Annotated in this window: 41 protein-coding genes and 1 pseudogene (2 of these 42 cut by a window edge); 17 read left to right on the plus strand and 25 right to left on the minus strand. The window is 60.1% G+C overall.

The annotated features are described in order from the left end of the window. Positions 1–1,267, minus strand: the 5' portion of a protein-coding gene (gene urtB, locus H8B20_RS19020) for an urea ABC transporter permease subunit UrtB (RefSeq protein WP_115145909.1). The gene continues 236 nt to the left of window position 1, outside the view; the window shows 1,267 of its 1,503 coding nt (coding positions 1–1,267); its start codon is at positions 1,265–1,267; its stop codon lies off the left edge, out of view. 162 nt (positions 1,268–1,429) lie between these two features. Beyond that, entirely contained in the window at positions 1,430–2,695 is a 1,266-nt protein-coding gene (urtA, locus tag H8B20_RS19025) for an urea ABC transporter substrate-binding protein (protein WP_042557449.1), read from the minus strand. A 320-nt stretch (positions 2,696–3,015) separates the two neighbouring features. On the opposite strand from urtA, the gene H8B20_RS19030 reads away from it, so the two are divergent. Then, positions 3,016–7,704: a DUF4329 domain-containing protein gene (locus tag H8B20_RS19030; protein WP_210624182.1), complete on the plus strand. Its 4,689-nt coding sequence runs from the start codon at positions 3,016–3,018 to the stop codon at positions 7,702–7,704. 125 nt (positions 7,705–7,829) lie between these two features. On the opposite strand, the gene H8B20_RS19035 is transcribed toward H8B20_RS19030, so the two are convergent. From H8B20_RS19035 to cbiE, 8 genes are all read right to left on the minus strand, one after another. Continuing rightward, positions 7,830–9,203, minus strand: coding sequence for a PepSY-associated TM helix domain-containing protein (locus H8B20_RS19035; protein WP_047299524.1), 1,374 nt, complete (start codon positions 9,201–9,203; stop codon positions 7,830–7,832). 125 nt (positions 9,204–9,328) lie between these two features. Further along, the gene (locus H8B20_RS19040) at positions 9,329–11,449 is read right to left on the minus strand and encodes a TonB-dependent copper receptor (protein ID WP_210624183.1); all 2,121 of its coding nucleotides are present in this window, start codon (positions 11,447–11,449) and stop codon (positions 9,329–9,331) included. A gap of 84 nt (positions 11,450–11,533) precedes the next feature. After that, on the minus strand, positions 11,534–11,965 hold the full coding sequence (locus H8B20_RS19045) for a DUF2946 domain-containing protein (protein WP_200615010.1): 432 nt from the start codon (positions 11,963–11,965) through the stop codon (positions 11,534–11,536). Between the two features lie 21 nt (positions 11,966–11,986). After that, positions 11,987–12,466 (minus strand): copper chaperone PCu(A)C, encoded by a 480-nt coding sequence (locus H8B20_RS19050; RefSeq protein ID WP_210624184.1) that lies wholly within the window; start codon positions 12,464–12,466, stop codon positions 11,987–11,989. 48 nt (positions 12,467–12,514) lie between these two features. Beyond that, entirely contained in the window at positions 12,515–12,913 is a 399-nt protein-coding gene (locus H8B20_RS19055; RefSeq protein ID WP_210624185.1) for a DUF2946 domain-containing protein, read from the minus strand. Positions 12,914–13,170: 257 nt separating this feature from the next. Further along, positions 13,171–13,899 carry a cobalt-precorrin-6A reductase gene (locus tag H8B20_RS19060; RefSeq protein WP_210624186.1) on the minus strand — a complete coding sequence of 243 codons (729 nt, stop codon included), beginning with the start codon at positions 13,897–13,899 and terminating at the stop codon, positions 13,171–13,173. Then, positions 13,896–14,993: a cobalt-precorrin-5B (C(1))-methyltransferase gene (locus H8B20_RS19065; RefSeq protein ID WP_210624187.1), complete on the minus strand. Its 1,098-nt coding sequence runs from the start codon at positions 14,991–14,993 to the stop codon at positions 13,896–13,898. Before H8B20_RS19065 ends, H8B20_RS19060 begins: the two co-directional genes overlap by 4 nt. Further along, positions 14,986–16,197 carry a precorrin-6y C5,15-methyltransferase (decarboxylating) subunit CbiE gene (cbiE, locus tag H8B20_RS19070; RefSeq protein WP_210624188.1) on the minus strand — a complete coding sequence of 404 codons (1,212 nt, stop codon included), beginning with the start codon at positions 16,195–16,197 and terminating at the stop codon, positions 14,986–14,988. Before cbiE ends, H8B20_RS19065 begins: the two co-directional genes overlap by 8 nt. 132 nt (positions 16,198–16,329) lie before the next feature. Between cbiE and cobG the strand changes: the two are divergent. The 5 genes and pseudogenes from cobG (at position 16,330) to H8B20_RS19095 (ending at position 28,141) form a co-directional block, all read left to right on the plus strand. Beyond that, positions 16,330–17,642 (plus strand): annotated as a pseudogene (cobG, locus tag H8B20_RS19075) (precorrin-3B synthase). Next, a complete protein-coding gene (locus H8B20_RS19080; protein WP_210624189.1) occupies positions 17,635–18,261 on the plus strand; it encodes a precorrin-8X methylmutase in 627 nt (208 codons plus the stop codon). The pseudogene cobG and the gene H8B20_RS19080 overlap by 8 nt, the downstream one beginning before the upstream one ends. Continuing rightward, a complete protein-coding gene (locus H8B20_RS19085) occupies positions 18,258–18,992 on the plus strand; it encodes a precorrin-2 C(20)-methyltransferase (protein WP_390896383.1) in 735 nt (244 codons plus the stop codon). The genes H8B20_RS19080 and H8B20_RS19085 overlap by 4 nt, the downstream gene beginning before the upstream one ends. Then, the gene (gene cobJ, locus H8B20_RS19090; protein ID WP_210624190.1) at positions 18,992–20,692 is read left to right on the plus strand and encodes a precorrin-3B C(17)-methyltransferase; all 1,701 of its coding nucleotides are present in this window, start codon (positions 18,992–18,994) and stop codon (positions 20,690–20,692) included. Before H8B20_RS19085 ends, cobJ begins: the two co-directional genes overlap by 1 nt. 306 nt (positions 20,693–20,998) lie before the next feature. Next, positions 20,999–28,141, plus strand: coding sequence for a TcdA/TcdB pore-forming domain-containing protein (locus tag H8B20_RS19095; protein WP_210624191.1), 7,143 nt, complete (start codon positions 20,999–21,001; stop codon positions 28,139–28,141). A gap of 56 nt (positions 28,142–28,197) precedes the next feature. Here the strand turns inward: H8B20_RS19095 and H8B20_RS19100 are convergent, their stop codons facing one another. After that, positions 28,198–28,791: a MarC family protein gene (locus H8B20_RS19100; protein WP_042557462.1), complete on the minus strand. Its 594-nt coding sequence runs from the start codon at positions 28,789–28,791 to the stop codon at positions 28,198–28,200. 230 nt (positions 28,792–29,021) lie between these two features. On the opposite strand from H8B20_RS19100, the gene H8B20_RS19105 reads away from it, so the two are divergent. The 3 genes from H8B20_RS19105 to H8B20_RS19115 are packed head-to-tail and all read left to right on the plus strand — an operon-like array spanning position 29,022 to position 31,206. Beyond that, a complete protein-coding gene (locus tag H8B20_RS19105; protein ID WP_210624192.1) occupies positions 29,022–29,810 on the plus strand; it encodes a hypothetical protein in 789 nt (262 codons plus the stop codon). A gap of 56 nt (positions 29,811–29,866) precedes the next feature. Next, positions 29,867–30,580 (plus strand): hypothetical protein, encoded by a 714-nt coding sequence (locus H8B20_RS19110; RefSeq protein WP_210624193.1) that lies wholly within the window; start codon positions 29,867–29,869, stop codon positions 30,578–30,580. Further along, the gene (locus H8B20_RS19115; RefSeq protein ID WP_210624194.1) at positions 30,565–31,206 is read left to right on the plus strand and encodes a hypothetical protein; all 642 of its coding nucleotides are present in this window, start codon (positions 30,565–30,567) and stop codon (positions 31,204–31,206) included. Before H8B20_RS19110 ends, H8B20_RS19115 begins: the two co-directional genes overlap by 16 nt. 5 nt (positions 31,207–31,211) lie before the next feature. Here H8B20_RS19115 and H8B20_RS19120 read toward each other — a convergent pair whose 3' ends face one another. The 12 genes from H8B20_RS19120 to gcbA all read right to left on the minus strand — a co-directional run bounded on the left by H8B20_RS19120 (position 31,212) and on the right by gcbA (position 47,462). Beyond that, entirely contained in the window at positions 31,212–33,986 is a 2,775-nt protein-coding gene (locus H8B20_RS19120; RefSeq protein ID WP_200614989.1) for a hybrid sensor histidine kinase/response regulator, read from the minus strand. Between the two features lie 99 nt (positions 33,987–34,085). Then, the gene (purD, locus tag H8B20_RS19125; RefSeq protein WP_210624195.1) at positions 34,086–35,381 is read right to left on the minus strand and encodes a phosphoribosylamine--glycine ligase; all 1,296 of its coding nucleotides are present in this window, start codon (positions 35,379–35,381) and stop codon (positions 34,086–34,088) included. A 153-nt stretch (positions 35,382–35,534) separates the two neighbouring features. Continuing rightward, on the minus strand, positions 35,535–37,142 hold the full coding sequence (gene purH, locus H8B20_RS19130) for a bifunctional phosphoribosylaminoimidazolecarboxamide formyltransferase/IMP cyclohydrolase (RefSeq protein ID WP_210624196.1): 1,608 nt from the start codon (positions 37,140–37,142) through the stop codon (positions 35,535–35,537). An 82-nt stretch (positions 37,143–37,224) separates the two neighbouring features. Next, the gene (gene fis, locus H8B20_RS19135) at positions 37,225–37,545 is read right to left on the minus strand and encodes a DNA-binding transcriptional regulator Fis (protein WP_003221275.1); all 321 of its coding nucleotides are present in this window, start codon (positions 37,543–37,545) and stop codon (positions 37,225–37,227) included. Continuing rightward, a complete protein-coding gene (dusB, locus tag H8B20_RS19140) occupies positions 37,542–38,552 on the minus strand; it encodes a tRNA dihydrouridine synthase DusB (protein ID WP_042557469.1) in 1,011 nt (336 codons plus the stop codon). Before dusB ends, fis begins: the two co-directional genes overlap by 4 nt. A 185-nt stretch (positions 38,553–38,737) precedes the next feature. Then, the gene (locus H8B20_RS19145; protein ID WP_210624197.1) at positions 38,738–40,000 is read right to left on the minus strand and encodes a DUF3426 domain-containing protein; all 1,263 of its coding nucleotides are present in this window, start codon (positions 39,998–40,000) and stop codon (positions 38,738–38,740) included. 30 nt (positions 40,001–40,030) lie between these two features. Beyond that, positions 40,031–40,909 (minus strand): 50S ribosomal protein L11 methyltransferase, encoded by an 879-nt coding sequence (gene prmA, locus H8B20_RS19150; protein ID WP_042557472.1) that lies wholly within the window; start codon positions 40,907–40,909, stop codon positions 40,031–40,033. Positions 40,910–41,192: 283 nt separating this feature from the next. After that, positions 41,193–42,551: an acetyl-CoA carboxylase biotin carboxylase subunit gene (gene accC / locus H8B20_RS19155; protein WP_042557473.1), complete on the minus strand. Its 1,359-nt coding sequence runs from the start codon at positions 42,549–42,551 to the stop codon at positions 41,193–41,195. A 17-nt stretch (positions 42,552–42,568) separates the two neighbouring features. After that, positions 42,569–43,027 (minus strand): acetyl-CoA carboxylase biotin carboxyl carrier protein, encoded by a 459-nt coding sequence (gene accB, locus H8B20_RS19160; RefSeq protein WP_042557474.1) that lies wholly within the window; start codon positions 43,025–43,027, stop codon positions 42,569–42,571. 48 nt (positions 43,028–43,075) lie between these two features. Beyond that, positions 43,076–43,528 carry a type II 3-dehydroquinate dehydratase gene (aroQ, locus tag H8B20_RS19165; protein WP_042557475.1) on the minus strand — a complete coding sequence of 151 codons (453 nt, stop codon included), beginning with the start codon at positions 43,526–43,528 and terminating at the stop codon, positions 43,076–43,078. A 265-nt stretch (positions 43,529–43,793) separates the two neighbouring features. Next, a complete protein-coding gene (locus tag H8B20_RS19170) occupies positions 43,794–45,740 on the minus strand; it encodes a methyl-accepting chemotaxis protein (protein WP_210624198.1) in 1,947 nt (648 codons plus the stop codon). A gap of 51 nt (positions 45,741–45,791) precedes the next feature. Further along, positions 45,792–47,462, minus strand: a complete 1,671-nt coding sequence (gcbA, locus tag H8B20_RS19175) for a diguanylate cyclase GcbA (RefSeq protein WP_047299544.1) — start codon at positions 47,460–47,462, stop codon at positions 45,792–45,794. A gap of 423 nt (positions 47,463–47,885) precedes the next feature. Between gcbA and H8B20_RS19180 the strand changes: the two genes are divergently transcribed. The 7 genes from H8B20_RS19180 (at position 47,886) to H8B20_RS19210 (ending at position 55,467) form a co-directional block, all read left to right on the plus strand. Then, entirely contained in the window at positions 47,886–48,953 is a 1,068-nt protein-coding gene (locus tag H8B20_RS19180) for a DUF2333 family protein (RefSeq protein WP_042557478.1), read from the plus strand. Between the two features lie 3 nt (positions 48,954–48,956). Then, a complete protein-coding gene (locus H8B20_RS19185) occupies positions 48,957–49,514 on the plus strand; it encodes an NUDIX hydrolase (protein ID WP_210624199.1) in 558 nt (185 codons plus the stop codon). A gap of 187 nt (positions 49,515–49,701) precedes the next feature. Further along, positions 49,702–50,073 carry a translation initiation factor Sui1 gene (locus H8B20_RS19190; protein ID WP_016984929.1) on the plus strand — a complete coding sequence of 124 codons (372 nt, stop codon included), beginning with the start codon at positions 49,702–49,704 and terminating at the stop codon, positions 50,071–50,073. A gap of 219 nt (positions 50,074–50,292) precedes the next feature. Then, positions 50,293–52,206, plus strand: coding sequence for an arginine decarboxylase (gene speA / locus H8B20_RS19195; protein ID WP_042557480.1), 1,914 nt, complete (start codon positions 50,293–50,295; stop codon positions 52,204–52,206). Between the two features lie 233 nt (positions 52,207–52,439). Continuing rightward, positions 52,440–53,783: a type VI secretion system Vgr family protein gene (locus tag H8B20_RS19200; protein ID WP_210624200.1), complete on the plus strand. Its 1,344-nt coding sequence runs from the start codon at positions 52,440–52,442 to the stop codon at positions 53,781–53,783. Further along, positions 53,780–54,574: a DUF4123 domain-containing protein gene (locus H8B20_RS19205; protein WP_210624201.1), complete on the plus strand. Its 795-nt coding sequence runs from the start codon at positions 53,780–53,782 to the stop codon at positions 54,572–54,574. The genes H8B20_RS19200 and H8B20_RS19205 overlap by 4 nt, the downstream gene beginning before the upstream one ends. 17 nt (positions 54,575–54,591) lie before the next feature. Further along, the gene (locus H8B20_RS19210; RefSeq protein WP_210624202.1) at positions 54,592–55,467 is read left to right on the plus strand and encodes an alpha/beta hydrolase; all 876 of its coding nucleotides are present in this window, start codon (positions 54,592–54,594) and stop codon (positions 55,465–55,467) included. Here H8B20_RS19210 and H8B20_RS19215 read toward each other — a convergent pair. Both H8B20_RS19215 and H8B20_RS19220 read right to left on the minus strand, forming a co-directional pair. Next, entirely contained in the window at positions 55,461–56,810 is a 1,350-nt protein-coding gene (locus tag H8B20_RS19215) for an MATE family efflux transporter (protein ID WP_210624203.1), read from the minus strand. The genes H8B20_RS19210 and H8B20_RS19215 overlap by 7 nt on opposite strands. Before the next feature lie 201 nt (positions 56,811–57,011). Continuing rightward, positions 57,012–57,305, minus strand: a complete 294-nt coding sequence (locus H8B20_RS19220) for a hypothetical protein (protein WP_042557485.1) — start codon at positions 57,303–57,305, stop codon at positions 57,012–57,014. A gap of 242 nt (positions 57,306–57,547) precedes the next feature. Between H8B20_RS19220 and H8B20_RS19225 the strand changes: the two genes are divergently transcribed. Beyond that, positions 57,548–57,671, plus strand: the 5' end (the start) of a protein-coding gene (locus H8B20_RS19225; RefSeq protein ID WP_210624204.1) for a nucleotide pyrophosphohydrolase. The gene runs 179 nt beyond the window's last position; the window shows 124 of its 303 coding nt (coding positions 1–124); its start codon is at positions 57,548–57,550; its stop codon lies beyond the right edge, outside the window.

Below are 57,671 nucleotides of genomic sequence, written 5' to 3' on the forward strand. Positions count from 1 at the left end.
CGACGTTGCCGATCTGGCTCAGCGCCACTCCGCCGAGTCCGGCGATACCGGAACCGAGGCCGAAGGCGAGCATGTCGACGCGACCGGTGGGCACGCCGCAGCAGGCGGCCATGTTGCGGTTCTGCGTGACCGCGCGAACGTTGAGGCCCAAGCGTGTCTTGTTCAGCAGCAGCCAGGTGAGGACAACCACAAACAACGCGAAAGCGATGATGACGATGCGGTTGTACGGCAGCACCAGATTGGGCAGCACCTGAATCCCGCCGGACAGCCACTCGGGGTTGGCCACTTCGACGTTCTGCGCACCGAACAGCAAACGCACCAACTGAATCAGCATCAGGCTGATGCCCCAGGTGGCGAGCAGGGTTTCCAGCGGTCGGCCGTAGAGGTGACGAATCACCGTGCGCTCCAGCGCCATGCCAATGGCGGCGGTGACGAAAAATGCCACCGGCAGTGCGATCAGCGGATAGAACTCGATGGCCTGCGGGGCATAGCGCTGGAACATCAACTGCACCACATACGTCGAGTAGGCGCCGAGCATCAGCATCTCGCCGTGGGCCATGTTGATCACGCCGAGCAGGCCGAACGTGATCGCCAGACCCAGTGCCGCAAGCAGCAGAATCGAACCCAGCGACATGCCGCTGAACGCCTGCCCGAGCACTTCGCCGATCAGCAATTTGCGTTTGACCTGGGCGAGGCTGGTTTCCGCGGCGGTGCGCACGCCGGCATCGGTTTCGACGCCTGGTTCGAGCAAACCTTCGAGGCGAGTACGCGCCAGTGGGTCGCCGGTTTCACCGAGCAGCCGCACTGCGGCGAGTCGCACTGCCGGATCACTGTCGACCAGTTGCAGATTGGCCAGCGCCAGGCTCAGGGCCGCGTGGACACTTTCATCTTTTTCGCCAGCCAGTTGCTGGTCGAGGAATTTCAGCTGCGCCGGTTTGGCGCTTTTCTGCAATTGCTGCGCGGCGCTCAGACGGATTTTGGCGTCGGCGGCGAGCAATTGGTGGCTGGCCAGAGCGGTGTCGATCAGACCCCGCAGGCGATTGTTCAGGCGCAGGGTTTTCGGTTGGCCGTCGACGGTCAACTCGCCTTGTTGCAGTGCGTTGATCAGTTCGATACGGGCCGGGTCGGGCTGCGCGGCCCAGGTTTCCAGCAGTTTGGCTTGTTGCATGGGATTGGCGGCGACGAAGTCTTCGGCGTCGCCGGCAAAGGCAGCCATCGGCAACAGCAGTGCGATGGCACAGATGAATCGGTAGAGGGCAGTGGGCATAGTCAGTCGCCTTGACGCGGACATTGTGGGAGCGAGCCTGCTCGCGAAAGCGTTCTGTCAGTCACATCAATGTTGGATGTGCCGAGGTCTTCGCGAGCAGGCTCGCTCCCACAGGGAATTGCGTCAGCCTTGCGTCAGGCGCAAGACCGACATCCAGGTGACTCAGTTGCTCTTCACCGCATAATCCGGCTTCTTGTCGTTGCCATCGATAAACGGACTCCAGGGTTGCGCCCGAATCGGCCCCTCGGTCTGCCACACCACGTTGAACTGACCGTCGGCCTGAATCTCGCCGATCATCACCGGTTTGTGCAGGTGGTGATTGGTCTTGTCCATGGTCAGGGTGTAGCCCGACGGTGCGGCAAAAGTCTGGCCGGCGAGGGCTTCGCGGACTTTGTCGACGTCGGTGGATTTGGCTTTCTCTGCGGCCTGCGCCCACATGTGGATGCCGACGTAAGTGGCTTCCATCGGGTCGTTGGTCACCGCTTTGTCAGCACCCGGCAGGTTGTGTTTCTTCGCGTAGGCTTTCCAGTCGGCGACGAATTTCTTGTTCGCCGGGTTCTCCACCGACTCGAAGTAGTTCCACGCGGCGAGGTTGCCCACCAGCGGTTTGGTGTCGATACCGCGCAATTCTTCTTCGCCTACCGAGAACGCCACCACCGGTACATCGGTGGCTTTCAGGCCCTGGTTGGCCAGTTCTTTATAGAACGGCACGTTGGAGTCGCCGTTGACGGTCGAGATCACCGCAGTCTTGCCGCCGGCCGAGAATTTCTTGATGTTGGCAACAATGGTTTGATAGTCGCTGTGACCGAACGGGGTGTAGACCTCTTCGATGTCCTTGTCGGCGACGCCTTTGGAGTGCAGGAAAGAACGCAGGATCTTGTTGGTGGTGCGCGGGTAGACGTAATCGGTGCCGAGCAGGAAGTAGCGCTTGGCGCTGCCACCTTCTTCGCTCATCAGATATTCAACAGCGGGGATGGCCTGCTGGTTCGGCGCGGCGCCGGTGTAGAACACGTTAGGCGACATCTCTTCGCCTTCGTATTGCACCGGGTAGAACAGCAGACCGTTGAGTTCTTCGAACACCGGCAGCACCGATTTACGCGACACCGAGGTCCAGCAGCCGAACACCACCGCAACCTTGTCCTGGGTCAGCAACTGCCGGCCCTTTTCCGCAAACAGCGGCCAGTTCGAGGCCGGGTCGACCACCACCGGTTCGAGCATCTTGCCGTTCACGCCGCCCTTGGCGTTGATCTCGTCGATGGTCATCAGCGCCATGTCTTTGAGCGACGTTTCGGAGATCGCCATGGTCCCGGACAACGAATGCAGAATCCCGACCTTGATGGTCTCGGCTGCCTGGACAGTCCAGGTCATGCCCATCGCGGCAATGGATGCCGTGAGTGTGAAAGCCTTGATCAAACTGCGACGCTTCATTGTGCGATCTCCATGAACGTTAAAGTTTTTTATGGTTGGCAGATGCGGACGACTGAAGGGTGTTTTGCAAGGGCTGTGCCCAAAAAGGGAATGGCGTGATCTTGAGGATGCAGGCCCGTAAGCCGGCGGACGCCGCACTAAAAACAGGCAGGATGGCCACACGAGTGCAGGGCCTTGCGCGCAAATGGTGCTGTGCGTAAGAAAAGGCCTCACGCACAAGAATGGTTACACAACCAATAATTATGTAATGCAAATCACGAGGGGCGTGCGCGCACAGTCATTGATTCGATATCCCGATTTTTACTCGCAGGATTTTTATCATGGACGATGTACCAGGCCGGATCGACCGTGCCGCCAATCCCCCCGGAAAGCCGAAGTTACCGCAAGTGGGCCCGGCTTTTTTAACGCAGGAAGATGCCGCTTATTGGGCTCACCGCAAAATTCCACTCAAGCCGGACAGGGAATATGGCAGCGTAATCCTGCAGCGACCCGATGGCGGATTTGTCGCCACTGTGCCGATCGCGGGGGAGGTTACCCGTTTCGATTTCGGCACTGTTATCGAAGTCGACGCAAAGGGAAGTTACGTTCATCCCAACGGTTATAAATGTGTCGCGAATTTGCATTGCCACGCCGCGCTTCACGACAAGATCCGCGAGCACAATCCGAAGTGGGACGAATTGCTGGTCAGGTTATTCATCAGCTTTTTTTCTGATCTCGATTTTGTGGCTGATGTGGCTGCACGGGATTTTTTTCCCGCCGCCTACCTCTCCGGTCCCGACGGGACGTTGCTCAAGTATTCCCCCAGCGGCTCGAGCGCTGAGCACAGTTACTACCTTTGGCGTCGGGCGGGTTCGCCCACCGGCAATCCGGTGGGTACCTATGACGTGATGAGTATCATCAACAAGGTTGCATCGGTGGGGGAGCTCAAGGTCATTGCCTCGAATGCAGACTGGGGCAATTCCGTCGGCCGCGTGCCAGCGGACTGGAAAGCCGGGCAGTCCTTTTCTGGAGGGACAGTGTCGGACTTTCCCCTCATGACCCGGGTTTGTGTCAGTGCCGAAGGGGCGGTTCGTGCCGCGCTCAAGACTGTTGACGCACAGACTTCAGGTCTGGTGCTCAAGAGCCTGACAGATGAAAAATACGTGGCGACCCATCCGCGTCCGGCGGGGCTGGCGGCGTGGGATCCGGAAAATTGGTTCCCTCCCGGATCCGACGGGCAATTAAAGCTGCCCAAAGGCTATGCGCTGGAGGGGTTTTACTTCGCTTCACGTCCCCGTCCCGAGGAGTTTCCGCCTTCCCAGCGCTGGCTCTACGAAAATTTCTTCACCCCGCAGGAGATGGCCGATGCCATCGCCAGCCGCGCCAAGGCCGAACGATTGGCCGCGTCGGGCCAACCTCTGTCGCTGTACATGCAGGCAAAAGATGACGCGTTGTTGAAGTACACCTTCAGCGGCAGTCAGGTCGAGACCGCGCTTGGCGTCAAGGGGACTGACGGGGCGGGCCTGCAAGCCAGACTTCGCAGTGGCTCTTTGCGCACGCAGGAGTTCGTCTCTGTCGTGATTCTCGCCGGACGCCTGCAGGTGTTGCGCGGAAGTGCCCTGTGGGCGCGACTCGGTCCAGTGGATATCGACTGGACGCCGTTTGCGAACTTCTCCTGGCCAATATTGAGCCGTGCATTTTTAACGGCCGACGACGCCGTTAGATATGCCCATGAGCAGATTGGCCAGCGGCGCGAGCACACGTACGCAGGCTATGTTTTTCAGCGCGAAGACAAACGCTTCGTGGTGACCGAACCGCTCGAAGGTGACATCGCTGTCATCAGCCGCGGTGAGCTTTATCCCTGCGACACCAAGGGCAATCCGGTTTTCCCTGACGATCATGTTCTGTATGCCCGTTATGTGTCTCACAAAGCACTCTCGCAGCTTGAGCCCACGGATTTGCTGGTACGCCGATGGAGCCGGCAGGATGCTGCTTTGAGTCTGCAAATGGTCAGCGTCGAGGAAGCGCGACAGGTCTTTCTGGATAACATCCCGCTGTATGTGTCCGCCGCGCAGAATGGGCTGGTCATGTTCGTGCCCGACCAGACCGCAATGGCCCAGGACCTGGCCCGACGTCTGGGCACTGCAAAACATCCCGGTGCACTGGCCCGTTCGCTGGCGACTGGCGAAACCCTGCCGCAGGCGTTTATCAAGGAGCAAGCGTCGGCCGGTCGCTTGACGGTACTGCTCAACAGTGAGCTATGGGGAGAGCGAGGGCAGATAACGCCTGACTGGATTTCGCCTGCCGCGCCTTGGGCGTGGAAGCGTCCCGAGCAGGTCGCCTTCGGCGCGGTCTGGGCGTCGGCCGATGAGGCCGCGCAGGAACGGTATGCTCGTGACACGCGTCTGCATGACTCCGAGCGTGCCTGGTTCGGATTTATCCTCAAGCACAAGGATCGCGAGGAATACGTCGCCACGGAGATGTTTCCCGTCGGCGAGTCCAGAAACAACGTGTTCCAGCTACAAAGCATGTTTGCTCGACAACTGGCACCGCCGTGGTACCAGTTCCTCGAAGGCTTCGATCGGCACGCGTTTTTTTATTCGCGCCAGCGAGTGAAACATTCGCTGAGCGATCCCCGCTCCTGGTTAGCGCAGTACTTCATCCCGCCGGAAGACATCGCCATTGCAACGTATTACACCCAACGCCGTTCCGTGGTGGAGTCCAATAAAGGCATCCCTCTGTATATGTCGACCCAAGACGGCGCCTTGCTGAAATATGAACGAAGCAGTACCAGTCGGCTGTTCGACGCCGCCGCACCGAATCTCGACCTGACCCTGGAATTCATCAATAGAAATCTGAAGCAGGGCAAGCTGCTGCCCGAGGAGTTTGTCCGGATTGTTGCCGGCAGTGGCCAACTCAACGTGCTTCGTACGAGCCTGTGCTGGAATGGAGCGGGCCGCGTTGATGCAGACTGGAGGCCCTGGATGAATCTTGAGCGGCGGTGGCTCGGCCCGGTTTTTCAGAGCCCAGGCGACGCGGCAGTCCATGCCCGCTCGCAAATACCCGCTTTTGCGAAAAAGACCCACGGCGGCCTGATCCTGAAAAGACCTGATGGGTTATACGTGGCCGCTGTACCGATCGAAGTTTCCCGAGAGGATTTCGACGTTACTGAGATCTACCCCGAAAGCAGCAAGACCAAGGGGCTGTTTCCCGCCGGCTGTCAGGTCATGGCGCGATATCGATCCCGCATCGGCAGGGGCGTGTCAGTCTTGCTTTCGTCAGTCGAGAAACAGGCGTATCTGAACATGCTATCGGTGGATACCCTCTTCACGGCGCTCACGCAGGCTTCGACCGACGCACTGGACGAGTACCTGTTCAACCCCGACGGTTCGCTCGTTTGCTACCAGTGCGGAGTACTCGATCGCGTTCGCGCGCATATCGCCAGTTTGTTGAAAGACTACAAGGGGCTGCCCGCCGATCTCGACGCCAAGGCAATCAAACAGTTCATCCGCACCGGAGAATTGAAACCGGGAGATTGGATCGACTCATTGGCCAAGGCCGGCAATCTGCGAGTCATCGTCGGCAGTCAGTTATGGGGTGCTCCACGAGCCGTGACCCATTGGACGGCATTTTCCGCAGATTCGCTTGCGCCGACGCAGTACCGCAAAGCCCTGAACGCGCCGGTATGCAGTCCGCTGTTCATCCAGGCAGATGCAGCCGCCCGCTACGTTCATGAAGCCGGGCTGAGCCGAAACAACCAGACCTTTGGCTTCATCCTCCGTTCCGCGGAAGGTTCGTTCATGGCCAGTGTGCCCGTCGAGGTTCAACGTTCGTCGTTAGCGCTGGATCGGGTATTCCAGAACGGCCAGCTGCCTGCCGGTTTTGAGCTGGACTCGATCTGTATTCGCGCATCGCTGCCACCTCTGGGCTCGGGTCTTGATGACGTCCGGCATGTATTCGTCATGCCCACTGACGTGCAGCAGGCACGCGCCAGGGCCGACGCTCCCCATGGGTACAAACCCGTTTACTTCTCCTGCGCCGATGGCGCGCTGCTCAAGCTGTCACTGCATTCGTACGAGCCCGGAACCTTCTTCGACCGGCTCGGCCAGATTGAATTGCGGCCCAACTCGTTTGCTACGCCGGAACAAGCCGCGAACGATGAGCGTGACATTGCCAGCGGGACATTCAATTTCACCGATTACGTTCGGCGCATGGCCAGGGCCGGTACGCTGGAGGTTATCGAAACCAGTGAACACTGGTCCCGCCATGGCGTACTGGGTGATGACTGGCAGCCTCGCATGAGCGACGTGTCCAGCGCTGATAGATGGATAGGCAACCACTCTCCGGCGCTGGGGCCGATTTTTCATCATGCCGATGACGCCGCACGCCATGCAGGCACGAAAGCGGGCCACGAGCCGGTCTTGGGTATCGGTTACGAGGGGGCGATTCTCGGAACGTCTGCGGCCAACCGGTTTGTCGCGCTGGAACCGATTGCCTACTCGGCTAATGAGGACAGCCCGCTGAGCCGGATATTCCGCGCTCCCGGCGATCCGGCGACCAATCTGCGCAATCCGGCACCACGCTATCCTGCAGGCTATACCTTTGTCGCCAGCCACCAGTTCCATCTGTCAGGGAACACCACGCTCGGCGGTGACGCTGACGAAGTCCATGCGAACTTCGCCGCGCCCGCCCTCTTGTACGCGCATACGCATGAATTGAAAAAACAGGGTTTTGCGATTCTGGATTACTACTATTCAAGCCCTGGCGGTGTGCTGCTTAAATACAGCCCCGTCTATAAGGACGAGGAGCGAGATCTGCTGTTGACCCGAACGGTGGCATTCGAAGGCGGGCGGTGGATCAGTCGATTGAGCCCCGGCGAATTCATTTCCAGGCTCAGCGAACTTGGCGAATTAAGGGTACTGGTAGCAGGCTATTACTGGAGGCAGACCGGTCGCATCGCAAACCTCTGGAGAACCCATCGCCAGCAACCGCCGAGCGCCGGACTGACCCGCAGCCATGACGAACTCTGATTACGGCTGAGCGCGCAATGCTGAATCTCTGATGGGCTGCCACAAGTTGCGATTGTTTGATTCAGCGTCAGGATCAAACAATCGCCGCCCATGGCAACGCCATCAGGGAGAGGGTCAGAGAACGGTCAGTTAACCGAATCCGCGGTTTGCTGACTGAGCCGTGCGATAAAAAACTTATCCAACAACCACACCACCACCAGCGAAGCCCCCACCAGCGGAAAGATCACCGCCAGCGCAAGCATGATCACCACGCCGGTTTTCCATTTCGGCAGGTCATGACGCAGCGGTGGCACTCCGAACTTGCCCTGTGGGCGACGCTTCCACCAGATCACCACGCCGCTGACGGCGCTGAGCAGAATCATCAGGCAGATCAGCAGCACGACGATCTGGTTGAAGGTGCCGAACATCTTGCCTTCGTGCAGCATCACGCCGATTTCCGTGGCTCGCGCGACCGTGCCGTAATGCTCGAAACGCACGTCGGCGAGCACCTTGCCGGTGTACTGATCGACATGCAGCGTGGCGTCGTTGCGTGGGTCGTCGGCAAACACGGCGATGGTGAACACACCGGTCGCGGTGGTGGGCAGGGTGATGCTGTAGCCCGGTTCGACTTTGCGTTCAGAGGCGATGTTCTGCACATCTTGCAGGCTGATGCTCGGCGCGGCCGGGCCGGCCGGGGCAGCGCCGTGGGCCATGTGTTCGGCGTGGTCGCCGGACATTGGCATCGGCGTGTTTTCCATCGCCCATGGCACGGTCTGGCGCGTGGCGCTGTTGAGGCTGCGGGCCTCGACGTCGGAGGTCGGCACGTTTTCCCACATCGCCGCCGGGAACACGTTCCACACCTGCGCGTATTGCTTGCCCCAGAAACCGGTCCAGGTCATGCCGCTGAGCAGCATCACCAGCAGCAGTGTCGCGCCCCAGAACCCGGTGACCGCATGCAGATCACGCCACAGTACGCGGCCGCGACTGTTCAGGCGTGGCCACAGAATCCCCGCCGCCTGACCGCGCGGCCACCACAGGAAAAGCCCCGACACCACCAGCACCACGCCCCAACCGGCGGCCATTTCGATCAGTCGGTCACCGACGGTGCCAATCATCAACTCGCCGTGGATGGCGCGGGCGATGGCTTGCAGATTCTGCTTGGCATCCTGTTCGCCGAGGATGTCGCCGTGGTACGGATCGACGAATACGTTCAGCTCCTGCCCGGCATTGGTCACGACAAATTGCGCGCTGCGCTCGGGGTTGACCGGTGGCAGGTACTGAGTGATCTGGCCTTGGGGATAAGCACTTTTGACCCGCTGCAGCAGGTCATCGGCGGGCACGGTGTGATGACCGGCCGGGACGTTGAGCAGACTGCTGTACATCAGCGAATCGAGTTGCGGTTTGAACAGGTAAATGATGCCGGTCAGGGCCAGCATCACCATGAACGGCGCGACGAACAATCCGGCATAAAAATGCCAACGCCAGGCCAGGTTGTAGAAATTCGGTTTGGGCTTTTGCATCACGTTTGCTCCGCTTGGCGAATCATTTTTCAAGATCAAAAGATCGCAGGCTGCGCCAGCTCCTACATGGGGACAGCGTTCAACCTGTAGGAGCTGGCGAAGGCTGCGATCTTTTGATTTTTTTGTTAGAAACTCATGTCCACCTTGGTCCAGAGCGTGCGCCCCGGCTCATTGATGGCTTGCGGGTCGTTGGCCGGGTAGCCGAAACCGGCGTTGCCCGCCAGGTTCAGGTGTTCGGCGTAAGCTTTGCCGAACAGGTTGTCGACGCCGCTGCTGACCTTCCAGTTTTTGTTGATCCGGTAGGCACCGTTGAGCGAGAACACGCCGAAGCCCGAACTCTTGTCGTAATCCTTGCCGACCACGTTGCCCTTGTTCTGATCGATACGGTTTTGCGCAGCAACCACCCTCCACAGTGCGCCGGCGCTCCAGTTGTTTTCGCTATAGGTCAGGCCCAAACGTGCGTCCAGCGGCGGCATTTGTGGCAGGGCCGAACCGTCGCTGCTGTTCTTGCCCCAGGCGTAAGCCAGGGTCGCATCGGCCTTCCAGTGGTCGGTGAGGTTGTACGCGGCGCCGAGTTCACCGCCCATGATCCGCGCGTCGATGTTCTCGGCGCGCGAAGTACTCATGCCCATCATTCCCGGGGTGTAGTCGAAGAGGATGTAGTCGCGCACCACGCCGATGTACCCAGAGGCCCAAGCCTCAAGATCGGCACTCTTGTAGTTCACGCCGAAATCCAGCTGGGTAGTCTTTTCCGGTTTGATCGAGTCGAACGCATTGACCGAGCCGGCAGGTCCGGATTTCGGCGAAAACAGCTCCCAGTAATCCGGGAAACGCTGCGCGTGGCCAATACCGGCGTAGAGCGTGGTCGGGCTGTCGGCCAGATCATGCTCGTAGCGCACGAAGCCGCTCGGCAAGGTATCGGCGCGGGTGTCATCGGCGGTCGGATTGGGCCGGGCCATCATTCCCGAACCGCTGGTCTGTCGGTAATCCTTGGCCGAGGCGCGGTCAACGCGGGCGCCGGTGATTAGCCGATCACGGTCGGCGGCGTACCAGGTCATTTCGCTGAACACGCCGTAGTTATGGAAATCGGCGTCCTTGGCGTAGGGCTGATCCTTGTAGGTATCGATGCCCATGCCGCTGCGCTGGCGGTGTTCGTTGGTCTGCGCGTCAAGGCCGGTGATCAGCTGAATGTCAGCCCAGCGCCACGTTGCTTTGACCCGTGCGCCAAGGGTGCGGCGGTCGACGTTGGATGCCATTGGCCCCGCCATCATGCCGGTGCCGGACGGGGTGCGCAGGGTGTAGTTGTCCATCACATGGTCGGCGTAGTTGTAATAGACCTGTGCTTCCAGCTTCTCCAGCACGTCGCTGATGTTGGATCTTTCGACGCGCAGGCCGAGGCTTTCACGCAGGAACTGCGAACCGTCCATGCCGCGTCCGGCGTAGCGGGCTTCACCATCACCCTTGCCGGCGGTGAGCTCGATCAGGGTGTCGGCATCCGGCGTCCAGCCCACGGCGACATCGCCGTTCCACTTGTCGTAGCGCGAGGCGACGATGTCGTTGTTGCCGTCGCGGTAGTCGTCGGAGTGCGCGGTGTTGCCGATCACCCGAACGTAGCCCAGCGGCCCGCCGGCAGCGGCGTCGACGACTTTGTCGAAGCGCCCGTGTGAGCCGGCCAGAATGCTGGCGTTCACCCGCGTGCCGAGTTCGCCGAAGCTTTCCGGTTCACGGTCGAACAGCACGGTGCCGGCCGAGGCGCCCGGGCCGTAGAGCACGGTTTGCGGGCCTTTGATCACCGTGAGTTTGTCGTAGGTTTCCGGCGAGATGTACGAGGTCGGCGCGTCCATCCGGCCTGGGCAGGCGCCGAGCATCATGCTGCCGTTGGTAAGAATATTCAGGCGCGACCCGAACATGCCACGCAGTACCGGATCACCGTTGGTGCCACCGTTGCGCACCAGTGCAAAGCCCGGAATGGTCTTCAGATAGTCGCCGCCATCGCTGGCCGGCACTGGCTGGCGCGGGTCTTTGGGGTTGGTGACGATGGTCAGCGGCGAGCTTGGGGCGATGGCGGTAATCACCGTCGGGCTCAGTTCTTCACGGTGATCGGCGTGATCATCGGCCAGCACCAGCGGGGACAGCAGGATGCCGCAAAGGACGGCGATAGCGTGCCTGAAACGAATGCGCGATTCGTTCAAAGCGAAGGACGCCTGGGCAGAGCCCGAGCGGGGAACAGCAGAAAACCTGGACATGACAATTTCCATCAATCAGTCGTAAACGACACGGCCGGCAGCCTGAGGCTGTCTTCTCAACCGTGTGCAATCAAAGGTGCGTGTTTACGCTGTGACGGGCGGGGCGCGGGGGCGAGCGCCGGGAAAGAAGGTTGGCCGGGCATGACCCAGGCGTGGCGAGGGTGAAGTGTAGGTGCTCAGCGGCAGGATATTGAAGGCAACGAAATCGCCGCCGCCGGTCAGTGCCGGGCAATTGAACAGCAGGCTGCAATAGCCGCATTTTTCCCACAGCACATGCTGCGAGGATTGTGGCGGGCAATGTTCGGCGGAGGGTTTTGCGCCATGCCCGGCGTGATCCATGCCGGGCATGTCCATCGACATGTCCATGCTCATTGGCGTGGATGTCGAGGCGTGTTGATTCATCGGCATCGACTGAGAAATCAGTGGGCCGATGAAGATCATCAACATGGCGAACAGGGCGATCCAACTGCCGTGCTGACGGCGGTTGTCGATGGACCTGGCGCGAGGCGGGCGCATGGGCAGGATCAGCCGGACTGATTACTGAGCGTGCGCGTGGGCCTTTGTCGTTTCCGGCGGTTTCTTCTGCACGGCGACTTCGACGGTGACGTCTCCGGCTTTCTCGAAGTGCATGGTCAACGGGAAGCGTTTGCCGTCGCTGAGCAGGTTGCGGTCCGTCGGGTTGAGCAGCATGACGTGATAGGCCATCGGCGCGAAGGTCACGTTGCCGCCCGCAGGAATATCCACGCTTGGCACCTGCTGCATCTTCATCAGATCGCCCTGCATCACATGCTCATGCAATTGTGCTTCGGGGGCGATGGGCGAGTCGACGCTGAGCAAGCGGTCGGCGGTCTTGCCGTTGTTGTGAATCACGAAATACGCGGCAACCGTGGGTGCATTGGGCGGTAGCTCCTGTGACCACGGGTGGGCAATTTCAAGCTCGCCAGCCTTATATTCGTGGGCATGGGCGAAGCACGCAGGCACCAGCAGCGCAGCGATGACGATGAATTTGTTCAACATGGCAGTTCTCCAGAACGATTTGAAACGCAGATTAATTGCGCGAACAAATCAAACCAGAGGGGAGGCGCGGGGGTTCAGACTCGGCCATTGCTGGCGCGGCGTAGGGGCTTGCAATGAGGCGGGCGCCACGCTGCGATTGCTTTCGAAACGCGCGAAATACAGCTGCGGTGCATGCCCCGGCAGCGCAACCAGCGGCGCTGAGCCTGAGCAACACCAGCAATGCTGCATGTTGGAATGGGTGTCATTCGGCGGGGCTTGCTGATCGGTGGTGCCGATGTTGATCGCCACCATTTTCGTCCCGCTGCCAGTGCAGAAACTGCTCCACAACAATTGCTCGGCCGGTGAATTGGCCGTCTGTGCCATCGCTCCCGTCATCGGCATGGCGAGCATGTTGAACAGCACTGCAAAGCAGGCAATCCAGGCAAGCGCGAGCCGTTGTCGGTTCATGGGACAGATCCATAGGGTGGGCGATCAGGCGTGGCTATTTAGCCTGATCAGGGCCGATAAGTAAAAAAGCGTCGTGCGGTTTGGTGTCGCAGAGCTTCCTGCAAGAGGTTGAGACGTCTACGGCCCAGCTCGATTTCGCCGTTACAAATGAGTGTAGCGGCTTCGATTCGTATTGCCTGGGCGAAATTCGAGTCGTTTTCTATTCGTGCGCGAATGGTCTGCATGACGTCTCGGAGCGCTACTCGGTTGCTATCTATTTAAATACGGTTGAAGGTCGCTAGGGCGGTGATGACTTCGTCGACCGAGGCAAACTCCCGATCAACCCCCGGCAACTTTGGCCGCTTCAACACAATCACCGGCACCCCACGCTCCCGCGCCACTTCCAGCTTCGGTTCGGTCGCCGTGCTGCCGCTGTTTTTGCTGATCAGCACATCAATCTGGCGCCGCTCGAACAGCGCCCGTTCATCCTCAAGCACAAACGGCCCCCGTGCGCCGATGACTTCGCAGCGTTCGTTACCGGGGTAAACGTCGAGGGCGCGCAGGGTCCAGAATTGTTCGGCGGGGATTTCGTCGAGGTGTTGCAACGGTTCGCGGCCCAAGGTGAACAGGGGGCGGCGAAACGGTTTGAGGGCGTCGATCAGTTCGGCCCAGTCGCTGACTTCACGCCAGTCATCACCGGGCTGCGGCTGCCACGCCGGACGGCGCAGGGCCCAGCAGGGGATGCCGGTCTGTTGCGCGGCGGTGGCGGCGTTCTGGCTGATTTGTGCGGCGTAGGGATGGGTGGCGTCGAGCAGCAGATCAACGCGTGCATCCCGAATGAACTGCGCCAGACCTTCAGCGCCACCGTAGCCACCGACGCGCACCTGACAGCGCAGATCGGTGGGCACACGACCAACCCCGGCCAGGCTGTAAATATGTTGCGGGTCGAGGGTACGGGCAATCGCCAGCGCCTCAGTCACGCCGCCCAACAACAGAATCCGCTTCATGCAAAACCTCCGGCATGGCCAACGACACCGCCCTGACGATCTATCGCAAACACCTCGACCTGCACCTGCGCCGGCACCACGCTGCGAGCAAACTCCAACGCGTGACGACAGACCTCATCTCCCAGTGCGATGCCCACGGCACTGGCCATCGCCAACGCCTGCTGGCTGGTGTTCGCCTCACGAATATTCTGCTGCAAAGTCTCATCGGCGCCGATTGCCGCCGCCCAGTCGGCCAGTTGCGGCAGGTCAATGCTGGAATGGCGCGAGTGCAGATCCATGTGCCCGGCCGCCAGTTTGCTGATCTTGCCGAAACCGCCGCACAGGCTGAGTTTATCCACAGGCACTTTGCGCAAATGCTTGAGTACCGCGCCGACGAAGTCGCCCATTTCGATCAGGGCGATTTCCGGCAGGTTGTACACCCGGCGCATGGTGTCTTCGCTGGCGTTGCCGGTGCAGGCGGCGATGTGCAGATAGCCGTTGGTCTTGGCGACATCGATGCCTTGATGAATCGAGGCGATGTACGCCGCGCAGGAAAATGGCCGGACGATGCCGCTGGTGCCGAGGATCGACAAGCCGCCGAGAATGCCTAGGCGCGGGTTCATGGTCTTCAGCGCCAGGGCTTCGCCGCCCTCGACGTTGACGGTGACCTCGAAGCCGCCGGCATAACCGGTCTCGGCCGCGAGCAGGCTCAAGTGGTCGCTGATCATCTTGCGCGGCACCGGATTGATCGCCGGCTCCCCCACGGCCAGCACAAGTCCCGGGCGTGTCACGGTGCCAACGCCCGCACCGGCATTGAAGCGAATCCCCGGTTCGGCCGACAGCCGCACCCGCGAATAGAGCAAGGCGCCGTGGGTCACGTCCGGGTCGTCGCCGGCGTCCTTGATCGTCCCGGCTTCGGCGCCGTCGTCGGTCAATCGGCAGAACTCCAGCCGCATCTGCACCTGTTTGCCCTTGGGCAAGATGATTTGCACGGCATCGGCGCAGGCTCCGCCAAGCAGCAGGCGGGCGGCGGCGAGGCTGGTGGCGGTGGCGCAGCTGCCGGTGGTCAGGCCGCTGCGCAGGGGCGCGGGTTGTTCGGCGGTTTCGTCACGCATCGAAAGGTTTGACCAGATCGAGCAAGGTGATCGGCAGCGCCTGACGCCAGGTATCGAACTCGCCGAGCGGTTGCGCCTGAGCGACGTGGATGCGCGTCAGCTCGCCGCCGTAGCGTTCGCGCCAGTGCATCAGGGTGACTTCGCTTTGCAGGGTGACTGCGTTGGCGACCAATCGACCGCCGGGTTTGAGTTGCTCCCAGCAGGCCTCGAACACGCCTTCGCGGGTCACGCCACCGCCGATGAAAATGGCGTCCGGTCGCTCCAGTCCCGCCAATGCCTGCGGTGCTTTGCCGCGAATCAATTGCAGCCCCGGCACACCCAGCGCATCGCGGTTGTGTTCGATCAATTGCTGCCGGCCGTCATCGGCTTCGATGGCCAGCGTGCGGCAGCTTGGGTGAGCGCGCATCCACTCGATGCCAATCGAACCACTGCCCGCGCCAACATCCCACAGCAGTTCGCCGGGAGTCGGCGCGAGGCGGGCGAGGGTGATCGCGCGCACGTCGCGTTTGGTCAGTTGGCCGTCATGCTGGAATGCTGAGTCGGGCAGGCCGGCCAGACGCGACAGCCGCGGGGTGTCGGCGTTGGCGCGGCATTCGATGGCGATCACGTTCAGATCGGCAATCGGCGGGTCGCACCAGTCATTGGCGCTGGCGTCGATGCGCCGCTCGGCGTCGCCGCCCAGATGTTCCAGCACGCTTATGCGGCTCGAACCAAAGCCGCGTTCACGCAGCAATTGCGCGACTGCCGCGGGACTGGCGCCGTCATTGCTCAGCAGCAACAGACGCACGCCGCTGAACAACTGCACATTGAGCGCAGCCAGCGGACGGGCGACCAGCGACAGTGTCACGACGTCTTGTAACGGCCAGCCGAGGCGGGCGGCGGCCAGCGAGCAGGAGGATGGCGCGGGCAGGATCAGCATCTCGTCGCTCGGCAGTTGTCGCGCGAGGCTGGCGCCGACGCCGTAGAACATCGGGTCACCGCTGGCCAGTACGCACACCGCTGCACCGCGCTGCTCAAGCACCGGCGCCAGCGAAAAGGGGCTCGGCCACAACTGCCGCTCGCCGCCAATACACAGCGGCAACAAGTCCAGTTGGCGCTGACCGCCGACGATCCGCGAGGCGCCCATCAGGGCACGCCGGGCGTTTTTGCCCAGGCCCTTGAAGCCGTCTTCACCGATTCCCACAACCGTCAGCCAGGGTGACATCTATATTCCTCTAAACATGCCGTTCCGACGGGCAGTCTTTTCATGCCGCCGGACAAAGCAGGCATAATACCGCGCCTTCGCCCGCGAAGCGCCTTTCCCACGCAGCCGGTCAGCCCCTTGAACGAACGCCCGATGTCCACCGCCATACGCCCCTCGGCTTGCCCGGGGTTGCTGCGTATCGTCCAGGCACTGGACGGGGGCATCTGCCGGATCAAGCTCGATGGCGGCTCAATCAGCGCCGATCAGGCTGACGCGGTGGCCAATGCCGCCGAACAGTTCGCTGGCGGGGCGATTGAGGCGACCAATCGCGCCAACCTGCAAATCCGTGGCATCGGCCAGCAATCCGCTGCCCTGGTCGACAGTTTGCTGGCTGCCGGACTCGGGCCACGCACCGCCGCAGGCGATGACGTGCGCAATCTGATGCTCAGCCCAACCGCGGGGATCGACCGGCAGATGCGCTTCGACACCCGCGCACTCGCCGAGCAGATCCTCGTCACGCTGCAGAGCCATCCACGTTTCCACGAGTTAAGCGCCAAGTTCGCCGTGCAACTCGATGGCGGTGAAGCGCTGGCGATGCTCGAACATCCCCACGACCTGTGGTTGTCGGCGTTCGAGCGCGATGGCGAGACGTTGCTGGCGTTCGGTCTGGCCGGATGCCCGACCGATCAAGCGGTCGGGGCGGTGACGCTGGAAAATGGCCATGCGCTGGTGGTCGCGGTGCTGGAGCTGTTCCTCGAACTGGCGCGGCCCGAGCAAACGCGCATGCGCCATTTGCTCGATGAACTGCCGATGCTGGCGTTTCTTGAGCAGCTCAGAGCACGCCTGCCGATCAAAGCGATCAGCGGTTGGCAGCGTCTGCCGGTTGCGGACGATCTGCACATCGGCCCTCATCCGCAAAACACCAACAACCTTGTCTACGTCGCAGGCGTGCCGCCGCTGGGTCGCCTCGACCCGGCCATGCTGCGCGGTGTAGCTCAGATGGCCCGTCGTTTCGGCGACGGCAGCCTGCGTTTCACGCCGTGGCAAAGCCTGCTGCTGCCGAACGTGACGCAGACCGACGCAAGCAAGGTGATCGAAGGCCTCAAACAGCTGCACCTGCTGACCGATGCCGCTGAGCCACTGTCGAGAATGATCGCCTGCACCGGCGCCAACGGCTGTGGCAAAGGCCTGGCCGACACCAAAAGCGATGCCCGTTTGCTGGCGACGCTGCTGCCGCAAGCGCAAAGCGTGCACCTGTCCGGTTGCACGCGTTCGTGCGCCGCCGCGCACTGTGCCCCGGCGACCTTGCTGGCCGTCAGTGCCGGTCAATACGACCTCTATTTTCGCGATGCAGCACAGCCGGGTTTCGGCACGCTGCACGCACGCAACCTTACTATTGAAGCGGCCGCGGCACTCCTTATCGATGCTTGCCCGACGCCCGCTCCCGGAGCCCCCTTGATGCTTGATTACATCCGCGATGGTCAGGAGATCTATCGCAACTCCTTCGCGATCATTCGCAGCGAGGCCAATCTGGCGCGCATCCCCGCCGATCTGGAGAAACTCGCGGTGCGAGTCATTCACGCCTGCGGCATGGTCGAGGCCATCGACGGTCTGCAATTCTCTGAGGGGGCGGGCAAGGCCGGACGTGCTGCGCTGGCCGCGGGTGCGCCGATCCTCTGCGATGCGCGAATGGTCTCCGAAGGCGTGACCCGCGCGCGCCTGCCGGCCAACAATGAAGTGATCTGCACCCTGCGCGACGACAGCGTGCCGGGGTTGGCACTCGAACTGGGCAACACCCGCTCCGCCGCCGCGCTGGAACTGTGGCGCCCGTACCTGGAGGGCAGCGTCGTGGTGATCGGCAACGCGCCGACCGCGCTGTTTTATCTGCTGGAAATGCTTGATGCCGGTGCACCGAAACCGGCGCTGATTCTCGGCTTCCCGGTGGGCTTCGTCGGCGCGGCAGAATCGAAAGCGGCGCTGGCCGCCGACAGCCGTGGCGTGCCGTTTGTGATCATGCAAGGTCGACTCGGCGGTAGCGCCATGGCGGCTGCGGCGGTCAACGCCCTCGCGACGGAGATCGAATGATGCAGGCCAAAGGACGTTTGATTGGTCTGGGCGTCGGCCCCGGTGATCCGGAACTGATCACCGTCAAGGCCTTGCGCTTGCTGCGCGAATCGCCGGTGGTGGCGTACTTCGTCGCCAAGGGCAAGAAGGGCAACGCGTTCGGCATCATCGAGGCGCACCTGCAGGACGCGCAGAATCTGCTGCCGCTGGTGTACCCGGTGACCACCGAAGCGCTGCCGGCGCCGCTGTCGTATGAACAGGTGATCAGTGATTTCTACGATGAAGCCGCCGAGACGATTGCGGCGCATCTGGACGCCGGCCGTGACGTAGCGGTGATCTGTGAAGGCGATCCGTTCTTCTACGGCTCCTACATGTATTTGCATGATCGACTGGCCACCCGCTATGAGGCGCAAGTGGTGCCGGGCGTGTGCTCGATGCTTGGCGGCGCGTCGGTCCTGGGCGCGCCGTTGGTGTATCGCAATCAGAGTTTGTCGGTGCTCTCCGGCGTCTTGCCTCATGAAGAATTGAAGCGACGTCTGGCCGATGCCGACGCGGCAGTGATCATGAAGCTGGGACGCAATTTCCACAAAGTGCGGCAGGTGCTGGAAGAACTTGGCCTGGCCGAACGGGCGCTGTACGTCGAGCGTGCGACCATGGCTAATCAGAAGATCGTGCCGATCGACCAGGTCGAGCCGATGTCGTCGCCGTACTTCTCGCTGATCATCGTGCCCGGCGAACGGTGGCAAGGCTGATGACTTCATCCACTCCCGCGATTGTCATTCTTGGTCAGGGTGGCCTGGCCACTGCCCGGCGCATCCAGCAGGTGTATCCGGCGGCGCAGATCCACGGTCTCGCCGGCCGTGTCGAAGGCGCCGACTGCACGTATCAGGAATTCGGCGCGACCCTGCGCGAGTTGTACCAGCAGGCCACGCCGATCATTGCCCTGTGCGCAGCTGGCATTGTCATCCGCACACTGGCGCCGCTGTTGCTGGAGAAAGGCGCCGAGCCTGCGGTACTGGCCGTCGCCGAAGACGGCAGCGCCGTGGTGCCGCTGCTCGGTGGCCTTGGCGGGGTGAATGTCATGGCGCGGGAGATCGCTGCAGGGCTGCAAGTCGCGGCAGCGATCACCACCAGCGGCGAACTGCGCTTTGGCACCTGCCTGCTCAATCCTCCGAGCGGCTACGCGCTGGCGGATCTGGAGCTGGGTAAACGCTTCGTCTCCGATCTGCTGGCCGGGCATAGCGTGCGCATCGAAGGCGCGGCGCCGTGGCTGGATCAGGCGCAACTGCTGGAAGATCCACAGGCGCAGCGTTCGATTCATGTCGGCAGTGCCGAGCGTGCGGCGAGTGCCAATGAGTTGCTGATCTATCCGCGCAGTGTGGCGGTGGCGGTGAGCGCAGACGTGGCGGATTTGCCGAGTGTGATTCGTGCGGCGTTGCAGCAGGCGAACGTCGCGGTTCAGGCGTTGGCTTGTCTGGTGGCGGCTGATACCGAGATGGCTTCGGCGGACCTGCGCGAAGCCGCACTTGAACTGAATGTGCCATTGAGGTTTGTCACGGCGCAAAGCGACATCGGCGCACTGGCGCGCGTTGCGGTGCCAGAGGCCAAAATCATTGAGCAAAACGGCCTGGCCATCGTTGTCGCCGAGCAGCCACTGGACGTCGCGCACATCGGTCGTCCGCGCGGTCGTCTTGCTGTGATTGGCCTTGGCCCCGGCGCTGCCGAACTGATGGTGCCTGCGGTAAAAGCGGAACTGGCTCGCGCCACCGACGTGCTCGGCTATGAAACCTACGTGCGCATGGCCGGCCCGTTCCGCGACGATCAAGTGCAGCATTGCACCGACAACCGCGAAGAAATGCAGCGCGCCCGCCACGCCTTCAGACTGGCGGCCGAGGGCCGTTCGGTGATCGTGGTGTCGTCCGGCGATCCGGGCGTATTCGCCATGGCGGCGGCGGTGCTCGAAGCGTTGCACGAGTCCGATGATCCGGCGTGGCACCGTGTCGATCTGGAAATCCTCCCGGGCGTCTCAGCGTCCCTTGCCACCGCTGCCCAGGCAGGCGCGCCGCTGGGCCATGATTTCTGTGTGATGTCGCTGTCGGACAACCTCAAACCGTGGTCGATCATCGAGAAGCGTCTCGACCTGGCCGCGCAAGCGGATCTGGCGCTGGCGTTCTACAACCCGATCTCGCGCGCCCGTCCGTGGCAACTGGGGCGGGCCCTGGAAATCGTCGCGCAACATCGCACACCGCAAACCCCTGTGGTGCTGGGACGTGACATCGGGCGGCCGGGGCAGACCCTGCGCACCACGACTCTCGGCGCTTTGACACCGGACGAGGTGGACATGCGCACCATGGTGTTGATCGGTTCCTCCACTACTTGCACTTTTGCGCGGGCTGGAGGAGGGGAATGGGTTTATACGCCACGTTGGTATGGTGAAAAGCCGATTTCTTGAACAGTCGCCCGTTGATCACGGAGGTAAGTTGTAAGTAACTTCCAGTTGGCGTGACATTGGGTTAATACTTTCAATTTAAAAGTGCGATAACAAAAACAAGGCCGCGACCCCTTCGGGTTCGCGGCCTTATGCGTTTGCAGGTGAAAGTATTGCGGATGAACTTGTCGCTGGATCCTACCGTTATGCCGTTTGAATGTTGATCGATGTTGCACGCGACACTGATTGTTTTTTTTGATGTTTGAACTCGCCCGATTTAATCAATAGTTTTGTTTGATCTATTAACTATTGATTCAAGGATGAAGGCTGATGGGGACTTTGAATAGTTCTACAAGCAAGAGTGGGTTTGTTTCGGCGGAAGATTTTTTAATACTGCAACAGGCGTTGGTCGAGCTTGCCGGCTCTACGGAATATGCGGCGCTGATTGCGCTTCATGAAGTTGCCAGTCAAACCGTCGATGCCGCCGAAAAGCTGCTGGCGGTGAAGCTGTTTCAGGAGAAGCTTGAGTCATTACTGAGCCAAAGCAGGCCGTCCGCCCCCGTGGCGATCAATCGGATTCAGTCCGAATTGAGTCAATACATCGCGAGGCTTTCAGCGACGGCGGACCTGCTTGCTGGAGTGGGCAAACCCGTGCCGAAAATCATGCATTTTGTCTGGGTGGGCGGTGGTGAAGTCGGCGGTATCCAGCGTGACTATATGAACATCTGGCGCGAGGTGCTGAAGTCTCAGGAATACAAGTTCAATCTCTGGTACGACAGCGATGCAATGTTGGCGCATGAGATGAATCGGGTCATTCTCGAAAGTGCACGAGTTGATGCGATGGAGTCGGGAGGCGATAAAGCCACCCAATCCACCCAGTTGTCGCAGATGATCGAGGAACGGGCGCGGGTGTTGAAACAGCAGATGTTCGCGTACATCGAACAACCGCAGTGGCGCGGCAGGGCAGATGATGCGCGTATTGACCTGATGGTCCGCGCCTACGGCATGGATCGATCGACGCTCGAAGCCCTTCGCCAACGACGCCTGGAAACGCATTTGGCAGTGGTCGGTCCCGACCTGCAATTGCGAGATGTTCGCCAAGAGTTCGCCGGGCACTTTTTACAGGATGTCTATCAGCGCGAAATCGCCATGCGCGGTAACTTTGCGGCGGCGAGCGATGTCGTGCGTTTGCAGGCCGTGCATCTGGAAGGTGGCCGTTACAGTGACATGGATTACTTGCCACCGTTGGCCAGCAAGTTGGGTGGCGTGGATATCAGTGGTTTTGATGTCAACCAGCAACTTTGGGTTCTGAAACTTTTACTGGATCACAACGAAGCGTTGATGCCGGGTCGCGACGCAGTTCGCTACAAAGACATTACCGGAGAAATTCCTGTTCAGTATGCAGAGGCGTTAACCACATTCGCGCGCAGCAAGCCTGCCGCTCATGAAATCTTTGTTGCACCGCAAGATCGCTCGGCCCCGTTAGACGCTCTTCGCCTGGGCACGCTCCATGGCTTTTCGAAGAATGGACAAGTCAATGCTCACTTCATTGCTCATCCGGGCAGTGCCATGACCATGGCGTATTTGCAGATGATCCGGGTGAATTATGATTGTCTGCAGGAAGTAGAGCGCCGTTCCATTGAAGCCGGAATCGACACAGCGGATGAAGGTCGGTTGTTTGATGTTATTCAAGACGTGGTCAATGAAATGAAGGCGCGGGGCAAACTGCCTGAATCAGACGCGCTTTTTCGTGCGTATAAACTCATTGATGCCATTGGTAGCTACTACGCGGACGGCATTCGAATCGGCGCGAGAGGCACCGTCACTCTTACCGGTCCCGGTGCCGCAAGTTCGGGGCTGACCCAGTACATCGAGCAGCAACTGATGCCCGATCAGATTGATCAGATAAGCCATCACCTGCAGTTGCTCGAAGGCTATAACGATGTCACGGAAGAGGAAAGGATCTCCGGCTGGACCGTCAACGACGACCCCGAGCAATGGCTGGCTAAAGAGCAGGAAAAATGGCAAACCGGAAAACTGAAAGCGCGTTACGCCGGCCAATTGGCTGACCTGCTGAAGCAAAAGACCCTGACGTTCAAGCAAGGCTGGCCGGTGATCGAAGGCAAACCGGTGTTGCTGACTTCGGTATTACAACACTTGATGGATGAACTGGGCGGTTCCTTCATTCGCGTGATGAAGGACAAGTTGAGCGGTGACTTCACCTTCGACACAGCCTTCACCATTGATTTTGAAACGCGTCAGCAAATCATCGCGCAATCCGACACCCAGATTCCCGCATCCCATGGCGTCGAGCTCACCAGCAACCTGAATGAACTGTTTACCCACGTCGCCCACGGCTCGCTCCACCCTGAGCACTTGAGCCCGATGCTGCGGGTGATACTGGGTGGCATCTTCGGCGCCATGAGCCTGGGTGACGCGGGATTCGTCGACGCTTGGCAGCAAGTGTCGAATATCGCTCGGCAAACCTCGGAAGGCGGTGTGTTCGCTCGCTACAACGCCATCGAGAACGCCGTGCGCCAGCGCCAGTCTGCAGACAGCGAAAGCGCACCGGCGCCGCGCGGTCAGCCTGACACGCACACCACGCGGGAGCTCAAGGTGCTCGCCTTGACCGAGCCGCTGACGCTGAACAGATGGCATGAACGGATTGAGCAGATCAGCCGCACTGCGCAACGTGAATACCGCGGGCAAATCCTTCAGCGCGGCGCTCAGGTGCGTGAACTGTTTTTCAAGGCCGGGGCCATTTCCACCCGGCAAATGCCGCAGGATTTGCTGATGAACACCGCGGGCGATCCCGGCCGGCGTTGCTATCCGCTGGCCCTGCTGACGGCGTCGGCTCTGGCCCAGGGCGATGCGGCCGAGCGGGCACTGATCGGGCGTGTTGCCAACGCTGGCAAGACACCGGCTGACGCTGATTCCCGAGCGTTGCTGCTGGCGCTGGATGAGCTGCATCAGACGCCAGTCACCGATCACGGAACCGCGCACGGCCTGCTGGGGGTTGAGGCTGTCGTGCAGATGCTGCAAGCGAAAACGGCACCCGCCGTCATGCTGCTCGATACCGGTAATCACGCGTTGCTGGTGGCCAAAGTCATGCAGGGCGACACGCCGGTTTTTCGTTTTTACGACCCCAACTTCGCGATTTTCGGCTTCGCCGGGGCGCAACAGTTGACGCTGGGCATGGCGCTCTACTTGAGTGCCGGAAACGGCGCGATGGCCAGGCTTTACGGTCTGGGCGACATCGCCAAAGCACAATTCAATGTGACCGAACTGAGCACCACGAAGATTGCCGAGACAGTGCTTTCTTCGAATCTGCGGCTCGACAGCTTTTTGAAAAATCAGGCGATTACGGATGTTCAAGGTGTTTCGGTCTGGGAAAAGCAGGCGCTCGGGCGCACCCGCTCCTTGAGTGAAAACGCTCGAATGGGGTCCAGTCTGGCGCAGCTGGATGCTCGTTACTGGACGCAGGAATTTGCCCAGGCCACCGACCTTTTGCGTGCCGAGTACAAACTGGGACGTGAATATCTGCCGTTGCTGGACACCGTCGAAAAAACGCCGGAGGCGGGTTACTCGCTGACCATGGCTGACGTTCTTGACCCGCAGAACACACTCAAGGTTTCCACCACCGACGCGCGGTTCAGCAAGATCAGGCACCACCTTCAGCGACTGGTGAAAACCCTGGCCGGCGAGCCCACCCATATGGGGGAAGCCGACGGCGGGAGTCGCTTGAGTTTCGCCTTTGCGATTCAGACGCTGATCACCGAAATGCGCCAACGCGATTACCAGGACGGTGAAGGACAGATGCCGACATTGGCGATTGCCCTTCAGGTTCAGGTGTATGTGAACTACGCACAACTGGGTTTTGGCGTGGTCAGCGATGTGGTGCAGATCGCCCGGCTGGTGCAACAGGTGTCGGCTGCCGAACAAGCGCTGAAACAGACCTCGGTTTCGGGGCGCTTGGCCGGTCGCGCTGCCACTGGCGCCGGCTTCGTATTCTCCCTGGCGAATATCGGGTTCGATATTTACAACCTGTCGATTGCCGAAAACCATGAGCAGCGATCGAGGTTTTCCACGTCGCTGGCCTTCAACGTGGCGGCGCTGGGGCTGGATATCGTTGCGCTGGCGGCCGGTGGCGTCGTTGGCGGGGCAGCGGCTTTCCTGTCTGTGCCTTTGCTCGGTATTGGCATCGGCGTGACAGCCATCGCCAGCAATCTGGGGCAGATCCGGGACAAGGCCACGGCCGTCGGCAACCATCTGCGCGATATCCAGAATGCCTACACTCCCGGCGCCTATACCCTCGAACATGGGGTTTTGCAGTTCCCGGCCGAGGCGGTCATCACGAGCCTTGATCTGCAGGATAATCAGGTCCGGTTCAACAGCCAGAGTTTTTACCCGTGGGTGGGCAGCTGGTCGGAGTTACCACAGTCCACCTCTGCCCCAGAGCACATGCACCGGGCCATCAACATTCGGGAGGCATTCGAACTGCCCGAAGTCATGACGCTCGACAAGGGCCGAGCCGGCGATCGCCATACGGTCGTGCTGCCGTGTACGCCTGTCTGCTTTTACGGATACGAGTATCAACTGGGGGGCACGGGACACAAGTACGTGCCAAAGCCAGGAGAGGTGGTTGCGCCGCGTGCCTCGAGTGAGGCCCCCGGGCCGCATTGGTATTCATACCGTTCGCCTATTGCTGTGGCCCTTGAAGCGATTGTCGACAGCTTCAACGATGGCATCTATACCCGCTATCCCCAGTTACGCAACAGTGCGGCTTACAAGTTGGAGTATGACAAACAAGGTAACCAACGGTTTTACCTGTACAGCACTCCATCGCTGAAACACATCCTCTACAAACTGCTACCGGTCCATAAGCCGACAAACATAGACGTGCAGCTGGATGAACATGTCCGTCAGTTGGTCGTCCCGCAGTTGCCGAAGGAGTGGAAGCAGTGCATTTCCTACGAGATCTTCAGCCACTCACCAGGCACGCGTCAGCTCTGGCTGACGCCGGGCCTTGTTGCGGTTTCCCTGCGCAACTATGCGGCGACGCAGTGGATACTTCATGCACCATGGGCCAGCGAAAAAAGCGTTGGTTTTGACGGTGTGTCGCTCAACGTCGACGGGATTCGCATCGAAGGTCATGTGGATTTCATCGAGCTGGCGAACGGTGAATTGTTCCGTCTCGACTGGAAGGCCGTGCGGCTGATGCTGGTGTCCATCACGCTGGAGCATCCCACTGCCTTGGCCAATGCTTCTACATTGCAAGTTTCGATAGGCAGAGAAACCTCGCAGGCAGCGGTGCTGGCGCGGATTCGAATGCTGGCGGCAGAGCAACGCGTCGCCACCGCTTATGTGCCATTGAACAAGTTCAGGGTGCCGCTGAGTGCAGCAAACCAACCGGTGTTCGTCACCGCTTACTATGACGTGGCGAACGCCCGGTTGTTGTATGCGCGCAACCTGCCTGAGGCAATCAATGATGGCGTGACACTGGCGGCAGCCGATGCCAGGCACGCCTGGTTCTATCACCCCGAGCATGCGACGGTCTGGCGCGTCGACATGATCACCGGCACGGTCAACCAGCGCTACCGGTTGATGAATCCCGCCAGTGGCTCAAGGATTGTCGGTTGTGAACAGACTGTCGGTGGCATTCGGGTGCGACAAACGATGCTCGCGGTCGACAACGGCGTAGAGACCGGTTTTGAATATTTTCTGACTGAGTCCACGGTAACGCTTGAGTGCATCAACACTTCGGCTGCCTGGGGCGATTACACACCGCGCCGGCCGGCCAGTTACTGGCGCTCATTGGTTGATCGCTTCAAAACGCCGCGTGACTACGCCGACAGCACCTCCGGCATGGCAGCGGGGCTGGCCATTTGGCGGCCAGCTCAGTTTGTGCAGATACGCGGTCACGTCCAGCAAGAGGTTCGAGATGTTGGCTGGATTCGTCTGGCCGATGGTCTGCATTTCCAGTTAGACCGTGCCAGTGGCCTCGATCTGGATACGAAGATGCTGGTCTGGGATGCAGGTCTGGGTGATCTCCCGCTGTTCTACAGCAAAAGCGCCGGACTGCTGCAGCGGGGTGCCGGAACGGATGACTCGCAAGTTATCGCAACCGACGTCATCGATGTCAGCCAATTCGCTCAGCGTTTCATCGCCACCCGGGAAGACGGCCTGTTGTTCGAGGTCGACAAGCAAGGCGTGATGAAGTTTGTGGGCGTCGGGACGCACTGGTTGCACAAGCATACGGATTGGGTCGCCGCTTTACCGGCGCTTGCCGAAACGTGGAAAACTGCGCCGTTCTCGATCAATGGGCTGGAAAATGTCGGCGACACACATTCGCTGGCAATGTGGTGCATCGACGACAAGTTCTTGCTGGCCAAAATCGCTGGTACCACGGAGCTGGATCTGGTTGGACTGACCCCTGACAAACAGGCCGCGTGGTTGATGGATATTTGGGGACGGCTCTATCGCCAGCCTCTGACGAATATCGAGGCACTGCGTCGGGCGTTTGCCGGTGGCAGTCGCCTGTTACATCCGGAGCATTTGCCAGATGCGGAAATGGTTTGGTCGCAATGGTCCTTTACCCAAGTGCTGATGGACGGCCGTGGCCTGTTCGGGCAAACCCGCGAGGGCGTCAATCTGGAACTGATAGATCAGCAGCCTGCACGCATTATCAGTTTCGAAAACAAATGGTCGGATGGGGCCGGCCAACGTCCCGAACAGTTGCAGGAGCGCTTGCGAGCACTATTGAACAAGCAAAACCACGCGCCGTTCCTGCCAATCAAACGTCATTCGGGTCGCTACACGTACTACGTGCCGCAACTGGACCGGCTGTTCGATGTTACCGGTCGCGCCGACGGGCAATGGGCGGTGTTTCTGGGGAATCGCGATGAGTCGGTGCCGCTGCTGTTCGATCCGGTGGACGGCTTGATTTTCAGCCGTGGTGCGCAGAAGGACATCTGGCTGGCGGGCAGTTACGCACAGCGTGAAGGGGAGTTGCTGTCGCTTGAAGTGAGTGGCGAGGTCAGCGATCTCATGGCGCTGCTGCCGGACGGGATCAACACGTTGGTACTGGCTTTTGGTGCGCAGACGTCAAGCTACCGGATCCTGGATGACGCGTGGCAGCGCCTGGATTGCATTGTGGTTGATAGTCGCCGGCCATCCGCCCGGCAAGTCGCCGGCGAGGGTGCGCTGGTTCTGGACATGGCTGGCAATGAGCGCCTGCTGATGTCGCAGGTTGATGGGCAACTGGTGTTCACCGATCCGGACAACGCACACAGTCTGATCGTGCGACATGTCATACCCGAAGAGGGCAAACCGGGCATGTCGATGCAGATAAGCGTCAGAGTTGCAGACGAGCATTGCGCATTCCCGGTCGAACAATGGCTGAGCGCCATTTCACAAACCAAAAATGACCAAGGGGTTGCCACGCTCAAAGCAGTCGTTGAAAAGATCGCCTGACATATCACGGCAAACTGAACGCGAAGGGTCGTGAGCGAATCAGCTCACGACCCTTTTTACCCCAGGTAACCCTTGATCCCGGTAAAGATGATCTGCGCCGCCAGTGCGCACACAAACAATCCCATCAAACGACTGACAATCTGCAAACCCTGATCGCCGAGAATCCGCTCGATGCGGTTCGACAGGTACAGCACCACGCCGACGGTGAAGCTGGCCAGCGCAATGCTCACGATCGCCGTGAGTTTGTCGTCCCAGTGTGGCTGGCTGACGCCCATCACCAACAAGGCGCCGATAGTGCCGGGGCCAACGGTCAGCGGAATGGTCAACGGCACGATGGTCACATCCTGCTGCACATTGTCGGTTTGCACCACCGACTTGCCTTGCGCCATGCCCAGCGCCGAGATGAACAGCACGCTGCCGGCACCGATCCTGAACGCGTCCACGGTGATGCCGAACACGTCGAAGATCACTCGCCCGAACAAATACAGCAGGACGCTGGAAACCAGGGTAGCGATCGCCACTTTCCACGCCAGGCGCCGTTGCTCCTTGCGCGAATAACCACGGGTCAGACTGATAAAGCAGGACAACACGAAGAACGGGCTGTAGAGCACCAGCATCTTCAGGTAAACGCTGAATAACACGTGGAGCATGGTTTCGGCTCACGACAGGAGAGTGTGGGAATGGAGTCTATCAGTCGTTCAGGTTTTTGTCGGTAGCGACTTTTTAAAGTGTTTCGAGTTGCTGTTGTTTGTTGGTTAGTTGTCATTTTCTTGTTTGATGATTGTGTTACATGTTCAGGTTTGTATGTTTTTGATTGGCTGGTTATGGTTGCTCTCGCAAGTTCATCAGAACTTGTTTTGATAATGAAAAGGAATTCGTGATGAGTAACCAGGTAATGCAGAAAGCGTTTGTTGATAAGTGTTTGAGCGATATTCAGCAATATGATGTTAGTGACATGCCTGCTGTTCGTAGCCGCAGTTTTTCATCGGGCGATACTGTTGTGGTACCAGAAAAAGCCTCTATCGTTGGTGAAGGTATTTTGACCTTTACGGGTTATCTCAGTGAGGTAAATCGAACCGATGCACAAAATGCCTATCTTTTCGCAAGTCTGGTAGCGAACAAAAAGTATCCGCGGGAAGACCAGGGCCAGGATTGGTACTTGTTGTTCCGTGACGTGATGAACAAAGCGGGATGGTCTTCTACCAGCGTCTATTACAATAACCTTGAAGTCGGCGGTACCAGTGTCCGTATGGACAAACTGGTACTGGAAATTCTGGGTTCGGTTATCTCGGGTCTGGCATTGCCCGGTCCGACTAGCGCATTGATGCTGAAAGTGGCAACCGATGCAATTGCAGCACTGAGCAAACGTGAGACCGCCTTAACGCTGTATGAGCGAAACCTTCTGAATAACGGCGTGGGTGGTATCTCGACCGGAGCCTGCACCGAAGTGAATGGTGTGCCCTTGATGGCTGTCGGTGCAGTTCGTTTTCAGCGCCGGAATACGTCGGACAAAGTGATGTTCGTCGATGTGGATGTTCGCAACGTGAAAATGTATCGGGGCGAGACCGTATTTGAAAAAAATACGGATACCGCCAATGCGACTCGCGACTATATACGCACCAAGTTGGGCCTGAATGCACTTTCTAAAATCGAAGAGTTCGAGATTTAATCGGTGCTGGAAGGGCGGTCTGTGTTGGCTGCCCTTTTTATATTCAGGAGGGTGACATGGACGACGAATATTTGACGATGGTGGTGGGGAATTCCATTGTGCTTTTGCCTGAAGTTAATGGTGCGGCGGCTTATGATGATCTGATCAATTCGATCTTGCTTGCACAACTGGTGGCTAATAAAAAGGTTGAAAAAACGCCTGGGTTAATTTGGTATGACGCCTATATGGAAGTTCTCGATGCCTACTGGTTACGTCCAGAAAAGGCGCATCAGACGTGGGGGTTCAGACACAAAACAGAAGAACTCCTGCCAAATGTGTTTACCGCTATGTTGACTCACGGTGCATCAGGTGATGCCCATACAATCGCCGCGGTTCTCGCGCGAATTGCAAAGTTGTCGGACGAAGAGCCGGCGCTCCAACTGCTGCGAAGTCACATGCAAACATTAGTTGAGCCCGCGCCAGCCGAAGTGTCAGCTCCGCTGACGAGTGTGCGGTTGCTGGTGATAGACGCGAAATCTCCCGCCTCGATTACCAGTGCGTATGTCGAGTTCAAGACGCGAAAGGTATTGAGCCCCAATCCATTCCAGCCGTCGTATCAATCTTATGATTTGCACGGTTTGGTTCACGTGCATCACGCTTGTGAAACCCTTGTGGAACAGCTCTACGCTCCTGTGCGTGCGGCGATTGCTGTGAAAGTCAGGGACAGGCTTGCGGGCAATGTTGCGACGTTGACCCTGCCAACGGAGGTGAAGTCATGTCGGATTCCATGACACCGCAGGCCGCCGTGGTGGGCGCCAGTGTTGTCGCATTCGCCAGCGGTGTGCCGACGCCCCATCGAGATGACATCTACATGAGCACCGCTCATGCACAAATGGCGACACGCGCGGCAATTGAGGACGGGCTATCGACTGACTGGTTTGAGTACTACTGCAACGTACTCAGGTTTATCGGTTGGGATGTGCCGCAACCACAGACCCTGACGCCATCACGCAACAGCCTGATGGCCGGCCAGGCGACGCAACGGATCTCAACCATCATGGGCGAGGAATTTTCCGAGCCAATGCGTCGTGCGCTGATGGCAATTGAGCGTAATACCCTGGCGCTCAAACGGTTCGAGTCCACGAGCATTCGTGGCGATGCCGGTTACTTTCAGATAATTCCCTGCGTCATGAGCGGCCCGAACAAGGTTGAGATGGGCATTTATCATCGTCAGTTCAGGATCAGGCGACAGGTCTCAGGATTTCTGTTTGGCGAAGACGAGACACTGATCCACAACAGCGTCGAACAGATCGCCGCCATCACGTTCAACACCCTTCATTACGCCCAATTTCGGGATAGGGTCAAAAAGTCGGTGCTGACCGGCTCGCTCAACTACCTGAGCAGTCTGGAGATCTGAGCGAATCAGAAGGTCGACGCCGTGCGGTTCTGTTGATCACGTTGGGCCACCCAATGCTCGATCAACTCGCGCAATTGCGACAGCTCGACCGGTTTGGACATGTGCCCATCCATTCCGGCCTGGCGTGCGCGCTCTTTGTGCTCGGCGAGAATGTGCGCGGTCAACGCGACGATCGGCGTGCGGATGCGTTGGTTGCTGACTTCCCACGCGCGCAATTGCTGAGTTGCGGAGAAACCGTCGAGGATTGGCATCTCGCAGTCCATCAGCACCAGGTCGTAACGCTGGGCTTTCATCGCTTGCAGTGCTTCCTCACCGTTGCTGGCGGTGTCGGGTTGCAGGTTGAGCTTGCCGAGCATGCCGCGAATCACTTTGGTCGAAATCGTATTGTCTTCGGCAACGAGGATGCGGAAGTCGCTCGGCACTTTGGCCACGGTGGCCGCGGTCACCACTTGCGGCTGGAACACCACCTGGCCTTTGTTGCGCTGGTTGAGTTCGTCCGCGAGGGTGGTCTTGAGCGTATACCCGGCCACCGGTTTGGCCAGAATCCTTTTGATCCCCGAGTTACGCGCGATGATCTTGCTCGGCGCGTTGCTGATGCCGGTGAGCATGATCAACAGGATGTCGTGGTTCAGGCTCGGGTCTTCCTTGATCTTGGCCGCCAGTTGCATGCCGGTCATGCCGGGCATGTTCTGATCGAGCAGGACCACATCGAAGTAATCACGCAGGTGCGCCTTGGTGCGTAGCAGCGCCAGCGCTTCCTTGCCCGACGGCACGGCGCTGACGTTCAGGCCCCAGGCACTGCATTGCTGCACCAGCACTTTGCGACAAGTGTCGTTGTCATCGACCACCAGCACCCGCGCGCCTTGCAACGGGCTGTCGAGGTCGGAGGTCGGGTGTTCAAGGCGATCCGGGTCCAGCGGCAGCGTCAGCCACAAGGTGCTGCCCTGATTGGTGCCGCTTTTGATGCCGAATTCACCCTGCATCAACCGGATCAGTTGCCGCGCGATCACCAGGCCCAGATTGCCACCCAGACGATTGGCCGAAAGGAAATGCTTGCTGTGCAGCTCGGCGTGCATCAGCGCGTCACGCTCTTCCTGCTCCATCGGCTGGCCGCTGTCCTGCACGGCGATGCGCAGGCGCGGTTTGCTGCTGCGCTCATCGAGGGCGACGACGATCAGCACTTCGCCTTCGTCGGTTTTTTTCAGGGCGTTTTCCAGCAGACTCAGCAGGGTCTGGCGCAGACGGGTCGGGTCGCCGCTGATCACACGCGGCACTTGCGGCTGAATGAAGCTGATCAGTTCGACGTTCTGCTGTTCGGCCTTGGCGCGGTAGATGCTCAGGCAGTCATCGATCAACGCGTTGAGATCGAACTGCACGTCGTCCAGTTCGATCTGCCCGGATTCGAGTTTGGAGATGTCGAGAATCTCGTTGATCAATGTCAGCAGTTCGTTGCCAGCGCTGTGGATGGTCTGCACGTAATCGCGCTGTTTGACCGACAACGGGGTACCGAGCAGCAACTCGGTCATGCCCAGTACGCCGTTCATTGGCGTGCGAATCTCGTGACTGATCTTGGCGAGGAATTCGGCCTTGGCGTTGATCTCGGCGTTGCTTGCGGCGAGGTCGCGACTGATGCTGAAACGGCTTTCGGTGATGCTGCGTTGACGCTCGCCCAGCGCAATGCTCATCAACAGCCCGCTGATGCAGATAAACACCATCAACGTCATGATCAGGCCTTGCGGCGCGACCAGTGTCAGGCCCAGCAATGCCGGAAGAATGATCAGCGTACCGATGTTGAACACCACCATGGCAGCAACAAACAACCGCGCCGGGCGGTAGCCCTTCTGCCAGTGATAGAACGCAACAAACAACATGCTCAGACCGGCGAGTGCCACCAGCGCGTAAGTGATGATGTTCAGGGGCAAGGTGTTGACGAACAACAGCAACAAGCTGCATGTCACGATGAACAGAATGTCGCCCAGCAACAGTTTGTTCAGCGGATGCGGGCCCAGCGGGGCGAAGAAGCGCAGGGCAAACATCAAACCGGCCGGCGCGGTCAGCAGCAACGCGAGATAAGCCCCGGGCGTCTGGATCGCATGCCAGTTCGGTAGCCAGGGGCCGGCGAGGTTGAGCAACAGCAACAGGCTGAGCCCCAACAGACCCTCGCAGATCGCCAGCCACAGGCTGCTGCGTGAACGGGAGTAGGCGTAGCGCACGAGATTGTGCAGTAACAGCATGGCGAGGCAGCCGAACAGCAGGCCGAAGATCAGTGTCTGGTTCTGGTCGGCCGCGCTCATGACCGCCGATTGCAGGGTGATGTGCGGGCGTAACTGGTGGTCGGAAACCAGCCGCACGTAGACGTCGAGAGGCTTGCTACTTTGCGGCAGCGGCAGCATGAAGTCGCTGCTCGGTAGCGGCCGTTCAGCCTGGGGCTGGTCGGTGCCGGTGTTGCGTTGCTCGATCAGTTGGTCGCCGTCGAGCACGTACAGATTGAGGTGTGACAGGTCCGGGGCGAAGATCCGCAGCACTTGTTCGTGCTTGCCGGGCGCGAGCCTGAAGCGCAGCCACAGTGCTCCCTCGGGCTCGGCCGCGGTGAGGCGGTCAAGGTCGATGGGGCTGAATTGGTTGGTGTAACGGGCTGAGCGGATATCGCTCAGTTGCAGATTGCCCTGATCGTCGAGCAATACCGACCAGCCACTGCCTTGCGTGGCCTGGGCCGGGAGCATGCAGAGCAAGGTCAGCAACGTGACGGTGAAGCTTATGGCAATCCTGAGCCAGCGCACGGCGAAATCCCTTCTTAGGTTGATGCCAGAGTATAACGACGCGCGGCGGCGGAACAGCCCGGCGAGGAGCGGTATCCCTCGCCGGACTTCATGGACAGCTTATTCCTGGGTTTCGCCACGTTCACGGGCAATGGCGCGGTAGCCAATGTCCTTGCGGTAGAAGCTGCCTTCCCAGTCGATCGCGGCCGCCAGCTTGTAGGCTTGCTGTTGCGCATCACTGACGCTGGCGCCCATTGCGGTGGCGCAGAGTACGCGACCACCGGCGGTCACGACCTGGCCATCTTTGAGTGCGGTGCCGGCGTGGAAGACTTTGCCTTCCAGGCTTGCCGCAGCGTCCAGACCGTTGATCGCGGCGCCTTTGGCGTAGTCGCCCGGGTAGCCGCCAGCGGCCAGCACGATGCCAACGCTCGGACGTGGATCCCACTGCGCTTCGACCTTGTCCAGCGCTTGCGCCAGGGCGGCTTCAACCAGCAGCACCAGGCTGGACTGCAAACGCAGCATCACCGGTTGGGTTTCCGGATCACCGAAACGGCAGTTGAACTCGATGACTTTCGGGTTGCCGGCCTTGTCGATCATCAGACCGGCATAGAGGAAACCGGTGTAGACGTTGCCTTCATCGGCCATGCCGCGCACGGTCGGCCAGATCACCAGGTCCATCACGCGCTTGTGCACGTCGGCGGTCACTACCGGGGCAGGGGAGTAAGCACCCATGCCGCCGGTGTTCGGGCCGCTGTCGCCGTCGCCGACGCGTTTGTGGTCCTGACTGGTGGCCATCGGCAGGACGTTCTTGCCGTCGACCATGACGATGAACGACGCTTCTTCGCCGTCGAGGAATTCTTCGATGACCACGCGCGAACCGGCATCGCCGAAAGCATTGCCGGCAAGCATGTCGCGCACGGCGTCTTCGGCTTCAGCCAGTGTCATGGCAACGATCACGCCTTTACCGGCGGCCAGGCCATCGGCCTTGATCACGATCGGTGCGCCTTTTTCACGCAGATAAGCCAGGGCTGGCTCGATCTCGGTGAAATTCTGGTAGTCGGCGGTCGGGATCTTGTGGCGCGCCAGGAAGTCCTTGGTGAACGCCTTCGAGCCTTCCAGCTGTGCAGCGCCAGCGGTCGGACCGAAGCAGTCCAGGCCACGGGAACGGAACAAGTCGACAACGCCAGCCACCAGCGGCACTTCCGGGCCGACGATGGTCAGGGAAACGTTTTTCTCGGCGAAATCGGCAAGCTGCTCAAGGGACAGCACGTCGATGGCGACGTTCTCGCACTTGGCTTCAATCGCCGTACCGGCGTTGCCCGGGGCAACGAAAACCTTCTGCACGCGCGGATCCTGAGCCACTTTCCAGGCCAGAGCGTGTTCACGGCCACCGCTGCCAATGATCAAAACATTCATTTCAAAAACCTCGGATGACGCTAATTCTGTGGAGCACCGCAGAGATGCTTTTCTGTGGGAACTGGCTTGCCAGCGATGCAGGCGACTCGGTTCATCAGTCAGACCGAGGAGATGCTATCGCTGGCAAGCCAGCTCCCACAGTGGATCGTGTACTTAGTGACGGAAGTGGCGCATGCCCGTAAAGACCATCGCAATCCCTGCCTCATCGGCAGCGGCAATCACTTCAGCATCACGCATCGAGCCACCTGGCTGGATCACCGCAGTGATGCCGACCTTGGCCGCATTGTCCAGACCGTCGCGGAACGGGAAGAACGCGTCCGATGCCATTACCGACCCCGCCACTTGCAGACCCGCGTGTTCAGCCTTGATCGCAGCGATACGTGCGGAGTTTACGCGGCTCATCTGGCCAGCGCCGACACCGATGGTCTGGCGGTTCTTGGCGTAGACGATCGCGTTGGATTTGACGTACTTGGCCACTTTCCAGGCGAAGATCAGGTCGTTGATTTCCTGTTCGGTCGGTGCACGCTTGGTTACGACTTTCAGGTCTTCGCTGCCGATCATGCCGATGTCGCGGCTTTGTACCAACAGGCCGCCGTTGACGCGCTTGTAATCCCAAGCGGCAGCGCGGTCAGCCGACCACTCGCCACAGGCCAGCAGGCGCACGTTGGCTTTGGCGGCAACGATGGCCCGGGCTTCTTCGCTCACGGAAGGGGCGATGATCACTTCAACGAACTGACGCTCGACGATCGCTTTGGCGGTCTCGGCATCCAGTTCACGGTTGAAGGCAATGATGCCGCCGAACGCCGATTCGGTGTCGGTAGCGTAAGCCAGTTCGTAGGCCTGACGGATGCCGCCTTCGGCGTCCGGGCTCACCGCAACGCCGCACGGGTTGGCGTGCTTGACGATCACGCAGGCTGGCTTGACGAAGCTCTTCACACATTCCAGCGCAGCGTCGGTGTCGGCCACGTTGTTGTACGACAGCTCTTTGCCTTGCAGTTGGGTCGCGGTAGCAATGCCGACTTCGGCAGGTTTGGCTTCCACATAGAACGCCGCGCTCTGGTGCGGGTTCTCGCCGTAGCGCATTTCCTGAGCCTTGATGAACTGGCTGTTGAAGGTGCGCGGGAATTCGCTGCGACCTTCCGTGCTGAGGGTTTCAGCGGCCTGGTTCACGGTGCCCATGTAGTTGGCGATCATACCGTCGTAGGCGGCGGTGTGTTCGAACGCCTTGAGCATCAGGTCGAAACGCTGAGCGTAGGTCAGGCCACCGGACTTGAGGTTTTCGAGGACGTTGGCGTAATCGTTGGCGTTGACCACGATCGCGACGTCTTTATGGTTTTTTGCTGCCGAACGGACCATGGTCGGGCCGCCGATGTCGATGTTCTCGATGGCGGTCGGCAGGTCGCAACCTGGCTTGTTGATGGTCGCTTCGAACGGGTACAGGTTGACCGCTACCAGATCGATCGGCTTGATGCCGTGTTCGTTCATGATAGCGTCGTCGATACCGCGACGACCGAGGATGCCACCGTGGATTTTCGGGTGCAGGGTCTTCACCCTACCGTCCATCATCTCCGCGAAACCGGTGTAATCCGCGACTTCCACTGCGGCAACGCCGTTGTCGCGCAGCAGCTTGAACGTTCCGCCGGTGGAGAGGATCTCGACGCCCAGGGCTTCAAGCTCCTTGGCGAATTCGAGGATCCCGGTCTTGTCGGAAACGCTGATCAAGGCGCGGCGGATCGGCAGGCGGGTAGTCTGGTCGGTCATCTCAATTTCCATCAAAAGCAAAGGAAGTCAGCAAAAAAGGCGACCGGTTTTACGCGGGCGCCTTTCTGGTTTGATTGAATGCTTACAGCAGATCGTACTGCTTGAGTTTCTTGCGCAGCGTGCCTCGGTTGAGTCCGAGCAGCTCGCTGGCCTTGGTCTGGTTGCCCTTGACGTAGTTCATCACGCTTTCGAGCAGGGGAGCCTCGACTTCGGAGAGCACAAGGTTGTACACATCCGTGACGGACGCGCCCTCAAGGTGGGCGAAATAATTGTGCAGCGCCTTCTCGACACTCCCGCGAAGGGTCTGACCTTCTTCGCTCGGCGTATTGAGGTGCTGTTTCAAATTCACGTTGTCGCTCACGGGTGCTGTTCCACTCACTAAAGTCTCGGTCATCATCGTCATGCGGCCACCCCTTCTTCGTCCCCTGTCAGGCTCTTGTAACGCTCGGCGAAGAACTCCCGAACGTTGGCGCATTGTGTTTCCGTACCATCCAAACGATTGAAGTGGGCGCGAAACTCCTTGGCGCCCGGCAAGGTTGCGAGATACCAGCCCACATGCTTTCGAGCAATACGCACGCCCATCACATCCCCATAGAAAGCGTGAAGTGCGGCCAGATGCTCTAGCAGAATGTGTTCCACCTCGGTCAGCTCCGGTGCCGGCAATTTCTCGCCAGTGCGCAGGAAGTGATCGATCTCGCGAAAAATCCATGGCCGCCCTTGGGCGGCTCGGCCTACCAACAGGCCATCGGCACCGGTCGCGTCGAGCACGTAACGGGCCTTTTCCGGCGAATCAATATCGCCATTGGCAAACACCGGGATCGACACGGCCTGCTTGATCGCGGCAATCGTGTCGTACTCGGCTTCACCTTTATAAAGATCGGCGCGAGTGCGGCCATGCACTGCCAGCGCGGTGATCCCGGCCTGCTCGGCGATCTTCGCCACAGTCAGTCCGTTCTTGTTGTCGCGATCCCAGCCAGTGCGGATCTTCAGGGTGACCGGCACATCAACCGCAGCCACGACGGCCTGCAGGATCTCGGTCACCAGTGCTTCATCTTTCAACAACGCGGAGCCGGCGGCTTTGTTGCAGACCTTCTTTGCCGGGCAACCCATGTTGATATCAATAATCTGTGCGCCCAGTTCGACGTTGGCGCGGGCCGCATTTGCCAGCATCTGTGCATCACCACCGGCAATCTGTACCGAGCGTGGCTCGGGATCGCCTTCGTGGATCATGCGCATGCGCGACTTGCGGGTGTTCCACAGGCTCATGTCACTGGTGACCATTTCCGAGACCACAAGCCCTGCGCCCAAACGCTTGCAAAGCTGACGAAAGGGCTGGTCGGTGACCCCCGCCATCGGGGCGAGAATCAAGCCGTTCTGTAATGTATATGGGCCGATGCGTACCGCCGACATAGGACTTCCCTGAAGTGGGGCCGGATCATGAGAGTTCGAAAAAGGGTTGGCATGATACCCGCTCTCGATGACTGGATAAAGGCTGAATTGAACAAAATCTGAACAGTTATTTTCTTATCGCCAGCGGTTCGGTAGCCCGGCGCGAAGTCAGAAAATTGCCGTCAATTCAGAAACGATGAAGCGATTCACTCGGGCGAGTGAAAACTCAGGCTGTAATTCACCGCTTTAGGGCCTGGATCGAGAATATCCAGCGCGATGTGGATCGGCGTTTGTGGCGGCATCTCCGCCAAACCTTCGAGATCGCCGCTCAAGTACTCGCCGGGTTTGAAGCGCCGACTGGCGATCAGGTGCCCGTTGAGGTCGGCAAACCGCAGCTCCAGCAACGGAAACGGCTGGGAGAACGTTGCGCGGTTATAAATGATCGCGTCGACTACCAGCGCGCCGTTGAACTCCGGATGGCTGCGCACGACCAGGTTGCTGCTTTTGATTCTGGCAATGTCGACCTTGGACGGCACCGTGCAGCCGATTTGCGGGCAGACTTGCTGGAACCATGGCCGGTATTGATCCTGCCGCGCCAGTTCGTCGAAATGGTAGCTGATGTACTGGGCGGCGAGGCCGCCAGCGGCGAGCAACACCAACACCAGCCACAGCAGGCGACGGGCCCAGGGTGAGCGGCGCTTTTGCCAGTCCAGTTGCAGCGGGTCGTCAGTCAGGTCCTGCAAGACTTCGGCGCGTACGCCGGAGTCTGCTCGCTCACGTTTTTTGCGCTGCGGTTCGAGCAATGGCAGATCGTCATCGCTGTCGTCACTGGCAGACAAGCGTTCGCGGCGGGCATTCGGATCGATCGGATCGTGCAGGCGCAACTGCGGGATCGCCGGTTCATCATCCAGATCCACCGGCTCCAGCGACAGCGAGGGCTCGGTGCGTGCGGGTTTGATCCGATCCTCGATCACTTGCGGTTCGGCTTCAGGCTCTGCTCTCTCATCGGCAGGCTGGCTGAACAGGCTGTCGGGCCAGACCGCTTCATCCGGTTCCGGACTGTCGCGGCGGGCACTCAGGGAGTCTTCGCGCGGGCGACCGAATTCGGTGGTCGGCTGGATTTCCCGTTGTTCGAGGCGGGCGAGTTCTTCGTCCAGGTCGAGACTGTCGAGGTCCAGATCCGCAGCGCTCCATTGCTTTTGGCTGATGGCGCGGGTGACAGGTGACTCGACGACCGCGGGCGATTCAACCATCGGCGGTGGTGCAACCGGCAGTTGTTCGGCATTGGCGGGTGCAACCGGCGTCACCGCATCCTTGCCCGCGTGCTGCTCAAGCAGCTGTTTGGCGGCGTTGAACACTTGCAGGCAGGAGCCGCAGCGAACCACCCCGCGGGCCACGCTCAATTGAGCGTGGCTGACGCGGAAACTGGTTTGGCAATGCGGGCACTGAGTGACGAAGCTGTCGGTCATGCGGCGATCCGGATTATGCAGGCGGCCATTCTAGCGCCGACGCCCGGTGATGCGCACCCAGCCATCGCGATTGGCGATCGGGTCGAGATCGAAGTCCTGAGCGTAGGCAGCAGCGACTTCATCACCTTGTTCGGCGAGGATGCCCGACAGCGCCAGACGCCCGCCGGATTTGACCAGGCTGGACAATTGCGGTGCCAGCGAAACCAGCGGGCCGGCGAGGATGTTGGCGACCAGCACGTCGGCTTTGACCTGCGGCAGATCTTGCGGAAGGTACAGCGGGAACAGCTCATCGGCGATATTGTTGCGCCCGGCGTTATCGCGCGAGGCTTCCAGCGCCTGCACGTCGATGTCGGTGCCGACGGCTTCCTTGGCACCGAGCAGCAGGGCGGCGATGGCCAGAATCCCCGAGCCACAGCCGAAATCCAGCACATTGCAGTCTTTGAGGTCCTGACCGTCGAGCCACTCCAGGCACAGCGCGGTGGTCGGGTGGGTACCGGTGCCGAACGCCAGGCCCGGATCCAGCAGCAGGTTGACTGCGTCAGGCTCGGGCGCGGCATGCCAGCTCGGGACGATCCACAGGCGCTGGCCGAAACGCATTGGCTGGAAACCATCCATCCAGCTGCGTTCCCAATCCTGGTCTTCGATGACTTCGCTGTGATGCTCGGGCAGCGGGCTGCCGGTCAGCAATTCGAGATGGGCCAGCACCGGGGCAGGCTCGGTGCCGCCCTCGAACAGGGCCAGCAGGTGAGTGTGCGCCCACAGCGGAGTGGTGTTGAGTTCCGGCTCGAAGATCGGCTGGTCTTCGGCGTCCATGAAGGTCACCGAAACAGCGCCCACTTCAAGGAAAGCGTCTTCGTAGGTTTCGGCTTGTTCCGGGCTGATGGCGAGTCGTACTTGCAGCCAAGGCATGGCGGGCACCTTTGAAAAATATTGATTGCAGACTAGCGGTCTGCGAGAAGCGCGCAAGTTTACGCGAGCGCGCAGGGTTTGTGGGAGCTGCATTTGTAGCGCAGATGTTGAGCGAAGCGTGGAACCTGTGGGAGCGAGCCTGCTCGCGAGCGCGGTGGGTCAGCAATGAAGGTGGCGACTGGCACGGCCTCTTCGCGAGCAGGCTCGCTCCCACAGGGGGGAGTGAAACCTGCAGATGCAACAAAGCCGCCCGAAGGCGGCTTTGTCTGGTACAGGCTGAAGCTTAGTGCTTCTCGTCAGCCAGCTTGTGCTCGAGGTAGTGAATGTTCACGCCCCCTTTGCAGAAGCCTTCGTCGCGAACCAGATCACGGTGCAGCGGGATGTTGGTCTTGATCCCGTCCACCACGATTTCGTCCAGGGCATTGCGCATGCGGGCCATGGCTTCGTCGCGGGTAGCGCCGTAAGTGATCAGCTTGCCGATCAGCGAGTCGTAGTTCGGCGGAACGGCATAACCGCTGTACAGGTGCGAATCGACGCGAACGCCGTTGCCGCCTGGAGCGTGGAAATGCTTGACCGTGCCCGGGCTCGGCATGAAGGTTTTCGGGTCTTCAGCGTTGATCCGGCATTCCAGCGAGTGACCGCGGATAACCACGTCATCCTGCGTGAACGACAGCTTGTTGCCAGCGGCGATGCTGAGCATCTCCTTGACGATGTCGATACCGGTAACCATTTCCGAAACCGGGTGCTCCACCTGAACACGGGTGTTCATTTCGATGAAGTAGAAACGACCGTTCTCGTACAGGAACTCGAAAGTGCCGGCGCCACGGTAGCCGATGTCGATGCACGCCTTGACGCAGCGAGCCAGAACTTCCTGGCGCGCCTGCTCGTCGATGCCCGGTGCCGGCGCTTCTTCGAGAACCTTCTGGTGACGACGTTGCAGCGAGCAATCGCGGTCGCCCAGATGGATGGCGTGACCCTGGCCGTCGGACAGAACCTGCACTTCGACGTGACGCGGGTTGGTCAGGAATTTTTCCAGATAGACCATCGGGTTGCCAAACGCCGCGCCTGCTTCGGTGCGGGTCAGTTTGGCGAACGAGATCAGGTCTTCTTCCTTGTGCACCACGCGCATGCCGCGACCACCACCGCCGCCAGCGGCTTTGATGATCACCGGGTAGCCGACTTCACGACCGATGCGCAGCGCCGTTTCTTCGTCTTCCGGCAGTGGGCCGTCAGAACCTGGAACGGTTGGCACGCCTGCTTCGATCATCGCGTGCTTGGCCGATACCTTGTCGCCCATCAGGCGAATGGTGTCGGCTTTCGGGCCGATGAAGGCGAAGCCGGAGTTCTCGACCTGCTCGGCAAAGTCGGCGTTTTCCGCGAGGAAACCGTAGCCTGGGTGAATGGCGGTAGCGCCAGTCACTTCGGCGGCAGCGATGATGGCCGGGATGTGCAGGTAAGACTGAGAGGCCGATGCCGGGCCGATGCAGACGGATTCGTCTGCCAGACCCAGGTGCATCAGCTCTTTGTCGGCCTTGGAGTAAACGGCGACGGTCTTGATGCCCATCTCTTTGCAGGCACGCAGAATCCGCAGGGCGATCTCACCGCGGTTCGCGATCAGAACTTTTTCCAACTTCGCAGTCATCAAAGGCTCTCCGCAGTTCAAACGATGGTGAACAGCGGTTGGTCGTACTCAACCGGCTGGCCGTCTTCGACGAGGATGGACTCGATCACACCGCTGGTTTCAGCTTCGATGTGGTTCATCATCTTCATGGCTTCAACGATGCACAGAGTGTCGCCTTTCTTCACGGTCTGGCCGACTTCAACGAAGGACGGCGAGGCTGGCGAAGACTTGCGGTAGAACGTGCCGACCATCGGCGAACGGGCAACAGTGCCGTTCAGCGCCGGGGCAGCAGCGGCAACCGGAGCAGCTGCAGCTACAGGAGCGGCGGCTGGTGCAGCGGCCGGCGCTTGCATCGGTGCAGGCGCGTAGTACTGCTGAGCCGGGGTCTTGCTGTGACGGCTGATGCGTACGGACTCTTCGCCTTCCTTGATCTCGAGCTCGTCGATGCCGGACTCTTCCAGCAATTCGATCAGTTTCTTAACTTTACGGATATCCATGAATCATCAACTCCCAAGGGTCGGTCAGGGGCGCTTAACGCTTGTCGTTCAAGTCGTTGCCTGTGTTTCAAGCAGTTCTAGTGCAGCCTCCAGGGCCAGTCGGTAACCACTGGCGCCAAGGCCGCAGATCACTCCCACCGCTACGTCGGAGAAGTAAGAGTGATGGCGGAAAGGTTCGCGCTTGTGCACGTTGGACAAATGCACTTCGATGAATGGGATGCTCACTCCCAGCAACGCGTCACGTAATGCAACACTTGTATGTGTAAATGCGGCCGGATTGATCAGGATAAAATCCACACCCTCGCCGCGTGCGGCGTGGATGCGGTCGATCAATTCGTACTCGGCATTGCTTTGCAGATACAGCAGATGATGGCCGGCTTCACGGGCGCGACGCTCCAGATCCTGATTGATCTGCGCCAGGGTCGTCGACCCATAGGTGCCCGGTTCGCGGGTGCCGAGCAGGTTCAGGTTGGGGCCGTGCAGCACCAGTAGGGTTGCCATCTGCGTTGTCCTTGTCATGAATGAGCAGTCGTCAGAACCCGGCGACTATGCCGCAAAGACTTTATGACTGTCCAGTTCTATGCAATAGCCAGCACGATGGCCGATGTTTGCGCAAAATATGTGACCGAGTGATCTGATCCGGTCATTTGCATCACGCAACTGTGCAGGAGCTGCCGAAGGCTGTGATCTTTTGACTTTTAAAGGCAAGATCAAAAGATCGTCCGATCGCGGCCCGAGCCTTCGGCAGCTCTGACAGGGAGTGTTGTCAAACGCGGAAGGCTTGCACGGCTGTGTGCAACTGCCCGCCCAATACCAGCAAGTTCTCACCCTGTTCGCGGCCCTGGCCGATACGCAGCAAGTTATCCCCACCCAACTGGTGAATCCGCTCACTGTGATCGCGAATCTCGCTGACCGCGCCACTTTGCTGCGCGGTGATATCGGCGATGCGGATCGCTGTCTCGGAAATGGTCTGGATCGCACCGACAATCTTGTCCAGCGCACCGTCCGCCGCTTGTGCCTGATTCGCCGTCGCTTCGGCGTGCTCGACTTGGGCACGCATGCCTTCGACCGATTGCCGCGCAGCGGTTTGCAGGCCGGCGATCAGGGTTTGAATTTCCGCCGTCGCCCCGGCCGTACGCTGCGCCAGGGAGCGCACTTCTTCAGCTACCACGGCAAACCCGCGGCCCATTTCCCCGGCGCGCGCCGCTTCTATCGCCGCGTTCAGTGCCAGCAGATTGGTCTGGTCGGCAATCGAGCGGATCACCGTCAGCACACCGCCAATGGTCGCTGACTCTTCAGCCAGGTGCTCGATCATCTGTGCATTGCCCTGCACTTCGCCGACCAAGGCGTGCAGGCCCGTGAGGCTCTGGCCGATGACGGTCTGACCATGCTCGACAGCCAAACCGGCATGGCGACTGGCATCGGCGGCCTGACGCGCGTCCCCGGCAACTTGCTGGATAGTCGCTTCCAGTTCGCCGAGCGAATCGCGAATCAGCGCGGTATCCCCGGCCTGATGTTCGGCGCCGCTGTGCAAGTCGTTGCTCAACTCGGCGAGGGTGCGACTGCTGCCCGCGACTTGTTCAGCGTTGCCGCGAATGGTCCCGACCAGATCCACCAGGTACGCGCGCAAGCGATTGAGCGAGGCTTCGATGTCGTGCAGTTCGCGGTTGGTCTTGCCCAGTTGAATGTCGCGACTGAAATCGCCGTCGGCCCAGACGGACAATGCCGGGGCGAGGTTGGTCAGGGTTCGCGCAAGACGCCGTTGCAGGGTGTCGATCAGCAGCGCAATCAGCAGAATCAGGCCGATCATCACGCCTTGCATCAGCCGCACTTCGCCCTGAATTTGCCCGTGCTGGGCACGGACCACCGGCTCCAGACCGGCGATGGCGTGTTGCACTGCAGCGATTTTCGCGTGGGTGGCAGTGCTGAGTTCGCTGCGTTTCTGGATTTGCTCGCGGGTGCGGGCAAGCTCTGCCGGGTAGCGACCGAGCAGGCTGTTGAGTTCACGTTTGAGGCCGACACCGGCATCCTCTGCGACGGTTTTTTCGCTGCTTTCGATGCCCATCAACGCCGCGAAGTCGTCGCTGCTCGATTCGTTGCTGGCCACTACACCCAGCAGGGGCAGGGCATCGATCAACTGTGCCTGAGTGCGGATATTGCTGACTTCGCGCTCAACGTCGACCGCCAGTTCACTGCGGCCGCTGCTGACCAGTTTGTCTCGCGCCAGCGAAAGTTTGCCCAAGTGCTGAGAGGCAGCAAGCAGCGGCGTCAGGTAGGCCGCGTTGCCGCTGGCATAGGCACTGAGCTGGTCGAGGCTGGCGCTCAATTCGCGCTCGGCCTGCAACAGCAATGCCTGCGGATCACCGGCCAGTTTGCCGGCGGCGAGTAAGTCGGTTTTGCTGAATTCATCGAGGCTCGACAGGCTCGGCCGCAAAGTATCGGCCAGCGCCGGCGGCAGTTCGTCGAGTTGTTTTTGTACGCTGTCGATGGCCTGACTGGCGCCGCTCAGGCGCAAGGCATCGCCGCTGGCGAGGTAGTCCTCGACGTTACGCGCCACCTCGTTCTGAAATTGCTGCGACAGCCCCAGATAACGCTCCATCAACAGATACGGGCGTTCCAGCGCTTTTTGCGACCACCACAGCGTGGCGCCGAGTGCGAGGCACACGGCGACCAGCAGCAGGGTATTAAGATTTGTGAGCAACTTCAGGCGCATGACAGCTACCAACGACAGAAATGGTAAGCGCCTGAATTTATTGCGGTTCTATTACAGGGTTATGACCGAATCGGTTGATTCCGATGAAAAGGTGGCACTTTGCTTTGACTCCCGCGCCTTTTGCACTCGATTACGCCCGCCATTCTTGGCGCGGTACAGCGCCTCGTCGGCCTGGCTGGCCATCATCAGGCTGTCGGAATCATCGCGCAGATCCACCACGCCGGCGCTGAAGGTGCACCACAAGTCATGAGGTTGTGCCGGGTAATGGATTTCGGCGAAACGCTGACGGATCTCGTCGAGCACCTTGTGTGCGGCTTCCATGTCAGTGTCGGGCATGACGATGGCGAACTCTTCGCCGCCGTAACGGCCGATGAAATCGGTTTTGCGCAAACGTTGCTTGAGAAACAGTGCAAGGCTCTTGATGACGCGGTCGCCCATCGGGTGGCCGTGGCTGTCGTTGACTCGTTTGAAGTGGTCGATGTCGAGCATGGCAAAGCTCAGCGGCTTGTTCTCGCGGCGGGCGCGGAACGAGCAATCTTCGAGCAGTTGCAGGATATGCGTGTGGTTATACAACCCGGTGAGGCTGTCGCGCACCATCCGTGCTTTCAAGTTGCGCGCGCGGGCAGCGCGGTTGCGCACGGTGGTGATCAGATGACGCGGCTTGATCGGTTTGGTCAGGAAGTCGTCGCCGCCCTCGCTCATGGCGTCGAGCTGCTTGTCCAGATCGTCCTCGGCCGACAGGTAAATGATCGGCACGCTGACATAGCGGTCGTTGTGGCGGATCACCTTGGCCAGTTCGGTGCCGGTGCAGGCTGGCATGTACATGTCGAGGATGATCAGGTCAGGCTGGAAATCCGCCAGTTCAGCCATGGCCTGAATCGGTTCGATCAAGGTGCGGGTCACGATCCCGGCGCTGTTGAGCAGGCGTTCGGTGTGCATGGCCTGGGCGCGGGAGTCATCGATGATCAGCACTTTATAAGGTTCGTACTGGGCGACGCAGGTCAGGACTTCGATCTTTTCCAGCAGGCTCGACGCTTCGAGGGTGCCGGTGAGGAATTCCTGGCCGCCGGCGCGTACTGCCGCGAGGCGTGTCGGGGTGTCGGTTTCGTGCAGGCTGAAAAACAGCAACGGCAACGGTTCCTCGAGACCGACCTGGGCTTCGGCAGCGAGTTTCAGGCCAACGCCGGCACCACTGAAATCCACGTCCATGACGATCGCGGCCGGCAAGCGCTCGACCATCGATGAGCGAAACGCCGCGACGCTGTCCAGCGACTGCGCGCTGAGGCCGAAGAATTCCAGTTGCTTGGCCAGCCGCTCGGCGCGGTCGTGATCCTGCAGCATCACGTAGATTGGTTTGCGCAGCGGAGGCAGGAAGGTCTGGTCGAGCTGATCGCCCTGGCGCAGGCCGGTACGCGACAAGCGCTGCATCAAACGATTGAGATCGGTGATCAAGCCACTGCTCAGGCGTCCACGATTGGCGTCCACTGCTTCCAGCGACTGACTGATGTGGCGCGCGAGCTGGGTGTGTTCCGGCTGTTCGAAGCGCTCGGCAAAGCGCAGCAGGCGCAGGTTGGCCTCGCTCAGTTCGGCGAGGTCGACGGTGGACCATTCACTGCGTTGCAGGCGCTGCCATATCTCAAGAATCTGACGTGCCTGATGAATTACCCGCTGGGCAAAGTGGTGCTTGAGACGCTCACGGCTGGGGTCTTCTGGCTCGGTCATATCCTGACTACTAGTTAGGGTGCATGCTGAGATCGACTGGTGGCTCTATGCTAGCACCTCTTTTCCCTTAGACGAGTGTCGCACGTCAATAATCTGTAATGCGTCACTATTCAGTTTCTGACCGAGTGGTTTTGTTTTCGGCCTGGACGTCGGCAAAGTCCCCGCAAGCAGGGCACCTTAATATATAGCGGCTAACATTTCAGGCAACTCTGTGCGTCTCACCTCAATAGGGCGAAACGGCGTATTAACGGCTCTGCGTCGAAATAGCAGGTGAATGGCATCAGGGATTCCCTTAGACCTGACGGATGCGTCGAGCGCCTGCACCATTTGCGGCATATCTTCACTCGCAGGTGCCCGGCCTTGGCACGTTGTTGTATGGTTGTGGTCGAACCGTCGACCCCTAGTGATTGAAAGGATATCGCCATGCTGGACTGGAAAAACCGCGCGGGCGCCGCGCCTGAACGTGCCGCCGAGCCCAAATCGGCCGCCCGCAGCTATGTCGGCGGGCTGTTGTTCAGCCGTGCGTTGGCCACTCTGCTCGGTATTTATTTGTTAGTGACCATTGGCCTGGGCTGGTACTGGAGCCAGGAGCCGGCGTTATTTCCGGTGGCGCAAAACGCGCAAGTGGCCGCCGAGAAAGAAGGCAAGCAGATGGTGATCGGCTACACCACAGTCGAAACCCTGAAGTCCGTGGCCGGCACATTGCTCGACAAGCCGGGCGGTTACATTTCCAACGACCGTTTTCCCCCTGGCCTGTGGATGGACAACACGCCGAGCTGGGAATACGGCGTACTGGTGCAGGTCCGTGACCTGACCCGCGCCTTGCGCAAAGACTTCGCCCGTTCGCAATCGCAGTCGGCCGAAGACTCCGATCTGGCCAAGGCCGAACCGCGCTTCAACTTCGACAACAAGAGCTGGATCCTGCCGTCGAGTGAGTCCGAGTATCAGGAAGGCATCAACTCCCTGAGCCGCTATCAGGCGCGCCTGTCTGACCCAGCGCAGAAAAACGCGCTGTTTTACGCACGCGCTGACAACCTCAACAACTGGCTCGGCGATGTCGGCACGCGTCTGGGTTCGCTGTCGCAACGGCTGTCGGCCAGTGTTGGTCGGGTGAAACTCAACACTGCGCTGAAAACCGAAGTTCCGGCTGTCGGCGAAGTACCGCAGCTTGACGAAGAAGTCGTCGAAACCCCGTGGATGCAGATCGACAACGTGTTCTACGAAGCGCGCGGCCAGGCCTGGGCACTGTCGCACTTGCTGCGTGCCATCGAAGTCGACTTCGCCGATGTGCTGGCGAAGAAGAACGCCACGGTCAGCGTGCGTCAGATCATCCGTGAGCTGGAAGCATCGCAAGAGCCAGTGTGGAGCCCGATGATTCTCAACGGCAGCGGCTTCGGCGTATTGGCCAACCACTCGCTGGTCATGGCCAACTATATTTCCCGGGCCAACGCGGCAGTCATCGACTTGCGTCAACTGCTCAACCAGGGCTGATACATGAGTCAGAACGCCAAAGAGGCGGCCCATCGCGCCGCCTCGGATGCCGAACAGATCGCCTGGGTCGACGAGCAGGACAACCTGCTCGGTGCCCTGGTGCGTGCCGATCTGCGTGAACGCGGGCTGATCGGTCGCGGCACTTACATCATGTTGTTCAATTCCGCCGGTGAGCTTTGTGTGCACCGGCGAACCTTGAGCAAGGCGATCTACCCCGGTTACTGGGACGTGGCGGCGGGCGGCATGGTGCAGGCCCACGAAAGCTATGCCGAGTCGGCTGCCCGTGAGCTGGCGGAAGAGTTGGGGGTCAGCGGTGTGGAACTCACCGCTCACGATCATTTTTACTTCGAGGACACCGGCAATCTTCTGTGGTGTTCGGCGTTTTCCGCCGTGTGGGACGGCCCGCTGAAACTGCAGCCGGAAGAAGTCCTGGAAGCGCGCTTTATTCCGGTCGAACAGGTCATGCAGGAAATCCGGCAAAAGCCTTATTGCCCGGACTCTCTGGCCGCTTTGAAGCGCTATCTGAAGGCGCAGCAAAGCGACGTCGCAAAGAACACATAAATTGGCGCTGATTGGCACTTAGCAATTGGCTTTTTTGCCGTTACACTGCGCGACCTTTTCAAGCTGCACCGACCTGCTTTTGTTGAAGCGCCGGTGCAGTAGCGCTGCCCCTGCCTGAGTGGGGCTTCGCGGTCGATAACCTTGCCCAAGGTTGCGATCAGTCTTTGTCCTCCCAAGAGGATTGCCGGTGGCCAAAAAAGCCGCATCCTTCGCCGCCCTTGGCGGTCTGGTATTTTCCACCGACGCAGGTCGTCATTGCCCGGAATGCAGTCAGCCGGTGGACGCCTGTATCTGCAAACAAACCGTGATCCCTGCCGGTGACGGCATTGCCCGCGTGCGTCGCGAGAGCAAGGGCCGGGGCGGCAAGACGGTGACCACCATCACCGGCGTGCCACTGGCCGAAGACGCGCTCAAGGAGCTGGCGACAACGTTGAAGAAACGTTGCGGCACCGGCGGGGCGTTGAAGGACGGGATCATCGAAATCCAGGGCGATCATGTCGAGCTACTCTTGGCGGAACTGATCAAGCACGGTTTCAAAGCGAAGAAATCCGGCGGCTAGCAGCCTCTGTGAAAGCCACCAGCGGCTTGATCCGGAGCTGAACAGGTTCAGCTCCGGCGTCGTCTCCATGGTTTTCACAGAGCCTGTTCATGACCGGTTTCTAAACTCCACGCGGTCAGCGCGGTCTACCGCCGCGCTGACGAACCGTCATTTTCATACTTTAGACTGCGCCGGCCTGAGATCAGGCGACGCACTATGACTTCTTTATAGGGGACTTCGATGTCCGTACGACGCACACGCAAAGACGATGGCAGCCAATGGACAGTTGCGGACAGCCGCAGTGTTTACGGGATTCGCCATTGGGGGGCCGGGTATTTCGCGATCAATGACGCCGGTCGCGTCGAAGTTCGTCCGAACGGCCCGAGCAGCTCGCCTATCGACCTGTTCGAGCAAGTCGACCAACTGCGCAAAAGCGGTTTGTCCTTGCCGTTGCTGGTTCGTTTTCCCGACATCCTGCAAGACCGTGTACGCCAGCTGACCGGCGCCTTCGATGCGAACATTGAGCGTCTGGAATACCAGAGCAAGTACACCGCGTTGTACCCGATCAAGGTTAACCAGCAAGAAGCGGTGATCGAGAACATCATCGCCACCAAGGACGTCTCCATTGGTCTGGAAGCCGGCTCCAAGCCGGAACTGCTGGCCGTGCTGGCGCTGGCGCCGAAGGGCGGCACCATCGTCTGCAACGGTTACAAGGACCGCGAGTTCATCCGCCTGGCACTGATGGGTCAGAAGCTCGGCCACAACGTGTTCATCGTGATCGAGAAAGAGTCCGAAGTTGCGCTCGTGATCGAAGAAGCGGCCTCGCTCAAGGTCAAGCCACAGGTCGGCTTGCGCGTGCGTCTGTCGTCGCTGGCTTCGTCGAAGTGGGCGGACACTGGCGGCGAGAAATCCAAATTCGGTCTGTCGGCAGCGCAATTGCTGTCGGTGGTCGAGCGCTTCCGCGCGGCCGGTCTGGATCAGGGCATCCGCCTGCTGCACTTCCACATGGGCTCGCAGATTGCCAACCTGGCTGACTATCAGCACGGCTTCAAGGAAGCGATCCGTTACTACGGCGAGCTGCGCAATCTCGGTCTGCCGGTCGATCACATCGACGTCGGTGGCGGTCTGGGTGTCGACTACGACGGCACGCACTCGCGCAACGCCAGTTCGATCAACTACGACATGGACGATTACGCCGGTGTCGTGGTCGGCATGCTCAAGGAATTCTGCGACGCGCAGAGCCTGCCGCATCCGCACATCTTCTCCGAAAGCGGCCGCTCGCTGACCGCGCACCACGCCATGCTGGTGGTGCAGGTGACTGACGTCGAGAAGCACAACGACGAGATCCCGAAGATCGAAAACAAGGAGTCGCTGCCGGAAACCGTGCAGTGGCTGGTTGACCTGCTCGGCCCGACCGACATTGAAATGGTTACCGAAACCTACTGGCGCGCCACCCACTACATGAGCGACGTGGCCGCGCAGTACGCCGATGGCAAGCTGACCCTGGCTGAAAAAGCCTTGGCCGAGCAGTGCTATTTCGCCGTGTGCCGCCGCCTGCATAACTCTCTGAAGGCCCGTCAGCGTTCGCACCGTCAGGTGCTCGACGAGCTCAACGACAAGCTGGCCGACAAGTACATCTGCAACTTCTCGGTATTCCAGAGCCTGCCGGACACCTGGGCGATCGATCAGGTCCTGCCAATCATCCCGCTGCACCGTCTCGACGAAGAGCCGCTGCGCCGCGCGGTGCTGCAGGATCTGACCTGCGACTCTGACGGCAAGATCAACCAGTACGTCGACGAGCAGAGCATCGAGACCAGCCTGCCTGTGCACGGCTTGAACGAAGGCGAGGACTATCTGTTGGGCGTGTTCCTGGTCGGCGCCTATCAGGAAATCCTCGGCGACATGCACAACCTGTTCGGTGACACCGATTCGGTGAACATCTATCAGAACGCCGATGGCAGCGTGTACCACGCCGGCATCGAAACCCACGACACCATCGAAGACATGCTGCGTTATGTGCACTTGTCGCCGGAAGAGCTGATGACCCACTACCGCGACAAGTGCGCCAGTGCCCGCATCAGTGCCAGCGAGCGCACACAATTTCTCGATGCCTTGCGTCTGGGCCTGACCCGCTCCTCCTACCTGTCTTCCTGAGACCAGGTTGCTGTCTCGCCGGGTTGTCTGAAATTTTCCCCATTACTGTGGAAATTTCGGATAGCCCGGTGGGAAATATCCCAAAATCTTCGCGATATGTTTGCCTATCCCGGTCAGCAAAGTCATCCGGTCTGCTTTTCGCGTAGGTCATTTCCTAAGTTGTACTTCAGCTCTCTACTCGGCCATGGCTCTCGGCGAGAATCCCCGACCGCCCCTCCTGTAGAGATCTGCCTATGTTCGATCCAGTCAACGAGTCGTCGTTTCGTCTCGATGTAGCGGGCCTGTCCGACCCTTTCGAAGTCCTGGCCTTTACCGGTAGCGAAGCCCTCAACGAACCTTTTGCGTTCGAAATCGATGTGTTGATCGACGATCCGCAACTGGACCTCGCCGGCCTGCTTTATCGTTCGGCGTTCCTCCGTTTCGGACCGTCGGGGGAGGGCGTGCACGGGCAGTTGCAGAGCCTTGTCCAGCATGAGCACGGACACGGTTCGCGGTTGAGCCGGATCCGTCTGGGAGCGAAACTCGCTTGCCTTGATCTGCGCATCAGTCAGCGGATCTTCAGCGGCCGCTCGGTGCCACAGATTATCGAGCAGGTGCTCAGGGAACACGGGATCGTCGGTGCCCAGCGACGCTTCGAATTGCGTGGCGACTACCCGGCCCGCACGTTCTGCACGCAATACCGCGAATCGGATCTGCAACTGCTGCAACGCTTGTGCACACAGGCGGGTATTCACTATTTCTTCGAGCATGCGCACAACAGGCATTGCCTGGTGTTCGGCGATGATCCGGCGCATTTTCCGCTGACTGGCGCCGCGCTGTATCAAGGTGAAGAAGACGGCAAAAGTACCTGTCCTGCGGTGCACCTTTGGCAGTTGCATGAAGCGATGCAGGCTGGCTCGCAAGGCTTGCGGCAGGCAACAAATGCCGAAGGACGCAGTGATCTTGCGGCGTTGCGCTGCGGGCATTGGCTGCGCCTGGTCGGGCATCCTTTCCCCGAATGCAATCGGCAATGGTTGTTGACCCGAATCGAACACAGCGCTGATCTTTCCCTTGAATTGCCGTATGCCAACCGGTTGTTTGCCGCCGCGCAGTTACCCTCATCGGCTCCGTCGCGCTTGCGCATGCACAGCCTGCAAAGGGCCTGGGTGGTGACGGTAGACGAACCGCAACCCGACCGATTCAGGCCGGTGGCGGTGCAGTTCGACTGGCTCTATCAGGGCGAAGGTGCGGCGCCGAGTCATTGTTGGCTGCCGCTCGCGCCGGCCTTGGCCGAAGCACCTTTGCAGGCGTTGGGCGATGGCGTCGAAGTGGTGGTGAGCTTCTTTGAGGGTGACCCGGATCAGCCAATGATCAGCGGCGTTTTACAGTCGTCAGTCGCTGCTGTGCAAAACAGCGATGCGCCAACGCCGCCGCTGCCGGAGAGCCTGGCGAGTGAAGGCTTGCAGCAAATGCTGACGTCAGGCGAACCATTGCTTTTGTTGTGCCTGATCCCAGGGGGCGGCAGTTTCAACCACTGCACAGAGGCGGTTTGCAGTTGTCGGCTGGTCACCACGCTTGAACAGAGCCGCGCAAGATGAGCGGCGTGGCGCTTGAGCCGATAGCGCAGTGGCTGTTGCTCGACGGCGCGGACGCAGCGCGGGCCTTGACGACGCTGCGCCAGGGTTTCGCCGCGTTGCCGAGTTTCAAGCTGTTCGACGGCACCGAGTTTGAGCCGGTCAGTGAACACGGTCCCGTGCTTGTCGATATGCGCGACAGCCCGGCGCTGGCGTCGTTGTGTCACACCGATCCGGACACCTGGCGCGGGCTTTTGATGGACAGTGAAGTATCGCCCCGGGAACTGCTGAGCCACTTGCAACGCATGCTCACGGTTTCGTTCGGGATGAGCCATCGGGCCCTGCTCAGCTATTACAACCGCCAGACCGCGAGCTATTTTTTCGACGCCTGCGACGCCGCGGAACTGAGTCGCTGGCTCGGGCCTATCCGCCTGTTGCACTGGTTCGGTGGCACCTGGGCCGATCGCGCTATCGGCAGTCAGGGCTGGCAGCAGTTGCGTAATCCGGGTCTGGCCGTGGAGCCGTTGAGCGTCGAAGAAAGCCTTACCCGGCGACAGTGCGAACGCCTGCAAACCTGCCTGCTGGAGCAACACATCTGGCGCTGGTGCCAATCGTTGGGAACCGATTACGCGGCGATGGCCTCCCATGTTCAACAAGGCCTGGCGTTGGGCTTCAGCGACCGCACCGTGCTCGAAGGCTGGTTGTGGCTACGCTTGCAGCATCCGCGTGCAGTGCTGGTGCCGCCACCGCAGGATTTGACTCAGCAAGAGCGGCTCGACCATCTGCGGCGCCAATGGCGCAGCGATCAAATTTGACCTGAGGTTCGGCGCGTATGGCAGGTTTTTTCCGGCAAGGATTCGGTGCAATGTTCGGCGGTTTGTTGCTGTTGGTGTTGAGTGCCTGTTCGCCGGTCAAGCTGCTCAATGCGCTGACCCCGGACAGCACGTTCGACAAAACCACCGGTATTGCTTATGGCGACGATCCACGGCAAAAACTTGATGTGTACGTGCCTCGCCACGCTTTGCCCGACGCGCCGGTCGTGGTGTTTTTCTACGGCGGCAGTTGGAACAGCGGTGCACGCGAGGACTACAACTTTGTTGGCGAGGCGTTGGCGTCGCGGGGCATTGTCGCGGTTGTGGCGGATTATCGGCTGTATCCGCAGGTGCGTTATCCATTGTTTCTGCAGGACGCTGCGCGGGCGGTGGCATGGACCAAGGCGAACATCCGCGAGTTTTCCGGCAATCCGCAGCGTTTGTACCTGATGGGGCACAGCTCGGGTGGCTACAACGCGGCGATGCTGGCACTGGACGGCGATCTGCTCGCTGCGGCCGGCATGTCCCCCAAGGACCTGCGCGGCTGGATCGGTCTAGCCGGGCCGTACGACTTTTTGCCGATCGAGAACCCCGCTGTGCGTCCGGTGTTTTTCTGGCCGGACTCGCCGCCGCAGTCGCAGCCGATCAATCATGTCAGTCGCGATGCGCCGCCCGCGCTGCTGATCGCGGCGAGCAAGGATGATCTGGTCAACCCGACGCGCAACACCGGCGGCCTGGCGCACGAACTGCGCGCGGCCGGGGTGCCGGTGCAGGATTTCTACTATTCGCGGCCCAATCACATAACGCTGGTGGCGACGCTGTCGCGACCGTTGCGTGGACTGGCGCCGGTGCTTGATCAAGTGGTCGGCTTCATCAAGCACACGCCGACTCAGTGAGCGGCGCCGGTGAACCAGCCGTCGTTGCGCTTCAGCCACCAGGCTTGCGCACCGAGGGTCAGGCTGCGCAGCACCATGAACAGCAGGAACGTTATCCACAGGCCATGGTTGCCCAAACCTTGCAGCGCCCAGGCGAACGGTATGAGCAAAATCACCGTCACGAGCATGCCGTTGCGCATTTCCCGGGCCCGGGTGGCGCCGATAAACAGGCCGTCGAGCAGGTAGCTCCATACCGCAACCAATGGCAGCACGGCGAGGTAGGGCAGGTAGACGAACGCGGTGTCGCGTACATTCTGGATGTCGGTTTGCATCTCGATGAACAAGTGCCCGGCCAAGAGAAACAGCAGGGCAAAGCCGAGACTGGCGATCAGTGACCACCCACCGGCAACCACCAGTGAACGGCGCAAGGCCAAGCGGTCACGGGCACCGATGGCGTGTCCGCACAGCGCTTCGACCGCATGAGCCAGACCATCCAGAGCATGGGCGGTCAGCAACAAGCCATTGAGCAACAGCGCGTTGGCGGCGACCGTCGCATCACCGAGCCGCGCACCTTGCACCGTGATCAGGAAAAACACCGATTGCAGCGCCAGGCTGCGGATGAAGATATCGCGATTGACCGCCAGCAGCGGTCGCCAGCTCTGCCACACCTTCAGCGCGGCCCAGGCGATGTGCCCGGGATAGGCGCGCAACGCTTTGCGGGTCAGCAGCAAGCCGAGCAGGGCGCCGCTCCATTCGGCGATGACCGAGGCCCGAGCGGAACCGACCACGCCCCAGTCCAGGCCGATGACGAACCAAAGATTGAGGACGATGTTGATCAGGTTGGTCGTCAGCAGAATCGCCAGCGGCGCCCGCGCGTTCTGGGTGCCGAGGAACCAGCCGACCAGCGCATAACTGGCCAGCGCGGCGGGCAGGCCGAACAACCGGGTGTGGAAGAACTCGCGAGTGAGCTGATCAAGCTCCGCCGACGGCTGCATGAAATGCAACGCCACGCCGCTCAGCGGAACGCCCAGAGTGCCGAGTACCAGCGCCAGTCCCATTGCCAGCAGCAAACCTTGCAACAGAATCTGCCGCAGCGCCGCACCATCACTGCGCCCGGCCGCTTGTGCGGCGAATCCGGTGGTACCCATGCGCAGGAAGCCCATGGCCCAGGCGAGAAAGGTATAGAGACTGGAGCCGACAGCCACCGCGCCCAGTTGATGGGCTTGGGGCAAGTGGCCGATGACGGTGCTATCGACCAGCGCTACCAGCGGCACGGAAATATTGGAAAGGATCATGGGCGCCGCGAGCGTCCAGACCTTGCGGTGAGTCGGGCGGTCGCGCCAGTCGGCAATCAGGTTGGACATGCGGGCTCCTTGGGGGAGCGGGGATTGTAGCGCTAGAAGCACCCTCACCCCAGCTCTCTCCCGGAGGGAGAGGGGGCAGATCTCCGTCGTTTGCAAAATTTGAGTTCGGCTCGGTATTTCATGTCGGCGTATAGCCGCAGAACACCACGGTCAGTCCCCTCTCCCTCCGGGAGAGGGTTAGGGTGAGGGGCTTCTAGAGGTCTAGTGAATAATCCAGCTCAACAACCACAACCCCAGCAACAACCAGATAATCCCGGCAATGATCGACGCATTCATGAACGCACGGATCGCCGACCACAGCAGCATCAAGCCGACAATCAGGGCAATGATGCTGATGATCGAAGTGTCCATCCCCAGCGTCCTGGCCAGGCCGTCGACAAAGTTGCCACCGGCGTTGCTCAGTATGTTGAACAAACCACTGAGGCCATCGACGATAAAGCGGATGACCGCACCGAGTGCCTGGCCGAGCCATCCGAAAAAGCTTTCTACCTGCATGTGTGCATCCTGATGAAAGAGCTGAGCCTTGGGCCACAACGCAGGTGGCCGAGTTCCCTGCAACTATAGAGGGTTGCACGGTTCCTGTGGGAGCGAGCCTGCTCGCGAAGGCGTCGTTTCAGGTAAATCAATGTTGGATGACCCAACGCTTTCGCGAGCAGGCTCGCTCCCACAAAAGCACCGCATGTTCGCTTGCGTTCAGTCGCCTTCCCCCCGAAGCTATACGGCTTCAGGAGAATCCGATGAACCTTGTTGAACTGACCGAACGCCTGCACGCCATTCGCGATCGCAATGACTGGCGGCAATTTCACAGCCCGAAAAACCTTGCCATGGCCGCCAGCGTCGAGATGTCCGAACTGGTGGAGA

Source organism: Pseudomonas sp. P42, assembly GCF_017973755.1.
Lineage (GTDB): Bacteria > Pseudomonadota > Gammaproteobacteria > Pseudomonadales > Pseudomonadaceae > Aquipseudomonas > Aquipseudomonas iridis.

Excerpts from the sequence above, each read along its gene's own strand:
- H8B20_RS19170 (WP_210624198.1), bottom strand. The coding sequence starts at position 45,740 with ATGCGCCTGAAGTTGCTCACAAATCTTAATACCCTGCTGCTGGTCGCC.
- H8B20_RS19050 (WP_210624184.1), bottom strand. The coding sequence starts at position 12,466 with ATGTTGAACAAATTCATCGTCATCGCTGCGCTGCTGGTGCCTGCGTGC.
- H8B20_RS19045 (WP_200615010.1), bottom strand. The coding sequence starts at position 11,965 with ATGCGCCCGCCTCGCGCCAGGTCCATCGACAACCGCCGTCAGCACGGC.
- H8B20_RS19210 (WP_210624202.1), top strand. The coding sequence starts at position 54,592 with ATGGCAGGTTTTTTCCGGCAAGGATTCGGTGCAATGTTCGGCGGTTTG.
- H8B20_RS19095 (WP_210624191.1), top strand. The coding sequence starts at position 20,999 with ATGGGGACTTTGAATAGTTCTACAAGCAAGAGTGGGTTTGTTTCGGCG.
- H8B20_RS19220 (WP_042557485.1), bottom strand. The coding sequence starts at position 57,305 with ATGCAGGTAGAAAGCTTTTTCGGATGGCTCGGCCAGGCACTCGGTGCG.
- H8B20_RS19110 (WP_210624193.1), top strand. The coding sequence starts at position 29,867 with ATGGACGACGAATATTTGACGATGGTGGTGGGGAATTCCATTGTGCTT.
- accC (WP_042557473.1), bottom strand. The coding sequence starts at position 42,551 with ATGACTGCGAAGTTGGAAAAAGTTCTGATCGCGAACCGCGGTGAGATC.
- cobJ (WP_210624190.1), top strand. The coding sequence starts at position 18,992 with ATGACTTCATCCACTCCCGCGATTGTCATTCTTGGTCAGGGTGGCCTG.
- purH (WP_210624196.1), bottom strand. The coding sequence starts at position 37,142 with ATGACCGACCAGACTACCCGCCTGCCGATCCGCCGCGCCTTGATCAGC.
- H8B20_RS19215 (WP_210624203.1), bottom strand. The coding sequence starts at position 56,810 with ATGTCCAACCTGATTGCCGACTGGCGCGACCGCCCGACTCACCGCAAG.
- H8B20_RS19115 (WP_210624194.1), top strand. The coding sequence starts at position 30,565 with ATGTCGGATTCCATGACACCGCAGGCCGCCGTGGTGGGCGCCAGTGTT.
- cbiE (WP_210624188.1), bottom strand. The coding sequence starts at position 16,197 with ATGTCACCCTGGCTGACGGTTGTGGGAATCGGTGAAGACGGCTTCAAG.
- aroQ (WP_042557475.1), bottom strand. The coding sequence starts at position 43,528 with ATGGCAACCCTACTGGTGCTGCACGGCCCCAACCTGAACCTGCTCGGC.
- gcbA (WP_047299544.1), bottom strand. The coding sequence starts at position 47,462 with ATGACCGAGCCAGAAGACCCCAGCCGTGAGCGTCTCAAGCACCACTTT.
- H8B20_RS19180 (WP_042557478.1), top strand. The coding sequence starts at position 47,886 with ATGCTGGACTGGAAAAACCGCGCGGGCGCCGCGCCTGAACGTGCCGCC.
- H8B20_RS19080 (WP_210624189.1), top strand. The coding sequence starts at position 17,635 with ATGCTTGATTACATCCGCGATGGTCAGGAGATCTATCGCAACTCCTTC.
- H8B20_RS19185 (WP_210624199.1), top strand. The coding sequence starts at position 48,957 with ATGAGTCAGAACGCCAAAGAGGCGGCCCATCGCGCCGCCTCGGATGCC.
- urtA (WP_042557449.1), bottom strand. The coding sequence starts at position 2,695 with ATGAAGCGTCGCAGTTTGATCAAGGCTTTCACACTCACGGCATCCATT.
- dusB (WP_042557469.1), bottom strand. The coding sequence starts at position 38,552 with ATGTCGGCGGTACGCATCGGCCCATATACATTACAGAACGGCTTGATT.
- H8B20_RS19030 (WP_210624182.1), top strand. The coding sequence starts at position 3,016 with ATGGACGATGTACCAGGCCGGATCGACCGTGCCGCCAATCCCCCCGGA.
- H8B20_RS19105 (WP_210624192.1), top strand. The coding sequence starts at position 29,022 with ATGAGTAACCAGGTAATGCAGAAAGCGTTTGTTGATAAGTGTTTGAGC.
- prmA (WP_042557472.1), bottom strand. The coding sequence starts at position 40,909 with ATGCCTTGGCTGCAAGTACGACTCGCCATCAGCCCGGAACAAGCCGAA.
- H8B20_RS19060 (WP_210624186.1), bottom strand. The coding sequence starts at position 13,899 with ATGAAGCGGATTCTGTTGTTGGGCGGCGTGACTGAGGCGCTGGCGATT.
- accB (WP_042557474.1), bottom strand. The coding sequence starts at position 43,027 with ATGGATATCCGTAAAGTTAAGAAACTGATCGAATTGCTGGAAGAGTCC.
- fis (WP_003221275.1), bottom strand. The coding sequence starts at position 37,545 with ATGACGATGATGACCGAGACTTTAGTGAGTGGAACAGCACCCGTGAGC.
- H8B20_RS19085 (WP_390896383.1), top strand. The coding sequence starts at position 18,258 with ATGATGCAGGCCAAAGGACGTTTGATTGGTCTGGGCGTCGGCCCCGGT.
- purD (WP_210624195.1), bottom strand. The coding sequence starts at position 35,381 with ATGAATGTTTTGATCATTGGCAGCGGTGGCCGTGAACACGCTCTGGCC.
- H8B20_RS19100 (WP_042557462.1), bottom strand. The coding sequence starts at position 28,791 with ATGCTCCACGTGTTATTCAGCGTTTACCTGAAGATGCTGGTGCTCTAC.
- H8B20_RS19145 (WP_210624197.1), bottom strand. The coding sequence starts at position 40,000 with ATGACCGACAGCTTCGTCACTCAGTGCCCGCATTGCCAAACCAGTTTC.
- H8B20_RS19200 (WP_210624200.1), top strand. The coding sequence starts at position 52,440 with ATGTTCGATCCAGTCAACGAGTCGTCGTTTCGTCTCGATGTAGCGGGC.
- H8B20_RS19055 (WP_210624185.1), bottom strand. The coding sequence starts at position 12,913 with ATGAACCGACAACGGCTCGCGCTTGCCTGGATTGCCTGCTTTGCAGTG.
- H8B20_RS19040 (WP_210624183.1), bottom strand. The coding sequence starts at position 11,449 with ATGTCCAGGTTTTCTGCTGTTCCCCGCTCGGGCTCTGCCCAGGCGTCC.
- H8B20_RS19065 (WP_210624187.1), bottom strand. The coding sequence starts at position 14,993 with ATGCGTGACGAAACCGCCGAACAACCCGCGCCCCTGCGCAGCGGCCTG.
- speA (WP_042557480.1), top strand. The coding sequence starts at position 50,293 with ATGTCCGTACGACGCACACGCAAAGACGATGGCAGCCAATGGACAGTT.
- H8B20_RS19035 (WP_047299524.1), bottom strand. The coding sequence starts at position 9,203 with ATGCAAAAGCCCAAACCGAATTTCTACAACCTGGCCTGGCGTTGGCAT.
- H8B20_RS19205 (WP_210624201.1), top strand. The coding sequence starts at position 53,780 with ATGAGCGGCGTGGCGCTTGAGCCGATAGCGCAGTGGCTGTTGCTCGAC.